The 55,659-nt window shown below is 70.4% G+C and carries 53 protein-coding genes, 3 pseudogenes and 1 riboswitch; of the genes and pseudogenes, 35 read left to right on the forward strand and 21 right to left on the reverse strand.

The annotated features are described in order from the left end of the window. Positions 1-128: 128 nt before the first annotated feature. The 10 genes from clsA (at position 129) to BEK98_RS00745 (ending at position 10,404) form a co-directional block, all read left to right on the forward strand. On the forward strand, positions 129-737 hold the full coding sequence (clsA, locus tag BEK98_RS00700) for a cardiolipin synthase ClsA (protein ID WP_094214345.1): 609 nt from the start codon (positions 129-131) through the stop codon (positions 735-737). Between the two features lie 113 nt (positions 738-850). Then, entirely contained in the window at positions 851-3,346 is a 2,496-nt protein-coding gene (locus BEK98_RS00705; RefSeq protein ID WP_094214346.1) for a mannose-1-phosphate guanyltransferase, read from the forward strand. Positions 3,347-3,466: 120 nt separating this feature from the next. After that, positions 3,467-4,387 carry a DUF881 domain-containing protein gene (locus BEK98_RS00710; protein WP_094214347.1) on the forward strand — a complete coding sequence of 307 codons (921 nt, stop codon included), beginning with the start codon at positions 3,467-3,469 and terminating at the stop codon, positions 4,385-4,387. Next, on the forward strand, positions 4,384-4,716 hold the full coding sequence (locus BEK98_RS00715; RefSeq protein ID WP_003988855.1) for a small basic family protein: 333 nt from the start codon (positions 4,384-4,386) through the stop codon (positions 4,714-4,716). Before BEK98_RS00710 ends, BEK98_RS00715 begins: the two co-directional genes overlap by 4 nt. A 5-nt stretch (positions 4,717-4,721) precedes the next feature. Continuing rightward, complete coding sequence (locus BEK98_RS00720; RefSeq protein ID WP_094214348.1) at positions 4,722-5,558, forward strand: DUF881 domain-containing protein; 837 nt, start codon at positions 4,722-4,724, stop codon at positions 5,556-5,558. Between the two features lie 148 nt (positions 5,559-5,706). Beyond that, positions 5,707-6,579 (forward strand): FHA domain-containing protein, encoded by an 873-nt coding sequence (locus BEK98_RS00725; RefSeq protein ID WP_244201698.1) that lies wholly within the window; start codon positions 5,707-5,709, stop codon positions 6,577-6,579. Positions 6,580-6,603: 24 nt separating this feature from the next. Continuing rightward, the gene (gene ftsR / locus BEK98_RS00730) at positions 6,604-7,341 is read left to right on the forward strand and encodes a transcriptional regulator FtsR (protein ID WP_094214350.1); all 738 of its coding nucleotides are present in this window, start codon (positions 6,604-6,606) and stop codon (positions 7,339-7,341) included. 82 nt (positions 7,342-7,423) lie between these two features. Then, on the forward strand, positions 7,424-7,897 hold the full coding sequence (locus BEK98_RS00735) for a bifunctional nuclease family protein (RefSeq protein WP_026253112.1): 474 nt from the start codon (positions 7,424-7,426) through the stop codon (positions 7,895-7,897). A gap of 262 nt (positions 7,898-8,159) precedes the next feature. Further along, entirely contained in the window at positions 8,160-8,801 is a 642-nt protein-coding gene (locus BEK98_RS00740; RefSeq protein ID WP_094214351.1) for a MerR family transcriptional regulator, read from the forward strand. Positions 8,802-8,853: 52 nt separating this feature from the next. Further along, the gene (locus BEK98_RS00745; protein WP_094214352.1) at positions 8,854-10,404 is read left to right on the forward strand and encodes a DNA polymerase IV; all 1,551 of its coding nucleotides are present in this window, start codon (positions 8,854-8,856) and stop codon (positions 10,402-10,404) included. Here the strand turns inward: BEK98_RS00745 and BEK98_RS00750 are convergent. Next, the gene (locus BEK98_RS00750; RefSeq protein WP_208642967.1) at positions 10,323-10,697 is read right to left on the reverse strand and encodes a PRC-barrel domain-containing protein; all 375 of its coding nucleotides are present in this window, start codon (positions 10,695-10,697) and stop codon (positions 10,323-10,325) included. The genes BEK98_RS00745 and BEK98_RS00750 overlap by 82 nt on opposite strands. 119 nt (positions 10,698-10,816) lie before the next feature. Then, positions 10,817-10,911, forward strand: a riboswitch (glycine riboswitch). Between the two features lie 174 nt (positions 10,912-11,085). Here BEK98_RS00750 and gcvP point away from each other — a divergent pair. After that, positions 11,086-13,971, forward strand: a complete 2,886-nt coding sequence (gcvP, locus tag BEK98_RS00755; protein ID WP_094214354.1) for an aminomethyl-transferring glycine dehydrogenase — start codon at positions 11,086-11,088, stop codon at positions 13,969-13,971. Positions 13,972-14,023: 52 nt separating this feature from the next. On the opposite strand, the gene BEK98_RS00760 is transcribed toward gcvP, so the two are convergent. From BEK98_RS00760 to modA, 4 genes are read right to left on the reverse strand one after another with little or no spacing between them, the layout of a single operon-like run. Continuing rightward, positions 14,024-14,443: a TOBE domain-containing protein gene (locus tag BEK98_RS00760; protein ID WP_094214355.1), complete on the reverse strand. Its 420-nt coding sequence runs from the start codon at positions 14,441-14,443 to the stop codon at positions 14,024-14,026. A gap of 28 nt (positions 14,444-14,471) precedes the next feature. Then, positions 14,472-15,557 (reverse strand): ABC transporter ATP-binding protein, encoded by a 1,086-nt coding sequence (locus BEK98_RS00765; RefSeq protein WP_094214401.1) that lies wholly within the window; start codon positions 15,555-15,557, stop codon positions 14,472-14,474. Between the two features lie 52 nt (positions 15,558-15,609). After that, a complete protein-coding gene (gene modB, locus BEK98_RS00770) occupies positions 15,610-16,476 on the reverse strand; it encodes a molybdate ABC transporter permease subunit (RefSeq protein WP_094214356.1) in 867 nt (288 codons plus the stop codon). Next, positions 16,473-17,291, reverse strand: a complete 819-nt coding sequence (modA, locus tag BEK98_RS00775; protein ID WP_094214357.1) for a molybdate ABC transporter substrate-binding protein — start codon at positions 17,289-17,291, stop codon at positions 16,473-16,475. Before modA ends, modB begins: the two co-directional genes overlap by 4 nt. Positions 17,292-17,497: 206 nt before the next feature. Between modA and BEK98_RS00780 the strand changes: the two genes are divergently transcribed. Next, positions 17,498-17,983, forward strand: coding sequence for a molybdopterin-dependent oxidoreductase (locus BEK98_RS00780; protein WP_094214402.1), 486 nt, complete (start codon positions 17,498-17,500; stop codon positions 17,981-17,983). On the opposite strand, the pseudogene BEK98_RS49780 reads toward BEK98_RS00780, so the two are convergent. Both BEK98_RS49780 and BEK98_RS00790 read right to left on the reverse strand, forming a co-directional pair. Continuing rightward, positions 17,898-18,092: pseudogene (locus tag BEK98_RS49780) on the reverse strand (hypothetical protein); the annotation flags it as partial. The gene BEK98_RS00780 and the pseudogene BEK98_RS49780 overlap by 86 nt on opposite strands. Beyond that, positions 18,089-18,328: pseudogene (locus BEK98_RS00790) on the reverse strand (FAD binding domain-containing protein); the annotation flags it as partial. The pseudogenes BEK98_RS00790 and BEK98_RS49780, both read right to left, overlap by 4 nt. Positions 18,329-18,439: 111 nt before the next feature. Here BEK98_RS00790 and BEK98_RS00795 point away from each other — a divergent pair. Then, positions 18,440-20,083, forward strand: a complete 1,644-nt coding sequence (locus tag BEK98_RS00795) for a PucR family transcriptional regulator (RefSeq protein ID WP_094214358.1) — start codon at positions 18,440-18,442, stop codon at positions 20,081-20,083. 34 nt (positions 20,084-20,117) lie between these two features. Here the strand turns inward: BEK98_RS00795 and BEK98_RS00800 are convergent, their stop codons facing one another. Continuing rightward, positions 20,118-20,513 carry a TOBE domain-containing protein gene (locus BEK98_RS00800; RefSeq protein ID WP_094214403.1) on the reverse strand — a complete coding sequence of 132 codons (396 nt, stop codon included), beginning with the start codon at positions 20,511-20,513 and terminating at the stop codon, positions 20,118-20,120. Positions 20,514-20,637: 124 nt separating this feature from the next. On the opposite strand from BEK98_RS00800, the gene BEK98_RS00805 reads away from it, so the two are divergent. Then, a complete protein-coding gene (locus BEK98_RS00805; protein WP_208642968.1) occupies positions 20,638-21,234 on the forward strand; it encodes a DUF1707 SHOCT-like domain-containing protein in 597 nt (198 codons plus the stop codon). Positions 21,235-21,333: 99 nt separating this feature from the next. On the opposite strand, the gene BEK98_RS00810 is transcribed toward BEK98_RS00805, so the two are convergent. The 3 genes from BEK98_RS00810 to BEK98_RS00820 all read right to left on the reverse strand — a co-directional run bounded on the left by BEK98_RS00810 (position 21,334) and on the right by BEK98_RS00820 (position 24,786). Continuing rightward, on the reverse strand, positions 21,334-23,286 hold the full coding sequence (locus BEK98_RS00810; protein ID WP_094214359.1) for an APC family permease: 1,953 nt from the start codon (positions 23,284-23,286) through the stop codon (positions 21,334-21,336). A gap of 308 nt (positions 23,287-23,594) precedes the next feature. Further along, the gene (locus tag BEK98_RS00815) at positions 23,595-24,152 is read right to left on the reverse strand and encodes a hypothetical protein (RefSeq protein ID WP_094214360.1); all 558 of its coding nucleotides are present in this window, start codon (positions 24,150-24,152) and stop codon (positions 23,595-23,597) included. 103 nt (positions 24,153-24,255) lie between these two features. Beyond that, positions 24,256-24,786, reverse strand: a complete 531-nt coding sequence (locus BEK98_RS00820) for a universal stress protein (RefSeq protein ID WP_094214361.1) — start codon at positions 24,784-24,786, stop codon at positions 24,256-24,258. A gap of 317 nt (positions 24,787-25,103) precedes the next feature. Here BEK98_RS00820 and BEK98_RS00825 point away from each other — a divergent pair, with 317 nt between their 5' ends. From BEK98_RS00825 to BEK98_RS00855, 7 genes are all read left to right on the forward strand, one after another. Next, entirely contained in the window at positions 25,104-25,454 is a 351-nt protein-coding gene (locus BEK98_RS00825; protein ID WP_094214362.1) for an SAV_915 family protein, read from the forward strand. Beyond that, entirely contained in the window at positions 25,451-26,818 is a 1,368-nt protein-coding gene (gene lysA, locus BEK98_RS00830; protein ID WP_094214363.1) for a diaminopimelate decarboxylase, read from the forward strand. The genes BEK98_RS00825 and lysA overlap by 4 nt, the downstream gene beginning before the upstream one ends. A 310-nt stretch (positions 26,819-27,128) precedes the next feature. Beyond that, the gene (locus BEK98_RS00835) at positions 27,129-28,604 is read left to right on the forward strand and encodes a glycoside hydrolase family 43 protein (RefSeq protein ID WP_094214364.1); all 1,476 of its coding nucleotides are present in this window, start codon (positions 27,129-27,131) and stop codon (positions 28,602-28,604) included. 206 nt (positions 28,605-28,810) lie between these two features. Then, positions 28,811-30,106, forward strand: coding sequence for an extracellular solute-binding protein (locus BEK98_RS00840; protein WP_094214405.1), 1,296 nt, complete (start codon positions 28,811-28,813; stop codon positions 30,104-30,106). Between the two features lie 6 nt (positions 30,107-30,112). Further along, complete coding sequence (locus BEK98_RS00845) at positions 30,113-31,111, forward strand: carbohydrate ABC transporter permease (RefSeq protein ID WP_094214365.1); 999 nt, start codon at positions 30,113-30,115, stop codon at positions 31,109-31,111. A gap of 59 nt (positions 31,112-31,170) precedes the next feature. Beyond that, positions 31,171-31,935, forward strand: coding sequence for a carbohydrate ABC transporter permease (locus tag BEK98_RS00850; RefSeq protein ID WP_244201699.1), 765 nt, complete (start codon positions 31,171-31,173; stop codon positions 31,933-31,935). A 41-nt stretch (positions 31,936-31,976) separates the two neighbouring features. Beyond that, complete coding sequence (locus BEK98_RS00855) at positions 31,977-33,026, forward strand: endo-1,4-beta-xylanase (protein WP_094214366.1); 1,050 nt, start codon at positions 31,977-31,979, stop codon at positions 33,024-33,026. Positions 33,027-33,144: 118 nt separating this feature from the next. On the opposite strand, the gene BEK98_RS00860 is transcribed toward BEK98_RS00855, so the two are convergent. Then, complete coding sequence (locus BEK98_RS00860; RefSeq protein ID WP_094214367.1) at positions 33,145-33,351, reverse strand: DUF5999 family protein; 207 nt, start codon at positions 33,349-33,351, stop codon at positions 33,145-33,147. A gap of 365 nt (positions 33,352-33,716) precedes the next feature. Next, positions 33,717-34,301, reverse strand: a complete 585-nt coding sequence (locus BEK98_RS00865) for a hypothetical protein (protein ID WP_094214368.1) — start codon at positions 34,299-34,301, stop codon at positions 33,717-33,719. Between the two features lie 572 nt (positions 34,302-34,873). Between BEK98_RS00865 and BEK98_RS00870 the strand changes: the two genes are divergently transcribed. Together BEK98_RS00870 and BEK98_RS00875 are read left to right on the forward strand one after the other, a co-directional pair. Then, positions 34,874-36,391, forward strand: coding sequence for a glutamate-cysteine ligase family protein (locus BEK98_RS00870; protein ID WP_094214369.1), 1,518 nt, complete (start codon positions 34,874-34,876; stop codon positions 36,389-36,391). 95 nt (positions 36,392-36,486) lie between these two features. Then, on the forward strand, positions 36,487-37,287 hold the full coding sequence (locus BEK98_RS00875; RefSeq protein WP_094214370.1) for a CPBP family intramembrane glutamic endopeptidase: 801 nt from the start codon (positions 36,487-36,489) through the stop codon (positions 37,285-37,287). On the opposite strand, the gene BEK98_RS00880 is transcribed toward BEK98_RS00875, so the two are convergent. Together BEK98_RS00880 and BEK98_RS00885 are read right to left on the reverse strand one after the other, a co-directional pair. After that, positions 37,284-38,120 (reverse strand): PhzF family phenazine biosynthesis protein, encoded by an 837-nt coding sequence (locus tag BEK98_RS00880; RefSeq protein WP_094214371.1) that lies wholly within the window; start codon positions 38,118-38,120, stop codon positions 37,284-37,286. The genes BEK98_RS00875 and BEK98_RS00880 overlap by 4 nt on opposite strands. Positions 38,121-38,164: 44 nt before the next feature. Beyond that, positions 38,165-38,611 (reverse strand): hypothetical protein, encoded by a 447-nt coding sequence (locus BEK98_RS00885; protein ID WP_094214372.1) that lies wholly within the window; start codon positions 38,609-38,611, stop codon positions 38,165-38,167. Positions 38,612-38,705: 94 nt separating this feature from the next. On the opposite strand from BEK98_RS00885, the gene BEK98_RS00890 reads away from it, so the two are divergent. Together BEK98_RS00890 and BEK98_RS00895 are read left to right on the forward strand one after the other, a co-directional pair. Continuing rightward, positions 38,706-39,071, forward strand: a complete 366-nt coding sequence (locus BEK98_RS00890; RefSeq protein WP_094214373.1) for a MerR family transcriptional regulator — start codon at positions 38,706-38,708, stop codon at positions 39,069-39,071. 134 nt (positions 39,072-39,205) lie between these two features. After that, positions 39,206-39,841 (forward strand): PadR family transcriptional regulator, encoded by a 636-nt coding sequence (locus BEK98_RS00895; protein ID WP_094214374.1) that lies wholly within the window; start codon positions 39,206-39,208, stop codon positions 39,839-39,841. An 89-nt stretch (positions 39,842-39,930) separates the two neighbouring features. Here the strand turns inward: BEK98_RS00895 and BEK98_RS00900 are convergent, their stop codons facing one another. Beyond that, a complete protein-coding gene (locus BEK98_RS00900; RefSeq protein WP_094214375.1) occupies positions 39,931-40,359 on the reverse strand; it encodes a type II toxin-antitoxin system Rv0910 family toxin in 429 nt (142 codons plus the stop codon). A 237-nt stretch (positions 40,360-40,596) separates the two neighbouring features. Here BEK98_RS00900 and BEK98_RS00905 point away from each other — a divergent pair, with 237 nt between their 5' ends. The 3 genes from BEK98_RS00905 (at position 40,597) to BEK98_RS00915 (ending at position 43,416) form a co-directional block, all read left to right on the forward strand. Next, a complete protein-coding gene (locus tag BEK98_RS00905) occupies positions 40,597-41,178 on the forward strand; it encodes a Clp protease N-terminal domain-containing protein (protein WP_425276575.1) in 582 nt (193 codons plus the stop codon). Positions 41,179-41,272: 94 nt separating this feature from the next. Next, on the forward strand, positions 41,273-42,286 hold the full coding sequence (locus BEK98_RS00910) for an EamA family transporter (RefSeq protein ID WP_094214376.1): 1,014 nt from the start codon (positions 41,273-41,275) through the stop codon (positions 42,284-42,286). Positions 42,287-42,477: 191 nt separating this feature from the next. Then, positions 42,478-43,416 carry a DMT family transporter gene (locus BEK98_RS00915; protein ID WP_094214377.1) on the forward strand — a complete coding sequence of 313 codons (939 nt, stop codon included), beginning with the start codon at positions 42,478-42,480 and terminating at the stop codon, positions 43,414-43,416. A gap of 9 nt (positions 43,417-43,425) precedes the next feature. On the opposite strand, the gene BEK98_RS00920 is transcribed toward BEK98_RS00915, so the two are convergent. Next, complete coding sequence (locus BEK98_RS00920) at positions 43,426-44,109, reverse strand: pyridoxamine 5'-phosphate oxidase family protein (RefSeq protein WP_094214378.1); 684 nt, start codon at positions 44,107-44,109, stop codon at positions 43,426-43,428. Between the two features lie 35 nt (positions 44,110-44,144). Between BEK98_RS00920 and BEK98_RS00925 the strand changes: the two genes are divergently transcribed. Further along, positions 44,145-45,476 carry an aminotransferase class I/II-fold pyridoxal phosphate-dependent enzyme gene (locus tag BEK98_RS00925; RefSeq protein ID WP_094214379.1) on the forward strand — a complete coding sequence of 444 codons (1,332 nt, stop codon included), beginning with the start codon at positions 44,145-44,147 and terminating at the stop codon, positions 45,474-45,476. A gap of 113 nt (positions 45,477-45,589) precedes the next feature. Here BEK98_RS00925 and BEK98_RS00930 read toward each other — a convergent pair whose 3' ends face one another. Continuing rightward, positions 45,590-46,519, reverse strand: coding sequence for a DMT family transporter (locus BEK98_RS00930; protein WP_208642970.1), 930 nt, complete (start codon positions 46,517-46,519; stop codon positions 45,590-45,592). Positions 46,520-46,593: 74 nt separating this feature from the next. Between BEK98_RS00930 and BEK98_RS00935 the strand changes: the two genes are divergently transcribed. Next, positions 46,594-47,496: a LysR family transcriptional regulator gene (locus BEK98_RS00935; protein ID WP_094214381.1), complete on the forward strand. Its 903-nt coding sequence runs from the start codon at positions 46,594-46,596 to the stop codon at positions 47,494-47,496. Positions 47,497-47,505: 9 nt separating this feature from the next. Here the strand turns inward: BEK98_RS00935 and BEK98_RS00940 are convergent, their stop codons facing one another. Then, positions 47,506-47,973: a pyridoxamine 5'-phosphate oxidase family protein gene (locus tag BEK98_RS00940; protein ID WP_094214382.1), complete on the reverse strand. Its 468-nt coding sequence runs from the start codon at positions 47,971-47,973 to the stop codon at positions 47,506-47,508. A gap of 149 nt (positions 47,974-48,122) precedes the next feature. On the opposite strand from BEK98_RS00940, the gene BEK98_RS00945 reads away from it, so the two are divergent. After that, entirely contained in the window at positions 48,123-48,767 is a 645-nt protein-coding gene (locus BEK98_RS00945; protein WP_094214383.1) for a cysteine hydrolase family protein, read from the forward strand. A 6-nt stretch (positions 48,768-48,773) separates the two neighbouring features. Here the strand turns inward: BEK98_RS00945 and BEK98_RS00950 are convergent, their stop codons facing one another. Continuing rightward, positions 48,774-49,295, reverse strand: coding sequence for a Rieske (2Fe-2S) protein (locus BEK98_RS00950; RefSeq protein ID WP_094214384.1), 522 nt, complete (start codon positions 49,293-49,295; stop codon positions 48,774-48,776). 175 nt (positions 49,296-49,470) lie between these two features. On the opposite strand from BEK98_RS00950, the pseudogene BEK98_RS50785 reads away from it, so the two are divergent. The 4 genes and pseudogenes from BEK98_RS50785 to BEK98_RS00975 all read left to right on the forward strand — a co-directional run. Further along, positions 49,471-49,581: pseudogene (locus tag BEK98_RS50785) on the forward strand (HipA family kinase); the annotation flags it as partial. A 1,231-nt stretch (positions 49,582-50,812) separates the two neighbouring features. Further along, positions 50,813-51,529, forward strand: coding sequence for a DUF4839 domain-containing protein (locus BEK98_RS00960; protein ID WP_094214408.1), 717 nt, complete (start codon positions 50,813-50,815; stop codon positions 51,527-51,529). 126 nt (positions 51,530-51,655) lie between these two features. Beyond that, on the forward strand, positions 51,656-52,264 hold the full coding sequence (locus BEK98_RS00965) for an HhH-GDP family DNA glycosylase (protein WP_244201692.1): 609 nt from the start codon (positions 51,656-51,658) through the stop codon (positions 52,262-52,264). Between the two features lie 1,556 nt (positions 52,265-53,820). After that, positions 53,821-54,132 carry a DUF6233 domain-containing protein gene (locus tag BEK98_RS00975; protein ID WP_094214387.1) on the forward strand — a complete coding sequence of 104 codons (312 nt, stop codon included), beginning with the start codon at positions 53,821-53,823 and terminating at the stop codon, positions 54,130-54,132. 66 nt (positions 54,133-54,198) lie between these two features. Here BEK98_RS00975 and BEK98_RS00980 read toward each other — a convergent pair whose 3' ends face one another. Continuing rightward, positions 54,199-55,623 carry a hypothetical protein gene (locus BEK98_RS00980; RefSeq protein ID WP_094214388.1) on the reverse strand — a complete coding sequence of 475 codons (1,425 nt, stop codon included), beginning with the start codon at positions 55,621-55,623 and terminating at the stop codon, positions 54,199-54,201. Between the last annotated feature and the right edge of the window lie 36 nt (positions 55,624-55,659).

Below are 55,659 nucleotides of genomic sequence, written 5' to 3' on the forward strand. Positions count from 1 at the left end.
AGAGTAGGACGCCGCCGAACTCCTTTTATAGCTCCGGCTCTTGGGCACTGCCCAGGGGCCGGAGCTTTTTTGCGTTGAGGTAAGGTCAGGGGGCATCGTTGGCTCGTTTTCGCACAGGAGGCCCCCGGGTGGAGGTCCAGGAGACCCGTGTCCAGACGGACCGGGTCCTCACCATCCCCAACATCCTCAGCATGGCGCGGCTCGTCGGCGTACCCCTCTTCCTCTGGCTGATCCTCAGGCCGGAGTTCGGGGGTCCCAACAGTGATGGCTGGGCCCTCCTCGTGCTGGCCTTCAGCGGGATCAGCGACTATCTCGATGGCAAGCTCGCCCGGCGCTGGAATCAGATCAGCAGCCTCGGCCGGCTCCTCGATCCGGCCGCCGACCGGCTGTACGTGCTTTCCACTCTGCTGGGCCTCACCTGGCGTGAGATTCTGCCGATCTGGTTGACCGGCCTGCTGCTCGCGAGAGAGCTGGTTCTGCTGGTGATGGTGGGCATCCTCAGACGTCACGGCTATCCGCCGCCGCAGGTGAACTTCCTGGGGAAGGCCGCCACCTTCAACCTGATGTACGCCTTCCCGCTCCTGCTCCTCAGTGACGGAAACGGATGGATCGCGTCACTGGCTGCTGTTTTCGGATGGGCGTTCGCAGGATGGGGTACAACGCTCTATTGGTGGGCAGGAGTGCTCTACGTGGTACAAGTCCGCCGTCTGGTCCGCGCGGACGCCACGGCCGATTGAGCTCGTTGATTGTCCGGACATAGTGGCCCGATGGCCCGCTGCGGAAAACTGCGGGACAATCTGGACGGGTGAAGTCGGCTAGACCGTCGTCTCTCTAGGAGGACGCTTCCGACATGAAGGCCGTCGTGATGGCCGGTGGCGAAGGCACTCGCCTTCGCCCTATGACCTCCAGCATGCCCAAGCCGCTCCTGCCCGTGGCGAACCGTCCGATCATGGAGCACGTGCTACGGCTGCTCAAAAGGCATGGGCTCAACGAGACCGTTGTCACCGTGCAGTTCCTGGCATCGCTCGTCAAGAACTACTTCGGCGACGGCGAGGAGCTCGGAATGGAGCTCACCTATGCCAATGAGGAGAAGCCACTCGGTACCGCCGGAAGCGTCAAGAACGCCGAAGAGGCGTTGAAGGACGATGCTTTCCTTGTCATCTCCGGCGATGCTCTGACGGACTTCGACCTCACCGACCTGATCAATTTCCACAAGGAGAAGGGCGCGCTGGTCACGGTTTGCCTGACCCGGGTGCCCAATCCGCTGGAGTTCGGCATCACCATCGTCGACGAGGAAGGCAAGGTCGAGCGTTTCCTCGAGAAGCCGACCTGGGGTCAGGTCTTCTCCGACACGGTCAACACGGGCATCTATGTCATGGAACCAGAGGTGTTCGACTACGTCGAAGCCGATGTGCCCGTCGACTGGTCCGGTGATGTCTTCCCGCAGCTGATGAAGGAAGGCAAGCCGATCTACGGCTATGTCGCCGAGGGCTACTGGGAGGACGTCGGTACCCACGAGAGCTACGTCAAGGCCCAGGCCGACGTCCTCGAGGGCAAGGTCAACGTCGATATCGACGGATTCGAGATATCGCCGGGTGTCTGGGTGGCGGAGGGTGCCGAGGTGCACCCCGATGCCGTGCTCCGCGGGCCGCTCTACATCGGCGACTACGCCAAGGTGGAGGCCGGCGCCGAAATCCGCGAGCACACCGTCGTCGGTTCCAATGTCGTCGTCAAGAGCGGTGCCTTCCTGCACCGGGCCGTGGTGCACGACAACGTGTATGTCGGTCAGCACAGCAATCTGCGTGGCTGTGTGGTCGGCAAGAACACCGACATCATGCGGGCGGCGCGGATCGAGGACGGCGCGGTCATCGGTGACGAGTGCCTGATCGGTGAAGAATCGATCGTTCAGGGCAATGTGCGGGTCTACCCGTTCAAGACCATCGAGGCGGGCGCCTTCGTCAACACCTCGGTCATCTGGGAGTCGAGGGGCCAGGCGCAGCTCTTCGGTGCCCGCGGTGTCTCCGGAATCCTGAACGTGGAGATCACGCCCGAGCTGGCCGTACGGCTGGCGGGTGCTTATGCGACCACGTTGAAGAAGGGTTCCACGGTCACCACGGCCCGTGATCACTCCCGAGGTGCGCGTGCGCTCAAGCGGGCGGTGATCTCCGCGCTCCAGGCCAGTGCCATCGACGTACGCGACCTGGAGAACGTGCCGCTTCCCGTGGCCCGGCAGCAGACCGCGCGGGGCAGCGCCGGCGGCATCATGATCCGGACCTCTCCGGGTGTGCCGGACTCCGTCGACATCATGTTCTTCGACGGGCAGGGCGCGGACCTGTCGCAGGGCGGTCAGCGCAAGCTCGACCGGGTGTTCGCACGCCAGGAGTACCGCCGGGCGTTCCCCGGTGAGATCGGCGACCTCTACTTCCCGGCGAGCGTCTTCGACTCGTACACCGGCTCGCTGCTGCGCAACGTCGATACCACCGGGATCGCGGAATCGGGTCTGAAGGTGGTCGTGGACGCCTCCAACGGCAGCGCCGGCCTCGTTCTGCCCAGCCTGCTCGGCAAGCTCGGTGTGGACTCGCTGACCATCAACCCCGGTCTCGACGAGTCCCGTCCCACGGAGACCGCCGAGGTGCGCCGGAACGGGCTGGTGCGCCTCGGCGAGATCGTGGCGTCCTCCGGGGCCGCGTTCGGTGTCCGGTTCGACCCCGTCGGCGAGCGGCTGTCGCTCGTGGACGAGAAGGGCCGGATCATCGAGGACGACCGGGCTCTGCTCGTCATGCTGGACCTGGTGGCGGCAGAGCGGCGCAGTGGTCGTGTGGCACTGCCGGTGACCACGACCCGGATCGCCGAGCAGGTGGCCGCCTATCACGGCACTCAGGTCGAGTGGACCACCACCTCTCCCGACGACCTCACGCGCGTGGGACGCGAAGAGGGCACCATCTTCGGCGGTGACGGCAAGGGCGGGTTCATCGTCCCCGAGTTCAGCAGCGTCTACGACGGCACGGCGGCCTTCGTACGGCTGATCGGGCTGGTGGCGCGCACCCAGCTCACGCTGAGCCAGATCGACGCGCGGATTCCGCGGGCGCACGTCCTCAAGCGGGATCTGGCGACCCCGTGGGCCGTCAAGGGTCTGGTGATGCGGCGTGTCGTCGAGGCGGCCGGTGATCGCTTTGTCGACACCACGGACGGTGTACGGGTCGTGGAGACCGACGGGCGCTGGGTGATGGTGCTGCCCGACCCGGCCGAGGCCGTCACCCATCTGTGGGCCGAGGGCCCGGACGACGCCTCGGCACAGGCCCTGCTGGACGAGTGGGCTGCCGTGGTGGACAGCGCAGGGCGGTAGAAGGAGCGGCCCCGGACGGCAAAAACCACAGCACGCGCGCGTGCCGGACAAGTGTCCCCAAGGGGGCCTGTCCGGCACGCCGGTGGGGCCATTCGGAGGTACTGCGCGCGACATGCGACGATGTGCGGCATGCCGCAGCAACCCCCCGTTCGGAGCAGCCCCCCGCGGCCGCGGCGTCCGGACGCCTCCATGTCGTTGATCACCAACGTCATGGATCACAGCCTCGACGACGGGTACGCCGAGGCCGCCGCCCGGAAGAAGTCCCAGGGCATCGAAGGCGGGCTGCCGAAAACCCTCAGGGCGAAGCTGGGCCTGGCGGCCGGGCTGGTGCTCGCGGCGCTGGTCGTGACCGTCGGAGCGGCGCAGGCGCGCGTGGCGGCGCCTGTGGTGGCCAAGGAGCGCCAGGAGCTGATCGACCGCATCGACCGCGAGACCGCGGCCGCGGACAGCCTGGAAGGCGATGTCGACAAGCTGCGCGACGACGTCAGCGCGCGCCAGCGGGCGGCGCTGAAGCAGAGCGGCGGCAGCACCGAGGCGGACCTGGTGGGCGTCCTGTCGGGCGCCACCGGGGTGCACGGTCCCGGGGTGAAGCTCGTGGTCAACGACGCCAAGGAAGCCAGCACCGGCGGCGACGGCACCAATCCGCGCGAGACCTCCGGTTTCTCCGACACCGGACGGTTGCGCGACCGGGACATGCAGCGGGTGGTCAACGGGCTGTGGGCCTCCGGGGCCGAAGCCGTCTCGATCAACGGGCAGCGGCTGACGGCCCTGTCCGCGATCAGGGCCGCGGGTGACGCGATACTGGTCGACAACAGGCCGCTGGTGCCGCCGTACACGGTGCTCGCGGTGGGGGATGGGGAACGGCTGAGCACCGGGTTCCAGAACAGCGCCGACGGGCTGTATCTGCATGCCCTGGAGGAGAACTTCGGTATCCGCGCCACCATCTCCACGGAGGGTGACGTCCGGTTGCCCGCCGCACCGAGTGTGATCGTACGCACAGCACAGCCGAACGCCGAGAAGACTGAGAAGGGCACATCGTGATCGCCGTACTGGGCCTCGTCGTGGGAGTCGTGGCCGGCCTGTTGGTCCGCCCTGAGGTTCCGGCGGTCGTCGAGCCTTATCTGCCGATCGCCGTCGTGGCGGCGCTGGACGCCGTGTTCGGTGGTCTGCGGGCCATGCTGGACGGCATCTTCGACGACAAGGTCTTCGTGGTGTCGTTCCTGTCGAACGTGGTCGTGGCCGCGCTGATCGTCTTCCTGGGCGACAAGTTGGGCGTGGGCGCGCAGCTGTCCACGGGTGTCGTGGTCGTTCTCGGTATCCGGATCTTCTCGAACGCCGCGGCGATCCGCCGACACGTCTTCCGGGCGTGAGACCGATGAGCAACCAGGAAGAGCAGCCGGAGAACAGGCTGCGCAAGGAACTGCCCGACGAGGTGCCCGCGGTGGCCGCCGAGCCCGAGCAGGCACCCGACGAGAGTGCCGAGCCGCAGCTCACCGGGCGCCAGCGGCTGGTCAAGGGGCTGTGGCCGCCGCGGGTCACCCGGGCTCAACTCATCGTCGCGGTGCTGCTGTTCGGCCTGGGCTTCGGGCTCGCCGTGCAGGTGGCGTCGAACAGTGACAGCGACAGCGCGCTGCGTGGCGCCCGTCAGGAAGATCTTGTTCGCATCCTCGATGAACTGGATGACCGTACTCAGCGTCTTGAGGACGAGAAGCAGGGACTCGAGAAGCAGCGCCAGGAGCTGCAGAGCAGCTCCGACCAAGCTGCGGAGGCGCGCAGGCAGACCGCCGAGAAGGAGAGGCAACTCGGCATTCTGGCGGGCACCGTGGCGGCGCAGGGTCCCGGCATCACCATGACGATCGAGGACACGAAGGGGACGGTCAAGGCGGACATGCTGCTCGACGCGATCCAGGAGTTGCGCGCGGCCGGCGCGGAGGCGATCCAGGTCAACGGGGTACGGGTGGTCGCGAGCAGCTACTTCACCGACTCCGGCAAGAGCGTGAGCGTCGACGGGAACAAGATCAACGCTCCCTATCGTTTCAAGGTCATCGGCAAGCCGCAGGATCTCGAACCGGCACTGAACATTCCTGGAGGCGTGGTGCAGACGCTGGAGAAGGAGCAGGCCACGGTGGGCGTCGAGCGGTCGAGCAAGATCGTTGTGGACGCCTTGCGGCAGGCGAAGCAGCCTGACTACGCTCGGTCGTCCTCCCAGTGAACCGGCGGTGCATGCGGGACGTCCGGCAGGGGCATGAGGTTGCGGGGGGTCGGCGCACCGAAGGGGTGGTGCGTGGTGGAAACTGTCTGGTGGATACGGACGTTGTGAGGGTGTCCGGGTCGGCCGGTGAAGGCAATCAGGGTTCGTCCTGCCCCACGGGCGGGTCTGTTTCGGTCAAGGGGAATCGCCCGTGAAGTTGTTTGCGAAGTTGTTCGGCAAGAGCGCGCGAGAGGGTAGCGACAACGCGACCGCTCGTCATCGCGCACAGCCTGACGCAGAGGGCCAGCGCCCGCTGTTCCGCGACCAGGTCGCTGGTCCGGGCGGTGACATTTCCGGAGGTCAGGGCGCGGCGTCTGTTGACCCTGCCCAGTCCGGCGGCATAGGTTTCGGGCAACCGTCAACCTCAAGTGCGGGTGGAGGGTTTACCTCCGACCCGTATGCGTCCAACGCCCCCGCGGGGCTGCCGCGGCAGGAGGATCCGTCCATGTCGGTCCTGGTGTGTACGAGGTGCGGTAACCGCAACGCGGAGAACGCCCGCTTCTGTTCCAATTGCGGTGCGCCGCTGCGACCCGGTGTGGCGCCGGAGCGCGCGTCCGAGACCACGTCCACGATCTCCATCTCCGGCCTCGAGGCCTACGACTCCGAGGTGACCGGTCAGACGGCCGTGCCGATGCTCTCGCCCGAGGCGCAGGCCGCGGTCGACGCGCTGCCGCTGGGCTCGGCGCTGCTGGTGGTGCGTCGGGGGCCGAATTCGGGCAGCCGCTTCCTGCTGGACAGCGACCTGACCACGGCCGGCCGTCATCCGCAGAGCGACATCTTCCTGGACGACGTGACGGTCTCCCGCCGGCACGTGGAGTTCCGGCGCTCCCCGGACGGCTCGTTCACGGTGGCCGACGTGGGCAGTCTGAACGGTACGTACGTCAACCGCGAGCGGATCGACCAGGTCGCTCTGTCGAACGGTGACGAGGTGCAGATCGGCAAGTACCGGCTGGTCTTCTACGCGAGCCGGCAGGGCATCTGACCCCCCGGACCCCAGGGAAGGTCCATGCTTCAAACACCGAGCGGCGGTGCCCGAAGCGGTACCGCCGCCGCGGACAGTGGGCTGATGAGCATCGGCACGGTGCTGAACGCGCTGCGCGACGAGTTCCCCGAGGTCACCATCTCCAAGATCCGCTTCCTGGAGTCCGAGGGCCTCGTCGAACCGCAGCGGACCCCTTCGGGGTACCGGAAGTTCAGCGCCGGTGACGTCGAGCGCCTCGCCCATGTCCTGAGGATGCAGCGGGACCACTATCTGCCGCTCAAGGTGATCCGTGAGCATCTGGAGGCCATGGAGCGGGGCGAGGCCGTCCAGCTGCCCCTGGTGGGGCGCCAGCGCACCGGCGAGGACGTGCAGGAGTCGCTTGAGCGGCCGACGGTCGCCCGGATCGGGCGGGCCGCGCTGCTGGCGGCCGCCGACATCACAGAGGCTGACCTCGAGGAGTGGCAGTCGTACGGGCTCATCGCCCCCCTGGAGGATGGGGTGTACGACGCCGAGGTCGTCACCGTGGCCTCGCTCGTGGCCGAGCTGGGCCGGTTCGGGATCGAGCCGCGCCACCTTCGGGTGATGAAGGCCGCCGCGGACCGTGAGGCGGGACTCGTGGACCAGGTGGTGGCTCCCCTGAAGCGCCACCGCAACCCGCAGACCAGGGCGCACGCCGAGGCCCGGGCGAAGGAGCTGGCGGCGCTCACGGTGAAGCTGCACGCGGCGCTGGTGCAGATCGCTCTCGGTGTGCGGCTGCCCTGAGGGGCAGGGTCCCGGGGCCGGATCGGGCACCTGTTCCCGGCCCGACTACCCAAACATCCCGGGCACGGCCTAGGGTTGCTGTGTGAACGAGCTCGATGTCGTAGGTGTCCGGGTGGAAATGCCCTCCAACCAACCGATCGTGCTCCTGCGCGAAGTGGGGGGCGACCGTTACCTCCCCATCTGGATCGGGCCGGGGGAGGCGACGGCGATCGCCTTCGCCCAGCAGGGCATGGCCCCCGCGCGACCGCTGACCCACGACCTGTTCAAGGACGTGCTGGAGGCTGTCGGCCAGGAGCTGACCGAAGTACGCATCACGGATCTGCGTGAGGGCGTCTTCTACGCGGAGCTGGTCTTCGCCAGCGGGGTCGAGGTGAGCGCCCGTCCCTCGGACGCCATAGCGCTCGCGCTGCGCACGGGAACGCCGATCTACGGCAGTGACACGGTGCTGGACGACGCGGGCATCGCGATCCCGGACGAGCAGGAGGACGAGGTGGAGAAGTTCCGCGAGTTCCTCGACCAGATCTCGCCCGAGGACTTCGGCACCAGCAGCCAGTGAGGCGGGGACCGGCCGGGGCGACCAGCGGGTTCAGGACCGGCTGGTCAGCCCCTCGTCACGCCCGGCGCCATGGCAATTGCCACCGGCCATTGAGAGCGTCCTACGGCCCCCCGCCAGAGCATTCGGCTAGCCTTTCCCCGCGGTGGGGCACGGGAAACCACTCCTAGGGTGATTATCACTCGGCGTGCCGAGTGTGGCGATCGTTGACGCACCCCTGGTGACTGCCTACCGTCGAGAAGGCAGGTCAAGGACGGAGGTCGGCGTGAGAACGAGCGGCGACGGTACGGCTGGGGGTGCCCCCGGACGATTCGGGGAGAGCAGTCCGTACCCGCTTCACAGCAGCGCGGTCGACCACGCCTCACAGCGACCGACGGCGGTGCCCAACGGCGGAGGGGCGGCGTCCATGGCGTCCGAAGAGATCGGCTACCGCGGGCCCACGGCCTGCGCGGCCGCCGGCATCACCTACCGGCAACTCGACTACTGGGCCCGCACCGGCCTCGTCGAGCCGAGCGTGCGGCCCGCCTACGGCTCGGGCACGCAGCGCCTGTACAGCTTCCGGGACGTCGTCGTCCTGAAGATCGTCAAGCGGTTCCTGGACACCGGTGTCTCGCTGCAGAACATCCGTACGACCGTCCAGCACCTCCGTGAACGCGGTTTCCGTGACCTGGAGCGCATGACCCTCATGAGCGACGGCGCCACGGTCTACGAGTGCACCTCGCCCGACGAGGTCCACGCCCTGCTCCAGGGCGGTCAGGGCATCTTCGGCATCGCCGTCGGCGTGGTCTGGCGGGACGTGGAAAGCGCGCTCTCCCAGCTGCACGGCGAGCGCATCGACACGGGGGAGACCCTGGTCGGGCACAACCCGGCGGACGAGCTGGCCAGGCGCCGCAACCGGGCGGTCTGACAGCGCCCCTCGGGGGCCTGCGTTGTCAGTGGCGTGGTGCAGCATCGGAGATGTGAGAAACGCGCCCACGATCCTGCATCTCGACATGGATGCCTTCTTCGCCTCGGTGGAGCAGGCATCCAAGCCGAGCCTGCGCGGGAAGGCCGTCATCGTGGGCGGACTCGGACCGCGCGGGGTGGTGGCCACCGCGTCGTACGAGGCACGGGTCTTCGGGGTCCACTCCGCGATGCCGATGGCCCAGGCGCGCCGGCTGGCGCCGAACGCCGCGTACCTGGTGCCGCGCTTCGCCCTCTACCGGTCGGTCAGCGAGCAGGTGATGGCGTTGCTGCGGGCGCTGTCACCGCTGGTGGAGCCCCTGAGCCTGGACGAGGCGTTCGTGGACCTGGAGGCAGCGGGAGCCGCCTCGGACGAGGCGTCGGCGCGGCTGGCCGGGACGAAGCTGCGCGCGGACATCCGGGCGGTCACGGGGCTGACCGGGTCGGTGGGTCTGGCCGCCTCCAAGATGCTCGCGAAGATCGCCTCGGAGCAGGCCAAGCCCGACGGACTCGTGCTCATCGAGCCCGGGACCGAGCGGGCGCTGCTGGCCCCCATGTCGGTGCGGACCCTGCCCGGGGTCGGGCCGGCGACCGGGGACCATCTGCGGCGGGCCGGGATCACCACCGTCGAGGAGCTGGCCGAGGCCGGTGAGGACGAACTCGTACGGCTGCTCGGCAAGGCGCACGGGCACGCGCTGCACGCCATGGCGCTGGCGCACGACGACCGGCCCGTGGTGGCCGAGCGGGAGGCCAAGTCGGTGTCGGTCGAGGACACCTACGACGTGGACATCCATGACCGGCTGCGGGTCGGTCTGGAGGTGCAGCGGCTCGCGGACCGGTGTGTGCGGCGGCTGCGCGGGGCCGGTCTGTCCGGGCGGACGATCGTGCTGAAGGTGCGGCGGTACGACTTCTCGACGCTGACCCGTTCCGAGACGCTCCGTGGCCCCACCGACGATCCGGCGGTGATCCGGGAGGCGGCCGCGCGGCTGCTGGAGTCCGTGGACACCACGGGCGGGGTACGGCTGCTGGGCGTGGGCGTCTCGGGGCTCGCCGACTACACCCAGGAGGACCTGTTCGCTCAGGCGGCGGGTGGCCTGCGGCCCGCTGAGCCGGAGGAGGCGGCGCCGATGGCCGAGGAGGAGCCGGAGCCCGCCGAGCGGCACTGGCATGCCGGGCATGACGTCCGGCATGCCGAGTACGGGCACGGGTGGGTGCAGGGCAGTGGGCTGGGTCGGGTCACTGTGCGGTTCGAGACGCCGCAGTCCGAGCCGGGGCGGGTGCGGACGTTTTTCGTCGACGATCCTGCGCTGGAGCCGGCTGAGCCGTTGCCGTTGGTTGAGGGCAGCGACGTTTCCCACCCGTCCACCGGACTCGGTCGGGCGAGCAGTGACCGACACGGGGCTCCGCCCCGGCCCCCGGGAGAGGAGCAGCGTCCGCAGGCCACCAGCGCCGCTCCCGGGGAGGTGGCCGGTCCCCCGGCCGGGGATCAGGTCTCCTCCGACCCCGCCAGTTTGCCGAAGTCGTGGTCCGGGACCGAGGGAGGTGGGGCGGCCGTGTCGAGGCCGTAGTGGTGGTAGAGCTGGAGTTCCTGTTCGGGGGAGAGGTGGCGGCCCACGCCGAAGTCGGGGGCGTCCTTGATGAGGGCGCGGTCGAAGGGGACCCGGAGGGCGCCTTCCACCAGTTCGCTGGGCTCCAGTGGGACGAAGGCGTCCCGGGAGAACAGGCCGGTGCGTATGGCCGCCCACTCCGGCACGCCCGTGGCGTCGTCGAGGTACACCTCGTCGATGGTGCCGATCTTGGTGCCATTGCGGTCGAACGCCTTGCGGCCGATCAGGTTGCGCGGATCGATGTCGGTCTGCACGGTCCCTCTCCCTCCACTTGGTCGCAACTCATCCGTAAGCACTACAAAAGAGCACATTCAGGGAGGCGGCCACTCGAAAGCTCAGGCGTTGACCTCGCTGGTAGGCTGACAGCGGCTGCTGACCCCGTGCGGGAGAGTCCTCCGACCACCTCGGAGGCGCCGAAGGAGCAAATCCTCCCCGGAATCTCTCAGGCTCACGTACCGCACGGACGAGGTCACTCTGGAAAGCAGGGCGGGTGTCGACGGCTCCCGCCCTCACCGACGGTGAAAGCCGGGACCTTCGGGTGCCCGGTGAAGCTCTCAGGTTGAGATGACAGAGGGGGAGGCCGTCGGGGCAACCATGCCGTGGTGCCCCTCGAAGGTCGCGTCAGACCAGGAGGCCTCCGCAATGACCGCCCATCGCATTCCGCTCTCCGAGCTCGAAGCGGGCATCCCCTTCGAGCAGCGCCACATCGGGCCCGACCAGGAGGCGCGGGCCAAGATGCTCGCGCACATCGGCTACGGCTCCCTCGACGAGCTGACCGCCGCCGCGGTCCCGGATGTGATCAAGAACGCCGACGCCCTGGACCTGCCGGGCGCCCGCACCGAGGCCGAGGTCCTCGCCGAGCTGCGCTCGCTCGCCGACCGCAACCAGGTCCTCGGCTCCATGATCGGGCTCGGCTACTACGGCACCTTCACCCCGCCGGTCATCCTGCGCAACGTCATGGAGAACCCGGCCTGGTACACGGCCTACACGCCGTACCAGCCGGAGATCTCCCAGGGGCGGCTCGAGGCCCTGCTGAACTTCCAGACCATGGTCGCCGAGCTGACCGGGCTGCCCACCTCCGGCGCCTCGCTGCTCGACGAGGGCACGGCTGCCGCCGAGGCGATGGCGCTGTCCCGGCGCATGGGCAAGAACAAGAAGGGCCTGTTCCTGATCGACGCGGACGCGCTGCCGCAGACCATTGCGGTCATCGAGACGCGCGCCGAGCCGACCGGTGTCGAGGTCGTCGTCGCCGACCTCAGCGACGGCATCCCGGCCGAGATCGCCGCGCGCGAGATCAACGGCGTGCTGATCCAGTACCCGGGCGCCTCCGGTGCCGTACGCGACATCAAGCCGGTCATCGACCAGGCGCACGAGCTGGGCGCCCTCGTCACCGTCTCCGCCGACCTGCTGGCCCTCACCCTGCTGACCTCGCCGGGTGAGCTGGGCGCGGACATCTCCGTCGGCACGACCCAGCGCTTCGGTGTGCCGATGGGCTTCGGCGGGCCGCACGCGGGCTACATGGCGGTGCACGAGAAGTTCGCGCGCAGCCTGCCCGGCCGTCTGGTCGGCGTCTCCGTCGACGCCGACGGGAACAAGGCCTACCGTCTCGCGCTGCAGACCCGTGAGCAGCACATCCGCCGCGAGAAGGCCACCAGCAACATCTGCACCGCGCAGGTGCTGCTCGCCGTGATGGCCGGTATGTACGCCGTCTACCACGGTCCCGAGGGCCTGCGGGCCATCGCCCACCGCACCCACCGCTACGCCACGCTCCTCGCCGAGGGCCTGAAGGCCGGCGGGGTCGAGATCGTCCACGGCGCCTACTTCGACACCCTCACCGCGCGCGTGCCCGGCAAGGCTGCCGAGGTGACCGCCGCCGCCCGGGAGAACGGGGTCAACCTGCGTCCGGTGGACGCCGACCACGTCTCCCTCGCCTGCGACGAGACCACCAACCGCGCCCAGCTGGCCGCCGTCTGGTCCGCCTTCGGTGTCGAGGGCGACATCGAGGCGCTGGACGTGACGGCCGCGGACACCCTGCCCCAGGCGCTGCTGCGCACCGACGACTTCCTGACCCACCCGGTCTTCCACGCGCACCGCTCCGAGACCGCCATGCTGCGCTACCTGCGCAAGCTGGCCGACCGTGACTACGCGCTCGACCGCGGCATGATCCCGCTGGGCTCCTGCACCATGAAGCTCAACGCGACCACGGAGATGGAGCCGGTCACCTGGCCCGAGTTCGGCCAGCTGCACCCCTTCGCGCCCGCCGAGCAGGCCGAGGGCTACCTCACGCTCATCCGCGAGCTGGAGGAACGTCTCGCCGAGGTCACCGGCTACGACAACGTCTCGCTCCAGCCGAACGCCGGTTCGCAGGGCGAGCTGGCCGGCCTGCTGGCCGTACGCGGCTACCACCGGGCCAACGGCGACGAGCAGCGCACCGTGTGCCTGATCCCGTCCTCCGCGCACGGCACCAACGCCGCCAGCGCCGTGATGGCCGGCATGAAGGTCGTCGTCGTGAAGACCGCCGACGACGGCGAGATCGACGTCGAGGACCTGCGGGCCAAGATCGAGCAGCACCGCGACCAGCTGGCGGTCCTGATGATCACCTACCCGTCCACGCACGGTGTGTTCGAGGAGCACGTCGCCGACATCTGCGCCCAGGTGCACGAGGCGGGCGGTCAGGTGTACGTCGACGGCGCCAACCTCAACGCCCTGGTCGGCCTCGCCAAGCCGGGCCACTTCGGCGGTGACGTCTCCCACCTGAACCTGCACAAGACCTTCTGCATCCCGCACGGCGGCGGCGGCCCCGGCGTCGGCCCGGTCGCGGTCCGCGCGCACCTGGCGCCGTACCTGCCCAACCACCCGCTGCAGCCGGCGGCCGGCCCGGAGACGGGTGTCGGCCCGATCTCGGCGGCGCCGTGGGGCAGCGCGGGCATCCTGCCGATCTCGTGGGCGTACGTCCGCCTGATGGGCGGCGAGGGCCTCAAGCGCGCCACCCAGGTGGCCGTGCTCTCCGCGAACTACGTCGCCAAGCGCCTGGAGCCGCACTACCCGGTGCTCTACACCGGCCCCGGCAACCTGGTCGCGCACGAGTGCATCATCGACCTGCGCCCGCTGACCAAGGCGACCGGTGTGAGCGTGGACGACGTGGCCAAGCGGCTCATCGACTACGGCTTCCACGCGCCGACCATGTCCTTCCCGGTGGCCGGCACGCTGATGATCGAGCCGACCGAGTCCGAGGACCTGGCCGAGCTTGACCGGTTCTGCGACGCGATGATCGCCATCCGCGCGGAGATCGAGAAGGTCGGCTCCGCCGAGTGGCCCGCGGAGGACAACCCGCTGGCGAACGCGCCGCACACCGCCGCCGCGCTCGGCGGCGAGTGGGCGCACGCCTACAGCCGCGAGGAGGCCGTCTTCCCGGGCGGTGTCTCGGTCGCCGACAAGTACTGGCCGCCGGTGCGCCGGATCGACCAGGCCTTCGGTGACCGCAACCTGGTCTGCTCCTGCCCGCCGCTGGACGCGTACGAGGACTGAGCGAGCCCCTGGTGAGAGCCCCGCCCGTGTTCCGGGCGGGGCTCTCCCGTCTTCAGGCCGAGGCCAGCGCCACCTCGGTCGCCTTGATCAGGGCGACCACGTCGGAACCGACGAAGAGGCCGAGGTCTTCGGTCGCGTCCTTGGTGATCACGGCCGTGAGTTCACCGCCGGGCACCGAGACCTTGACGGAGGCCATGGCTCCGCCGAGGGCGATCTGGACGATCGCGCCCGGTAGCTGGTTGCGGATCGACAGGCCCTCGATCCGGTTCGTGGCGAGCGAGATCTCCGTCGACTTCACCAGGGCGTGGACACGGGAGTCCGGGGCGAGGCCGAGCTGCTCGACGGCCTCCACGGTGATGGCCGCCATGAGGTCCTGCCCGCCGTCCAGGCGGAGCTTGACCGTGGCCATGACCTCGCCGGGTTGGACCTCGGTGACGGTGCCGGGGAGCTGATTGCGGATGCTCAGTGTCATGGGCACCCACGGTAGAGCGCGTGTCCGTTCAGGCAGGGTATGCGTGGGTCTGGGTCGCTTTCACCGTCGCCCAGACAGCGGCGCCCGGATGCAGGTCCAGCTCGGCCGCGGCGACCGTGGTGAGGTCGGCGGCGAGGGGGAGTTCGCCGGTGAGGTCGGCGCGGATCTGGTCGCCGTGGGTCTCCAGTCCGGCGACCTCGCAGCGCCACAGGTTGCGGGCGCTGGCGCCGGTGGGCCGGTCCCGGAAGAGGGTGACGGCGACCGGCGGGAACGCCACGAAGACGGGCCCGGACAGGACTTCCGTGGTCGTGATCGAGGGTCCCGCGTCGAGCCGTACGGTGTGCCCCTCGGCCCGTCCGCGGTAGAGGTTGAGGCCGACCAGCTGGGCGATGTAGTCGGTGCGCGGATGGCGGGCGATGTCGGCCGGGGTGCCCTCCTGGACGACCCGGCCGTGCTCGATGACCACGAGCCGGTCCGCGAGCACCATGGCGTCCAGCGGATCGTGGGTGACGAGGACGGCGACCGCCTCGAACTCGGCCAGGTGGCGGCGGAGCTGGGCGCGGACCTCCAGGCGGGTACGGGCGTCCAGGGCCGCCAGCGGCTCGTCCAGGAGCAGCAGCCGGGGCCGGGTGGCCAGGGCGCGGGCGAGCGCGACGCGCTGGGCCTGACCGCCGGAGAGCCTGCGGGGCTTGGCGCCGGCGTGCTCGGCGAGGCCCATGCGGTCCAGCCAGGCGGCGGCCTGGGCGCGCGCCTCGGCCTTGGTGGCGCCCTGGCAGCGCGGTCCGAAGGCCACGTTGTCCAGGGCGGACAGGTGCGGGAAGAGCAGATAGTCCTGGAAGACGACGCCGACCGGGCGGGACTCGGGCGGAGTACGGTCCAGCACGACGCCGTCCAGCCGCAGATGGCCGTCGCTGAGCGGGACGAGGCCGGCGAGGGCGCGCAGGGCGGTGGTCTTGCCGGCGCCGTTGGGGCCGAGCAGCGCGACGACGTCCCCGGGGGCGGCGGTCAGCCCGACGTCGAGCCGGAAGGAGCCCCGGTCGATGACGAGCCGGGCGTCCAGCCCCTGCTCGCCCACCACCTGGAGGTCGGCCTTGGGGGCGTCGATGTCGGTCATGAAGAGGGCGTCCTTCGTCGGCACACACACAGCGTCGTCTTCCATCCTCGCGTCACCGGCCGGTGCCCGTCAGCCACCGGTCCCGCAGCCCCGCCAGCACCGCGATGGACACGGCCAGCAGGACCAGGCTGAGGGCGATGGCGGCCTCGGGGTCGTTCTGCAGGGCGAGGTAGACGGCGAGCGGCATGGTCTGGGTGCGGCCGGGGAAGTTGCCCGCGAAGGTGATCGTCGCGCCGAACTCGCCGAGTGCGCGGGCCCAGGCCAGGACCGCGCCCGCGGCGATGCCGGGCGCGATCAGCGGCAGGGTGACCCGGCGGAACGCCGTGAAGCGGGAGGCGCCGAGCGTGGTGGCCGCCTCCTCGTAGCGCGGGTCGGCGGCCCGCAGGGTGCCCTCGACACTGATGACCAGGAACGGCATCGCGACGAACGCCTCCGCGATCACGACGCCGGTGGTGGTGAAGGGGAGGGTGATCCCGAACCAGGAGTCGAGCCACTTGCCGACGACTCCGTTGCGGCCCAGGGCGAGCAGCAGAGCCACACCGCCGACCACCGGCGGAAGCACCAGGGGCAGGGTCACCAGGGCGCGGACGAGACCGCGGCCCGGGAACTCCGTACGGGCCAGCAGCCACGCCAGCGGTACCCCCAGCACCAGGCTCACGGCCGTTGCCGCCGTGGCGGTGACCAGCGACAGCTGGAGCGCCTGCCACACCTCGGCGCTGGTCAGCAGCTGCGGCAGGCTGCGCCAGGGAGCGCGGACGAGCAGCGCGACCAGCGGAAGCAGCAGGAACGCCAGCGCCACCAGGCCCGGCACCAGCAGCGGCAACGGCACCCCGCGTCGGCCCCCCGTGCCGACGCGGCGGCGCCGCGGCCCACCCGTGCGGGGGCCGGTCGCGGCGCCGGGCTTGTCGAGCGAGGTCACGGCTTGAGGAACCCGGCCCCGGTCAGCACCTTCTGGCCCTCGGCGGACTGCACCAGCGCGATGAACGCCTTGGCCGCCGTGGCGTTGCCGGCGTTCTTCAGCAGGGCGATCGGGTAGTCGTTGATGGCCTTGGCGGACTCGGGGAACTCCACGCCCTCCACCTTGTCACCCGCCGCCTTCACATCGGTCTTGTAGACGACGGCCGCGTCGGCCTCCTTCAGCTCGACCTTCGTCAGGGCGGCCTTGACGTCCTGCTCGTAGGAGACCGGGGTGAGCTTCAGCTTGCTCGCGTCCAGGGCCTTCTGCGCGGCGGCGCCGCACGGCACGGTCTTGTCGCACAGGACGACCTTCAGGCCGGACTTGGTGAGGTCCTTCAGGGAGGCCACCTTGTCGGGGTTGCCCGGCAGGGTGGCGATCTCCAGCTGGTTGCGGACGAAGGTCGCCGGGGTCCCGACCGCGTCCTGCTTGTCCGTCACGATCGCCATGGTCTTGGGGCTGGCGGCGGCGAAGACGTCCGCCGGGGCGCCGCTGGTGATGCTCGCGGCGAGGGTGTCGCTGCCGCCGAAGTTGAAGCTGACCGTGGTGCCGGGGTGTGCCTTCTCGAACTCCTTGCCCAGGGCCGTGAAGCTCTCCTTGAGGGAGGCGGCCGCGAACACGGTGACCTTGCCGGACAGCTTCGGGGAGGCGGAGCCGGACTTGTCCGACTTGGTGGTCGACGAGCTGTCGGAGGAGGAGCAGGCGCTCAGTGCCATCAGGGCAGCGGCTCCCGCGCCGGCCAGCTGCAGCATCCGGGTCCGGCGCACGGAACGGGTCATCACGGATCTACTCCTAGGTTCTGTGGAACAACGGTCGCGCCCAGGCACGGCCGAGCCATCGGCCGTGCGGCGATGATACTGCCGCATCTGCCAGGTGTAAGTCTCTTGTCGCATCGCATGAGCTGCGAAGTTGTGACTTGTAGGTGGCATGTGCGTTTGTACGGTGCTCAGGCAGGGGTACGGTCCTGCGGGAGGTGGTCGCGGTGATGCTCGCGGAACTCGCCCTGACCGGCGATCTCGTACGACCGGCCCGGCTGACCGTGCCGGACCTGCTCGGCTGGCCGCAGCACCGGGCGGACGTCAGCTTCGAATGCGCCACCAGCGGCATCCAGCACCACCGGTTCGCCGGTCCGCGCCTGTACGACGTGCTGGCCGACGCGGGGCCCGGCTTCGACCCGGCCCGGCGCAAGGACCGGCTGCGCTTCCTCATCGCCGTCACCGGCACCGACGGCCACCACGCCCTGCTGTCCTGGGCCGAGATCGACCCCGACTTCGCGGACGCCCCCGTGCTGCTCGCCGTGACGATCGACGGCACCCCGCTGGACGAGGCCGGCCCTCAGCTGGTGCTGCCGCAGGACCGCTGCGGGGGCCGGCACATCAGCGGGATCACGGCGATCCGGGTGGATGGTGGCTACGGCTTCGGCGCTCCAGTGCCAGCCACACCCGGTCGCGCGTCAGCGGCAGCTCCGTGAACCGCACGCCGGTCGCGGCCCGCAGGGCGTTGGCCAGGGCCGGGGCGACCGGGTTGAACGGGCTCTCGCTCATCGACTTGGCGCCCAGCGGCCCGATGGCGTCGGTCGAACCAGGCGCCGTACGCCGTCCTGGACGATGAGTAGGCGCTCCCCGTCGAGGGTGGCCGCGAGGGAGATCATCGGCCCCGCGGGCAGGGCGTTGCACGGGTTGCCGCCGGCCGTGGCCATGTTCCAGATCTTGAACGAGGCGAGGAACCTCCGGCAGCACTGCTCGAACAGGGGCGCCGCGGGGGCGAGCGACGTCCGTGCGTAACGGGAGAGCTGGGCGATGGTGCAGGTGGCAGCATTCCCCTCCTCTGAGCTTGCATTTACGATGCTTTATCTCGTACTCACCTGGTGAATGCGAGAGGTCGGGCGTTCTGTCCAGCGCCCGGCGGCCGTACGAGGAGCCAGCACATGCACGTCGAACACCTCCTGGGGGACGCCTCCCTCGGACTGCGCCTGCTGTGGGCGGAGGACATCCTGCTGAGGCGCGACATCAGCGGTGTGACCGTCACGGATCTGGAGGACCCGGCCCGGTTCGTGCGGCCCGGGGAGGTCGTGCTCAGCGGACTGGTGTGGTGGTCGCCGGACGGCGGTCAGGGCAAGGCGGACCGGTTCGTTTCGGCGCTGAAGGGCGCGGGGGCCGCGGCGCTGCTCGCGGGGGAGGAGACGCACGGGAGCGTGCCGGCCGACCTGGTCGAGGCCTGCGTGCGGTACGGAGTGCCGGTGGCGGGGGTGCCGGCGCACATCATGTTCCGGTCGATCACCGACACCGTGTACCTGCGGCAGTGGGGGGAGTTGAGCCGCCGGCACGCGCCGCGTCATCCCGCGCTGCCGGAGAGCGCGCGGGTGCGGCTGCGCCGGCTCCTCGCCCAGGATGCCGGTCCGGACGACGTCCTCGACGCCGCCTTCGCCCACCTCGACCCCATCACCGCCTACGTGTTCACGCCCTCGGGGCGGACGGTCGCGGCCACGGCAGGGGCGCCGGGCGTGGCGGCGCGGGAGGCGGTCGCGCTCGTGGCCGACGGTACCGGGGTGACGGTGTCCGTCGAGGCCGACGGTGCCTCTCCCTACGAGCGCTGGCTGCTGTATCTGCCCGACCCCGACAGCGCGCCACCGCGCATGCTGCAGGAGGTCGCCGCAGCCCTGAGCCACTGTCAGGAGGCCGCGAACCGGAGTCGGTCGGCCGAGCGCGGGGCCGCGGACCGGCTGGGCGCGCTGCTCGCGTCGCCGGGTCCGGAAGCCGGGGCGGTGGAGGCGGCGCTACGGCGGTGTGGGGTGCCGGAGACCGGGCCGTACCGGGTGGTCGTCGCCGACGCGGGGCCACGGCGGCCGGGGGCTGCCGAGGGGGCGCTGGTGGAGTTGGCGGGGCTTGCTGTGGCGGAAGGTGCGGGGACGGCGGGGCGAGGTGCGAAGAGGGCAGGGGGTGCCGGGGGTGCCGGGGGTGATGCCGTGCGCGGCGCGCTGAACGCCGGCGGTCATGCCACGCGCGGGTCGGCGGATACCGTGACGGGAGCCGCGGTGGTGGGGTGGCTGCCGGACGGGTGTGCGTTCGCGGTGCTCTCCGGTGTGTCCGACGGCGTCCTGGGCGAAGTCTGGTCGCTGGTCGCCGGCTGTGCGCCCGAAGTGGCCCTGCATGGCGGCACCGGGGCGCCCGCGGACGGGCCCGAGGGGCTGGGCGGGGCGCTGGCGCAGGCGCAGTACGCCCTCACCTCGGCCCGGACCACCGCGCCGGACGCCTCCGTCCTCACCGACGCGACCGCTCTCACCAGCCTCGACGCCCTGCTCACCGGTGTGCCGGCCGACGTGCGCTCCGCCTACAGCCGAACGGTCCTCGGCCCGCTGCTGGACACCGACCGCACCGCCACCGCCGTACTGCTGAGCACGCTGGAGACCTTCCTCGCCTGCGACGGATCCTGGGCGCGTACGGCTCAGGCGCTGCATCTGCACGTCAACACCGTGCACTACCGGATCCAGCGCATCGAGCACTTCACCGGGCGGGACCTGTCCCGGCTGCGCGACCGGCTCGACCTGTGGGCGGCGCTGCTGTGCCGCTGAGGGGGCCCCTTCGGACCCGGTCCCGGACCCGCTCTCAGACGCGGTCGATGTGCACGTTCGTGGACTTCACGCGCGCGGTGGCCTCCATGCCGACCTCCAGGCCCAGTTCCTCCACGGCCTCCCGGGTCAGCAGGGAGACCAGGCGGTGCGGGCCCGCCTGGATCTCCACCTGGGCGGCGACGTCGCCGAGCTTGATGGCGGTGACGATGCCCGGGAAGGCGTTGCGGACCGAGGTGTAGGAGGCGTCCTCCTCACCGCCGCCGGCCTTGGCCAGTTCGACCGAGAACGCGGCGAGGTCCTTGCCGTCGATAAGTCGTCGCCCGGCCTCGTCGCGATGGGTGGCCACCCGGCCGGCGTCGGCCCAGCGGCGGGCGGTGTCGGGGCTCACGCCGAGCAGCCGTGCGGCCTGGCCGATCGTGTAGGACTGCATGCCGGTCACGATAGGGCCATGGCGCGGGAACCGTGGACGTGGGGTTGGCCGTTAGGTATAACGCGATATAGCGTTAGTGCGTGACGGTGGGCCCCTGTGGGGGCGTCTGAATCGGGGTGAGGGTATGTCGGCCGAGCTGGTGCCCATGGATGTGCCGTGCGGGCTGCGGGCCTCGCACGCGGACCGGGATCGCGTGGTGGACGCGCTGACGGCCGCCGCGGGGGACGGCAGGCTCACCGCCGAGGAGCACGAGGAGCGGGTGGGCGCCGCCCTGTCCGCGCGCACGCTCGGGGAGTTGGCGGAGCTGACGGCCGACCTGCCGGACGCGGCCGGGGCGGCGCCCGTCAAGGATGTCGTCCGCATCGAGCAGCAGGCCTCGTCGACCACGCGGGGCGACGGATGGTCGGTGCCGCGCCGGATGGAGATCGACTCGGAGTGGGGCGATGTGACCCTCGACTTCACCCGGGCGGCTATCACCCACGACACCCTTCGCATCGACCTGGACCTGCGCGGCGGCACCCTGCGGCTGATCACCCGGCCCGGCGTGGTCGTGGACACCGACTCCCTGGTGATCGGCTACGGCACGACCAAGGTGCGGCCGGCCGGGAAACCCGGGGTGCCGGTCGTGCTGCGCGTGGAGATACACGGGCGGCTGAACATGGGCCGGCTGGAGGTGCGCCCGCCGCGGCGGCTGTTCGGCGGGAAGACGGCGACGGCCTGAGACGCGTGCCGTCTTCCTGGACTGATGCGATGTGGCTGATGCGGCTGATGGGACTGCCGGCTTCCGGGCCGGTGATGCCGGTCCCGGCCGGTGGGTGCCTCAGCCCGTGTGGACGCGCGGGCGTCGGGCGCGGTCCGGTTCCGCCTCGCGCAGGACCTCGCGGGTGACCGGGGCGACCTCGCCCTGCCCGAAGAGGAAGAAGCGCAGGAAGTTGGCGAACGGGTTGCCCTCGGTCCACTCGAAGTAGATGTGCGGGGTGCAGCCCGTCATGTCCCGGACGTGGAGGAGCATCGCGGCGAGCGCGTTGGGGATGGAGGAGGACTCCAGGGTGAGGATGCGGTAGCGGTTGTGCAGGACCTCGCCGCGCACGGTCAGGCCCGCCTCGAACTCGGAGGGGTCGGTGACCGTGACCTCGACGAAGACGAAGTCCTCCTGTTCGGGCATCTCGTTGTCGGCCCGGATCTGCTCGACCTTGTCGCGGTACTCGGCCTTGTCGCGCCGGTCGGGCTCGTTGGCGATGAACCGGATCTTGCGGCTGGCCATGTCCCGGACGAATCGTTCCGCCATCGGGTCCATGGCCACGTGCGTCACGCGCAGCTCGAAGGCGCGGGCCAGCCGGGACAGCAGCGAGACCAGGATGATGCCGACGATGAAGCAGGCGCCGATCTTCACGCCGTCGGGGCGTTCGATGACGTTCACGACGGTCGTGTACAGGAACACCACGGAGATGATCGCGAACGTGATGGTCCAGCCCCGCTGGCGTGCCTTACGGGCGGCGATGGTCACCGCGATCGCCGCGGAGCTGATCAGGACCAGCACACCGGTGGCGTAGGCGCCGCCCTGCTTGTCGACGTTGGCGTCGAAGATCCAGGTGACCAGGAAGGCGATCAGGGTGAAGACGATGACCATCGGGCGGACGGCGCGCGCCCAGTGCGGGGCCATGCCGTACCGGGGAAGGTAGCGAGGCATCAGGTTGAGCAGACCGGCCATGGCGGAGGCGCCGGCGAACCACAGGATGGCGATGGTCGAGACGTCGTAGACCGTGCCGAAGGCTCCGCCCAGGTACTCGTGCGCGAGGTAGGCGAGCGCGCGGCCGTTGGCCGGGCCGCCGGGCTTGAAATCGTCCGCCGGGATCAGCAGCGTGGTGATGAAGCTGGTCGCGATCAGGAAGGCGCTCATGATCAGGGCGGCGGTGGTCAGCAGCTTCTTGGTGTCCCGGATCCGGCCGGCCGGCCGCTCCTCGGTGTCAGCCGCGTCGCCCTCGACGTGCGGCATGACGGCGACGCCGGTCTCGAAGCCGGAGAGGCCGAGGGCGAGTTTCGGGAAGACGATCAGGGCCACGCCGATCATCACGAAGACGTTGCCGTGCTCCGCGGTCAGGGCGGTGGTCCAGTCGGTGATCACGTGCCCGGCGGTCACCACGTGATACAGGCCGACGATCACGACGACGAGGTTGAGCGCGAGGTAGATGCCGACCAGGGCGACGGCGACACCGATGGCCTCCAGGAAGCCCTTGAGGAACACCGCGCCGAGCAGGGCCACCAGGAACAGGGTGATCAGCATCTGGTGGCTGTGGAGCGCGCTGGTCAGGTGCGGGTTCTCCACCAGGTGGGTGGAGGCGTCGGCGGCCGACAGGGTGATGGTGATGAGGAAGTCGGTGGCCGCGAAGCCCAGCAGGGTCAGGACGAACAGCTTGCCCTGCCAGAACGAGAGCAGTCGCTCCAGCATCGCGATGGAACCCTCGCCGTGCGGGCTCTCCTCGGACACCCGGCGGTAGACCGGCAGGGCGCCGGCCAGGGTGACTATGACGAGCACGATGGTCGCGATGGGCGAGAGCAGACCGGCCGCGAGGGCCGCGATGCCCGGCTGGTAGCCGAGGGTGGAGAAGTAGTCGACACCGGTCAGACACATCACGCGCCACCAGCGCTGGCCCTTGTGCGCGGGCTCTGGCTCGGCCTCGGGGCGGGCATGGCCACCCTTGCCCATGTCGGACAGCCCCTCCAGCATCCAGGTGCGCAGGCGACTGGGAGGAGGGTGCTCGGTCGTGGCCATCGGCGTGCTCCTGGTGTGCGGCTCAGCTGTTTCCGGCCATCACGCGGACGGCGGCACCAGCGTAAGCAGAGAGTGACGCCTGGGCCCACGGATCCTGGGCTCGGGGGCGTCAATCTTGCGTTAAGAAAGACCCGACGGAAGGAGGTGACACATCAAGAAGCGGAGGCCCGGCGGCCGACGGCACGCGTTGGGCCGTGAAGAGGAGGGAAAGCCGCGGACTCCGGCCCGGACACCCAGCGTCATCTCGTACGACACCTCCATGCTGCCCCGCGGACAGCGGAACCGCAGCCGCACGGCCCCTGCGTCCGCTACTCCAGACCCGACGCCCGGAACACCGTCAGGGCCGTCTCCCGGTCGATGCGTTCCGTCAGTTGGTGCAGGGCCGTGGTGCCGGAGCGGAGGGTGCCGGAGGTCTCCGAGGTGTGGGCTGCCTCGGCCAGGTGGTGCCAGAGGTCGGGGTTGCGGAGGAGGACCTCGGGGTCGATCTCGACGCGGGAGCCGAGGGCGTCGCGCAGGACCAGGCTCTGTGCGACGCCGTCCCGTGGGCGGATCGCGATCAGCTGGTCGGTGCGGACGCGGCGGGTGCGCAGCAGGCGGCGGGAGGCCAGCCAGCCCTCGCCGGCCGAGACCCGGGCGGGGAGGAGGACGAGGAAGAGGAACAGGGCCAGGGAGATCCACAGGGCCGAGCGCCACCAGGTGAGGGTGCCGGCCACCGCGTCGACGAGCAGGAGCATGCCCAGCAGCACGGCCGCGCAGCGGGCCGAGCTGTACAGGTCCGGGGCCCACTGGCGGTCGTACACCACGGACGAGGAGCCGTGCGGGTGCGGGACCGTCACCTCGGAGCGGGTGTCGTCGCGGTGCTCCATGGGTTCGACGGTAGGGAGCGGAGAGCCTGCCGGGACAGGGCCGTGCGCGATGTTGACGGGACCCTGACGGCGCCGCGCCGGGTCTTGACGCGCTCGCAACGCCTCACAGACCCCGGGTGTCCATGCGCCGATGCCATGCGTTGCGCCGGTGGACGGACACCAGGTCCGACTCCAGCGGCGACGGCGGTACCGCGAGGACCGGGCAGTCGGCATGGGTGAGGCAGTGCCGGGAGACCCGGCCCGAGAAGGCGCGCTGCAGGCCGCGCCGGCCGGCGCCCACGACCAGCAGGTCGTCCTCGCGGTCGGCGGTCGCCACCAGCGCCCTGCCCGGAGTGCCGCGGACGACGAGGGCGTGCATCGGCACCCCTGGCCCGCTCTCCCCGAAGATCTCTTCCAGCACGGAGGCCAGCCGCTGCTTGGCCAGCCGCTGCCACTCCTCGACCAGCAGACCTGCGGCGGGGGAGCGGCGCGCGGCGGGATCGCCGCCGGGCGGCTCCCAGGCCAGCACCGGCCACAGTTCCGCTCCCAGCCGCCGGGCCAGCGCCGCGGCCCGGCGCAGGGCCGTGACGCTGCCCAGGGAACCGCTCACCCCGACCACCACACGGGCGGCCGCCGAGGCGTCGTAACCGGACATGACTCCACCGCTCCTCATGGATGCCCGCGGGCTGCCCCCGTGGGTGGGTCCGCGTACAGGGCTTCTCTCCCATCCCACTCCCGTACCGGCGATTCGACCAGCCGACGGGAGCAATTCCTGGCAGGTCGCTGACGGCCCCGGCTTGTCCGGCGCCCGCGTGCGTCAGCAACCCGTCAGTGTCGCCGCGTTCGCCGTCAGCATCGCGTCATGAGGGATCGGAACACCGGCCCGGCCGGGCATAGCGTCGAAGCGGCCCCGGTCCGCCTCCCCGCGTCCGGGGCGCTCAAGGCCACCACGCTCCTCCCAGGAGGCAACCCATGCCCGAACTCGTCTGCGGTGACGACCCGGAGCCTTCCGAACGCACCCCGGCCGGACTCCTGTTCGTCCCTGTCCGGCCGGGACCCGCCGGGTGCGCGGCCCGCCTGTTCCGCACCCCCCTCGGCGACCGCACCGCGGTCGCCTTCACCTCCACCCGCCGCCTGGCCGGCACGCTCGGTCCCGACCAGCCGTGGATCCGGCTCGCCGAGCCCGCACTGCGTGCGCTGACCGCGCCGCTCGACGTCACCACCGTCACCGTGGACCCCACGTTCTCGGCCCCGGCGCCCGTACCCGCCGCCCCGTCGATCCCGCTCCCGGCCTTCCGGGTCACGGAGGGGAGCATCCGATGACCACCCTGCACGAAGCGACCACCCCGCACGCGGCAGCCGTCCCCACCACCCCGACCGCCCCCACCACCCCCGCCGACCTGTCCGTCTGGCCCGCCTCGGCCACCGAACCCCGTCCCGGTGACCTGGCCGTCGGCGGAGTTCCGCTCGCCGAGGTCGCGGACCGGTTCGGCACCCCCGTCTACCTGCTCGACGAGGGCGAGGTGCGCGAGCGCTGCCGTACCTACCGGCAGGCCTTCCCCGAGGCCGAAGTCCTCTACGCGGCCAAGGCGTTCCTCTGCCGGGCCATGGTCCGCTGGACGGACGAGGAGGGCCTGGGCCTGGACGTCTGCTCCGCCGGTGAGCTGGAACTGGCGGTCACCGCCGGGTTCCCGCCCGAGCGGATCGTGCTGCACGGCAACGCCAAGTCGCCGCACGATCTGGAGTTGGCGCTGCGCCTCGGGGTGGGCCGGATCGTGATCGACAGCCCTGTGGAGATCGCCCGGCTGGCCGCCGCCCTCGGCCCCGACGGCAGGCAGCAGGTGCTGGTCCGCGTGGTGCCCGGGGTCGCCGCGGGCGGGCACGAGAAGATCCGCACCGGCACCGAGGACCAGCAGTTCGGGCTTTCCCTCTCCGACGGCCACGCCCAGCACGCCATCGCCCGCGTCCTCGACCAGCCGCAGCTCCGACTGGTCGGCCTGCACTGCCACTTGGGCTCGCAGATCACCAGCGTGAAGCCGTACGTCACCGCCGTGCGCCGCATGGTCGGCCTGCTGGCCCGGCTGCGCGACCAGCACGGCCTCGTGCTGCCCGAACTCGACCTCGGCGGCGGGCACGGCATCGCCTACCGCCCCGGCGAGCCGGCCCTCGACCCGGCCGTACTGGCCCGCAGGGTCCGCGCCGAACTCGCCGCGTCCTGCGCGGCGGCCGACCTGCCGGTGCCCCGCCTGATCATCGAACCCGGCCGCGCGATCGCCGGCCCGGCGGGCATCGCCGTCTACCACGTCCTCGCCGTCAAACGCACCGGCGACCACACCTTCGTGGCGGTCGACGGCGGCATGAGCGACAACCCGCGGCCCGCCCTGTACGGCGTCCGCTACGCACCCCGCCTGATCGGGCGGCCCGCCACCGCGCCCCTGACCCCGGTGACCGTCGTGGGCCGGCACTGCGAGGCCGGTGACGTCCTCGCCGAGGCCCAACTCCCCGCCGACATACGCCCCGGCGACCTGCTCGCCGTACCCGCGGCCGGCGCCTACCAGCTGTCCATGGCCTCCGGCTACAACCTGGTCGGCCGCCCGCCGGTGGTCGCCGTGCACGCCGGCCGGGCCCGCCTGTTGGTCCGCCGTGAGTCGCTGGCCGACCTGCGCAGCCGTGACGTGGGCGTCTGACGCGACCCTGTCCCAAGTCGCTGCGCCGCATGCCGGACTCCGGGGCGGCCCGCCGTGCACGCAGGCTGGGCCCGCCTGCTGGTCCGCCGAGAGTCGCTGGCCGACCTGTGCAGCCGTGACGTGGGCGTCTGACGCCACCCCGTTCCACGTCACGCCGCCGCATGCCGGACTCCCGGGCGGCCCGGTCCTCCCTCCCTCGCCGGCCGGACCGCCCGGGCCCTGCAGTTGCTCCGTCCGCCTGAGTCCCACGGTAGTGGGCCAGTAAGATTCGCCGCCAGGTTCGAAACTTTCGGCATCCTGTGAGGCGTGCATGCGGACGTACGACAACCCCGTCATCCCCGGCTTCCACCCCGACCCGAGCGTGTGCCGCGTGGGGGACGACTACTACCTGGTGTGCTCCAGCTTCGAGTACTTCCCCGGCCTGCCGTTGTTCCACAGCCGGGACCTGGTGCACTGGCGTCAGATCGGCAACGTCCTCGACCGGCCGGGGCAGTGGGCGCTGCCCGACGACGTGCCGGCCTCCGGCGGCGTCTACGCGCCGACCATCCGGCACCACGACGGGCTCTTTCACGTCATCACCACCATCGTCGGCGCCGGAGGGACCTTCCTCGTCACCGCCGAACGCCCCGAGGGTCCCTGGTCCGACCCGGTCTGGATCGACCTGCCCGGCATCGACCCCGACCTCGCCTGGGACGAGGACGGGCAGTGCTGGTGCGCCATGGCCGGGGTCACCGTGTCCCGCATCGATCCGCGGACCGGGAAGGCCCTCGAAGGGCCGCTGCCGATGTGGTCCGGCACCGGTCTCAGGGACCCCGAGGCGCCGCATCTGTACCGGGTCGGCGACTGGTGGTACCTGCTGATCGCCGAGGGCGGCACCGCACTCGGCCACGGCGTCTCGGCCGCCCGCGCCCGCTCCCCGCGCGGCCCCTGGGAACCGGCGCCCGGCAACCCGCTGCTGTCCCACCGCGGCACCGGCCTGCCCGTCCAGTCCACCGGTCACGCCGATCTGGTCCAGGCGGCCGACGGCAGCTGGTGGATGGTGCTGCTCGGCACCAGGCCGCGCGGCTACTTCCCGGAGTTCCACGTCCTGGGCCGCGAGACCTTCCTGGTGCCGGTGGAGTGGGCGGACGGCTGGCCGCGGGTGGGGCCGGTGCGGGAGCGGCACCCGGCACCGGCCGCCTGGGCGCCTCACGGGCCGGCGCCCGTCCGGGACGACTTCACCGACCGGACCCTCGCAGCGCACTGGATCTCCCCGCGCAGCCGGCCCGACGGCTGCTGGTCCCTGGCCGAGCGGCCCGGCTGGCTGACGCTGACGGCCACCGGTGACAGCCTCGACCGGCCCGGGCACACCTTCGTCGGCCGCCGCCAGCAGCACCCCGACTGCCGGGCCGCCGTGCTGCTCGACCCCGGACCGTCGTCGCGCTCCGGGCTGTCCGTCCGCCTGGACGAGGCCCACCACTACGACCTCGAAGTGGCCGGGGGCGAGGCGGCCCTGGTCGTACGGATCGGGCCGGTGCGGCAGCGGATCGCCGCACACCCGGTGCCCCCGGGTCCGGTCACCCTGGCCCTGGACATCCGTGCCGACCGGGAGCCGGCGCACCTGAGCGGGCCCGACAGCATCGCCTTCTCGATCGAAACTTCCGAAGGATCCGTTCGACTGGCCGAACTGGACGGCCGCTATGTGTCCACCGAGGTGGCCGGTGGCTTCACCGGCCGTGTCCTCGGGATGTACGTCACCGAGGGGAGCGCGGCCTTCGACTGGTTCGACTACGAGTCCGCGACCTGACGCACGACATCTTGACGCTCCCCATGCGCCTTCCTAGAGTCGCGGTTCGGAACGTTCGGAGATTCAATCGAATGTTTCGGCCCACCGGGATGTCAACCGGAGTGCCCACCGGGATGCGGTGAACGATCCGGCGGCATGCGGTGGGCCCGCTTTTCCTTCTCGGGACCCTCTCCGAAGCAACTCCGAAAGTTTCGAAGGAGCGCATGATGGGCGACCCTGCACTGTCCCGCCGCGGCTTCCTGGCGGCCTCCGTCGCCGCCGGCCTCGGTGTGACCGCACTCAGCGGCTGCGGCGGCGACTCGGACGGAGGGTCGTCCTCGGGGACGACCACCATCGAGTGGTGGAACATCTCCACCACCGAGCCCACCAAGACCGTCTGGGCCGGCCTCGCCAAGAAGTTCGAGGCCCAGAACCCCAAGGTCAAGGTGAAGATCGTCCAGCTGGAGAACGACGCCTACAAGTCGAAGATGACCGCACTGACCGCCTCCGGGAAGCTGCCGGACATCTTCCACACCTGGGGCGGCGGCGTGCTGAAGCAGCAGGTCGACGCGGGTCTGGTCGAGGACCTCAGTGACCCCACCAAGCCCTGGGCCGACGGACTCCTGCCGGTGGCCAGGCAGCCGTACCTCCTCGACAACAAGCTGTACGGCATCCCGTTCGACATCGGCATGATCGGCTTCTGGTACAACAAGGCGCTCTTCAAGCAGGCCGGCATCACCGCGCCCCCGACCACCTGGAGCGGCTTCCTCGACGCCGTACGCAAGCTGAAGGCCAAGGGCATCACCCCCCTCGCCCTCGCCGGCAAGGAGAAGTGGCCCGGCATGTACTACTGGGCCTACCTCGCGATGCGGACCGCCGGCGTCGACGCCCTGCGGAAGGCCGACGACGCCAAGGACTTCACCGGGGCCGGGTTCGTCGAGGCCGGGCAGCACCTCAAGGACCTGGTCGGGCTCCAGCCGTTCCAGAAGGGGTTCCTCGGGGCGGCCTACTCCACGCCCACCGGACAGGCCGCCGCCGTCGGCAACGGCAAGGCGGCCATGGAACTCATGGGCCAGTGGGCCCCGGTCGTGGAGGCCGACGCCGGCAAGGGCCTCGGCTCGGACCTCGGCTTCTTCCCGTTCCCCGCGGTCGAGGGCGGGAAGGGCGCCATCACCGAGGTGTTCGGCGGTGGCGGCGGGCACGCCCTGCGCAAGGGCGCCCCACAGGCGGCCGTCGACTTCCTGAAGTTCTTCGTCGCCGAGAGCACCGACGTCGAACTCGTCAAGAAGACGGGCGTCCTGCCCGTGGTCCCGGCCGCCGAGAGCGCCATCTCCGACCCCAACACCAAGGCCGTACAGGCGCAGTTGAAGGGCGCCACCGGCTTCCAGCTCTACCTCGACCAGGCGTACGCCCCCGCCGTCGGCCAGGAGGTCAACGACAGCGTCGCCGCGCTCATCGCCGGCTCCAAGTCCCCCGAGCAGGTCGCGCAGTCGATCACCAAGACCGCGAAGGAAGAGCAGTAGCCGGCGATGACCTCCACCTTCCTCCCGGACAAGCGGTCGGGCCCCGACGTCGCCCCACCGCCCCCGGCCGTGGCCTCGGCCCGGGGGCGGGCCCGGCGGCGCACCCTGAACTGGCTCACCGCGGTCGGCTTCCAGGTCCCCGCACTGGTGCTGTTCATCGCGCTGGTGCTGCTGCCGATGCTGTTCGCGCTGTACGCCGCCTTCTTCCGCTGGGGCGGCTTCGGCATGCCCTCCGACTACACGGGCGCGGACAACTTCACCCGGCTCTTCCAGGACCCGGTCTTCCTGGGCGACCTGTGGCGCTGCCTGGTCCTGGTCGTCCTGTCCCTCGCCCTGCAACTGCCGTTCGCGCTCGCCATGGCCGTGGCCCTCAACCAGCGGCTGCGCGGACGGGCCGTGTACCGGATGCTGTTCTTCGCGCCGTACGTCCTGTCCGAGGCCATCACCGGCGTGCTGTTCGGCATGGTCTTCGCCCCGGACGACGGACTCGCCGACCACGTCCTCGGCGGCATCGGCCTGGACGGGCTGGGCGGGGAGTGGTTCGCCGATCCCTCCTACGTCATGGCGACCCTCTTCCTGGTCATGACGTGGAAGTACTTCGGCTTCCACATGATGCTCTACCTGGCCGGACTCCAGTCCATCCCGGCCGAGTTGACGGAGGCCGCGCTGATCGATGGTGCCAATCCCTGGCAGCGCTTCCGCAACGTCACCCTGCCGCTGCTCGCGCCCACCCTGCGCATCAGCGTCTTCCTGTCCGTCATCGGGGCGATCCAACTCTTCGACCTGGTCTGGGTGATCACCCAGGGCGGCCCGGACCACCACTCCGAGACGATGGCCGTGACCATGTTCCAGTACGGCTTCAAGCGCTACCAGGTCGGCTACGCCAGCGCGATCAGCGTGGTCATGTTCGGCATCTGCCTCGTCTTCGCCCTCGCCTACCAGCGGTTCGTGCTCCGCCGCGACCTCGAAGGGGCCACCACGACGATGAGGGGAGCCGGCAAGTGACCCGCAAGAGCGTGCGCACCCTGCCGCTGCACGTGATCCTCGTGGCCGTCGGCGCGGTGATGGTCGTACCCCTGGTGTACGCCGTCCTCTCCGGCTTCAAGTCCACCGACGAGCTGTCCAGCAACCCGTTCGGGCTGCCCGAGCACTGGCTGACCGGCAACTACACCGGCATCCTCGGCTCGGGCGACTTCTGGCGGCTGGTCGGCAACAGCACGCTGATCGCGGTGGGCACGACCGTGCTGGTGGTCGCCGTGTCCGCGCTCGCGGCCTTCTCCTTCGCCCGGTTCGCCTTCCGCGGGCGGGAAGTGCTGTTCACCGTCTTCACGATGGGGCTGATGTTCCCCTTCGCGGTGGCCGCCCTGCCGCTGTTCCTGCTGCTGCGCTACCTGGACCTGCTGGACAATCCGCTGGGCGTGATCCTCCCGCAGGCCGCCTTCGGACTGCCGATGACGATCATCATCCTGCGCGGCTTCTTCCGGGACATCCCCGGCGAGCTGGAGGAGGCGGCCACCCTCGACGGCTGCAGCTCCTTCGGGTTCTTCTGGCGGGTGCTGCTGCCCATGGCTCGGCCCGCGCTCGGCACCGTCTCCGTCCTCGCGGTCGTCACCAGCTGGAACAACTTCTTTCTCCCGCTGCTCGTGTTCACCGACTCCAAGTGGTGGACCCTGCCCATCGGCGTCCAGCAGTTCCAGGGCCAGTACTCCTCGGACTACGCCCGCGTCTTCGCCTACCTCGTGCTCGCCATGGTCCCCGCGCTCGCCTTCTACTCGGTCGCCGAGCGCCAGCTCGTCGGCGGCCTCACCGCGGGTGCCACGAAGGGCTGAGCACACGCTTCGAGCACCTTTCGAGAGACAGGAGTCGCACCATGCCCAAAAGCAGCACGCGCCTCGGACTGACCGGCGTCCTCGCAGCCGTCCTGGTGGCCGCCGGCCTCGCCACCGGCCCCGCCGCCCAGGCCCACGCACGGCAGCCCACCCTCGCCGACCTCGCCCAGCGCCACGGCCGGTACTTCGGCAGCGCCACCGACAATCCCGAACTCACCGACAGCGCCTACACGAAGATCCTCGGCAGCGAGTTCGACATGATCACGCCCGGCAACGGAATGAAGTGGTACGCCACCGAGCCGCGGCAGGGCGTCTTCGACTGGACCAACGGCGACCAGATCGTGAACCTCGCCCGGAAGAACCAACAGAAGGTCCGCGCCCACACCCTGGTCTGGCACAGCCAGCTGCCCGACTGGCTCACCTCGAAGCAGTGGACGGCCACCGAACTGCGGGCCGTGCTGAAGAAGCACATCACCACGGAGGTACGGCACTACCGGGGCAAGGTCTACTCCTGGGACGTCGTCAACGAGGCCTTCAACGAGGACGGCAGTTACCGCGAGACCCTCTGGTACAAGACCCTCGGGCCCGGCTACATCGCCGACGCCCTGCGCTGGGCCCACCAGGCCGATCCGCGCGCCAGGCTCTACCTCAACGACTACAACATCGAGGCCGTCGGCCCGAAGAGCGACGCCTACTACCGGCTGGCCCAGGACCTCAAGGCGCAGGGCGTCCCGCTCGACGGCATCGGCTTCCAGGCCCATCTGGCCCTCCAGTACGGCTATCCCACCACCCTGCAGGACAACCTGCGCCGCTTCTCCCGCCTCGGCCTCGACACCGCCCTCACCGAGGTCGACGTCCGCATGCAACTGCCCGCGACCGAGGAGAAGCTCGCCGAGCAGGCGGACTGGTACCGGGACCTGACCGGGGCCTGCCTGGCCGTGCGTCGCTGCGTCGGCGTGACGATCTGGGACTACACCGACAAGTACTCCTGGATCCCGGCCTTCTTCCCGGGCGAGGGCGCGGCCCTGCCCTGGGACGAGCAGCTGAACCCCAAGCCGGCCTACACCGCGTTGCGGGAGGCGCTGCGATAGCGCTCGGCTACGGACCGTAGCCACCCCCGGACACACGTCGGGGCCGGTGCGCACCATGGGCGTGCGGCCGGCCCCTCTTGGGTCACCGGGCGGTGCGGCGGACCGCCCGGGGCGCTGCTCAGGCGGCGGTCATCACCTGGTCCGCACCGAGCGGGCGGTGCGGGGCGATGACGCGGCCGTCGGGCAGCAGCTCACCGGTGTCCTCGAAGAGCAGGACGCCGTTGCACAGCAGACTCCATCCCTGCTCCGGGTGGTGCGCCACGAGGCGGGCGGACTCCCGGTCGGCGGACTCGGCTTGCGGACACGGTGGCTGGTGCTGGCACATGGGTGGGATCTCTCGCTCGTTCGTGGTCATGTTCGTCCCCCGTGGTGATAGTCGGTCGGAACCCAGTGTTGCCCTCTGGGCGTCATTCCGCAGGGATTTCGCAGCACCGCTTCTCACAGGTTCATGACGCGTCACCCGCGCGGACGGTTCAGTCCAACTGCACTGTCCCTTTGGGTGGTTCCGGGTGGCCGGATAGGGCTAGTCCGGACGGAAGAGAACCTTTTCCGGCTCGTCGGAGCGGGTAATTGCTCGTACGAGCACATTCTATTCCCCTGGGGCGCCGCAGCCCCGGAAAAGTATTCGCATCCCGGCAAAAACAGTCGTACCCCGCTTCCCTTCCGGGCGGCGGGGTACGCGGGCGTCGTTCAGGCGGGTGAGCCGAGCAGTGGGACGGGGGTCGCCCGAAGGGTCAGCACGGGAAGCAACTCGGAGACCCGGTAGGGCCGGTGGGCGGATATGCCGGGCGGCGCCGGCGCCAGGGGGATCAGCAGGTCGGTGGCGGCCGGATGGCCCTCGGCGGGCTCCGCGGCGACCTCGCCGTGCAGCCACAGGGTGAGCATGTACAGGCCGGGCACGGACAGCAGTCGCGGCTGGTACTGCTGCTGCAGCGCCTCGGCCTGCTGCAGAGCCCGTTCGGTGGAGGCTATGTAGGGGCCTTCGAAGAAGTGCGAGAAGGCCCAGCCGTCCGGGGTGAGCATGGTGTCGGCCGCGGCGACCGCGCGGTCGCCGCAGCGGATCAGGAAGCGCCACCCGGCCAGCCGGGTCGCGGACAGGCCCTGCGCGGTGATCCGGTCCAGCACGTGCACGGGAAGCGGCAGTTCGGGCGTCGCGGGGCCCTGCGCGGCGCGCAGGGAGGGAGTTCGGGCCTCACGGACCGCGGTGGGGGAACCGAGGGCCGTGAGGACGGAGCGCAGGGCGGGCGCGGGTGCAAGGGGCACATGCAGCGGCATGGTGGGTCGCCTCTCGTTCGACAGGCGCGGCGGCGCGAGAAGGGTGGGGCGGACGACGCTGTCTGCTCACGGGTGGGCCTGGAGAGGTGGGGGGTCCGGATCGGTGGACGAGGGTGCGGCTGAGGCCTGCCGCGCGTCAGTTCGACGGCAGGATCACGACAGGAACCGGGACCGCGGGCACCAACCTTAGGCCTTGTTCGCGAAGTTTATACGACACGTGTTCAGACGATGTTTCGTCTACCGGATTCCGCTTGACTCGGCAAGGGGTCATTCAGCCGGAGATACGCGTAAATCATCCAGATTTCCGGTCCGGGACCGCGCTGCTGACCTCGGAATACATCGTCACAGCGGTCGGCCGAATGTCGTCGGCGTTTTTCACGAGGCCGTCCGGGTACCCGAAGGTGCGTACTGCGGCATGCCCCGTGAATGTGCCGCGGGGAACATTCCGAAAGAGTAGCGGGTGCCGAGCCCGCAGGGGACGTTATCGATCGCTTCGGCTGGGCATCATCCCACCTGACCCGGGACCCCGGCGGCCGGATCTGCGGCCCGCCCATCCGAGGAGGGACACTTCGATGGGGGAGAAGGTCGTGGCGGGGCAGTTCGACCTGTCCGATCGCCAGCGCTACCGCGAAAAGCTGCAAAAGTGTCTGGCGGGACTGGAGCGGCTGCTGGTCGAGAAGCGGTTCGACCGCCCGAAGAACCTCATGGGTGTGGAGATCGAACTGAATCTCACCAGCCCCGACGGCATGCCGAGAATGTTGAACGGTCAGGTGCTGGAGCGCATCGCCAGCCGTGATTTCCAAACAGAACTCGCCAGGTTCAATCTGGAAGTCAACATAGCCCCACACAGGTTGGGCGGCCGGGTATTCGACCGGCTCGCCGAGGAACTGCGCACCTCCCTCGCGTATGCCGACCGGAAGGCCGGCGAGGTGGACGCCGGAATCGTGATGATCGGCATTCTGCCCACGCTCGAACCCGACGACGTGGTCTCCGCCAACCTCTCCGAGGCGGACCGTTACACCCTGCTCAACGAACAGATCGTGGCCGCCCGCGGCGAGGACTTCGTCCTCGACATCGAGGGTGTGGAGCACCTGACCCGCACCTCCAAGTCCATCGCCCCCGAGGCCGCGTGCACCTCCGTCCAGCTGCACCTCCAGGTCACTCCGGGCCGCTTCGCCGACGTGTGGAACGCGGCGCAGGTGGCGTCGGCCGCGCAGATCGCCGTCGGCGCCAACTCGCCCTTCCTGTTCGGGCACGAGCTGTGGCGAGAGTCCCGGGTGCCGCTGTTCCTGCAGGCCACCGATACCCGCCCGCCGGAACTCCAGGCCCAGGGGGTGCGGCCGCGCATCTGGTTCGGCGAACGCTGGATCTCCTCCGCGTACGACCTGTGGGAGGAGAACCTGCGCTTCTTCCCGCCCCTGCTGCCGATCTGCGACGCCGAGGAGCCGCTGGAGGTCCTGGACGCCGGCGGCGTGCCCCGGCTCGCCGAACTCGTCCTGCACAACGGCACGGTCTACCGCTGGAACCGGCCCGTCTACGACATCGCGAACGGCGTTCCGCACCTGCGCGTGGAGAACCGGGTGCTGCCGGCCGGACCGACCGTCATCGACGTGATCGCCAACGCGGCCTTCTACTACGGCCTGGTGCGTGCCCTCGCCGAGGAGTCCCGGCCGCTGTGGACCCGGCTGCCCTTCGCGGCGGCCGAGGCCAACTTCGACGCGGCGTGCCGGTACGGCATCGACGCGCGCTTCGTCTGGCCGCGCCGGGGACGCTATGGCGGCACCGGCGAGGTCGACGCGGTCACCCTGGTCCGTGACGAGCTGCTGCCGCTGGCCTCGGCGGGACTGGACGCGTGGGGCGTGGAGGCCGCCGACCGGGACCTCTACCTGGGCGTCATCGAGGAGCGGTGCCGGCGCCGGGTCAACGGGGCGTCCTGGCAGGCGGCGACCTTCCACCGGGCCCTGGAGCAGGGCCTCGGCCGTGAGGCGGCCCTCGCCGCGACGACCCGGCGCTATGCCGAGCTGATGCACGCCGGGGAGCCGGTGCACACCTGGCCGGTGGGGCTTCGCGAACCCGCGCCCCTCGGCTGAGGGCCGCCGGTCCACGCGGGAAGCCCCGCCCGGGCAAGCGCTCCGAATGTCGATCCGGCATGCTGTGACCTCGCATGACCGGACCGAAGGCAGGAGTGCACGTGGAGGCTGACCCGGTGGCCGAGTCGTACCCGCGGGAGCGGTTCTCGCGGCGGATCTTCCGGGACGAGACGCTGCTCGTCCTCGGGCTCTCGCTCGGGGCGAGCGGGGTGTCCGCACTGATCAGCTTCGTCGGGTCGGTCACCAAACCGGGCGGGCTCAAGGAGCAGGCGGCCACCCTCAACGCCTCGGCCGCGCCCGGCCGCCCCTGGCTCGACCTCGCCTGGCAGCTCTTCGGCATCGCCAGCGCCCTGGTCCCCGTGGCCCTGGTCGCCCATCTGCTGCTGCGTGAGGGCGAGAGCCTGCGCACGCTCGGCTTCGACCGCACCCGCCCCTGGCCCGACCTCGGCCGGGGCGCGGGCGTCGCGGCCGTGATCGGAAGCACCGGCATCGCCTTCTACCTGGCCGCCCGCGGCCTCGGCTTCAACCTCACCGTGGTGCCCGAGGCGCTGCCCGACGTGTGGTGGAAGTACCCGGTGCTGGTCCTGTCCGCCCTGCAGAACGCGATCCTCGAAGAGGTCATCGTGGTCGGCTATCTGCTGCGCAGACTGGGGCAGTTGGGCTGGACCCCGGGGACCGCCCTGGTGGCCAGCGCGGTCCTGCGCGGCTCGTACCACCTCTACCAGGGCATCGGCGGCTTCCTCGGCAACATGGTCATGGGCGTCGTCTTCGTCTGGCTCTACCGCCGCTGGGGCCGGGTCGGCCCGCTGGTCGTCGCGCACTCCCTGCTCGACATCGGCGCCTTCGTCGGCTACGCCCTGCTCGCGGGCAAGGTGGGCTGGCTGCCCACGGCCTAGGGGGTGTCTTCTGAAGTCACCTGGCCGAGCAGCTCGCCGTCGATCACCGTGACCGCGTGGCCGGTGAGCAGGGTGCGGTCGCCGCGCAGGCCGGTGCGGACCAGGCCGGTGCGGCGGGAGGCCTGCAGGCCGGTGAGGTCGTCGCGGCCCAGGCGGGCGGACCAGTACGGGGCGAGCGAGGTGTGGGCGCTGCCGGTGACCGGGTCCTCGTCGATGCCCAGGTTCGGGAAGAAGCAGCGGGAGACATAGTCGTAGCCGAGCGACGGATCCTCGGCGCGGGCGGTGGCGATGACGCCGCGCGGGGAGTGGGCCGCGAGGGCCCGGTGGTCGGGGGCGAGCGCGCGGACCGTGCCCTCGTCGGCCAGCTCCACCAGAAGGTCGCCGACGTCGGGGCCGGTGTCGAGGGCATCGAGCGGTTCGGCGCCCAGCGCCTTGGCGAGCCCGGCCGGGATCTCGACCGGGGTGAGCGGGGCGGTCGGGAAGTCCAGGGTGATCGAGCCGTCCGCACCCGGCGTGGCGATGAGCACCCCGCTGCGGGTGGCGAACCGCGCCGGTCCCTCGTGGGCACCGGTGCTGAACAGGACATGGGCGGTGGCGAGCGTGGCGTGCCCGCACATCGCGACCTCGGTGACGGGCGTGAACCAGCGCAGCGCCCAGTCCGCCGGGCCGCCCTCGGGCAGCCGGTGCGCGAACGCCGTCTCGGCGTGGTTGACCTCCAGGGCCACGTTCTGGAGCCGGTCGTCGGCCGGGAAGACGTCGTCCAGGATCAGGACTCCGGCCGGATTGCCGGCGAAGGGGCGGTCGGTGAAGGCGTCGACGATTCGGATGCGCATGGGCCCGACGCTAGGGCTGCGGGAAGCCGCGGACCAAGGCCAATTCACGAACTCTGGACCGAATTCGCCCAGGTGGCGCGGCCGGCCGTGACCCACGGGGCGAGCTGGCCGACGCCGAACGCCACCTCCACGACGAGGAACGGCCACAGCACCTGCGGACCGCCGTGCGCCAGTGCGTACGCCTGCCACAGGGCGAAGAGCGTGCGCGCGACCCCGTCCAGCAGGCCGTGCAGCGGCAGCGGTCGTACGACCCGCAGGACGGACCAGACGACCACGACCGAGCCCATCAGGTTGGCGTAGAGGGTCTGCATCGGGTCGAGCGCGGGGAAGGCACCCAGCCCGGCCGCGTCACCCGCCGCCGTCAGCAGGTCGTGCACCAGCGCGTACGTCCACGGCGTGGCGAAACCGGCGGTGACGAGCAGGTCGTACCAGCCGCTCGCCCGTACCAGGCGCAGATAGGAAGGACGGGAGGGGATGGGGGAAAGACTCATGAAGGGCTCCTCGGGCGGGGTTCGGCTCCGACGCGGCTCACGCTAAACAGCGGAGTACGCTCCAAGGTCAAGTCCGGGGAGCGGTGGGGGAGTCATGCGCATCGGAGAACTGGCCGCACAGGCGGGCCTGTCCAAGGACACCGTTCGCTTCTACGAGCGGATCGGGCTGATCGAGGGCCGCCGACTCTCCAACGGCTACCGCGACTTCCCGCCCGAGACGCTGACCTGGCTGCACTACGTCCGCACCGCACAGACCCTCGGCTTCACGCTGGCGGAGATCGCCCGGCACGGCGCTGACCTGCGCCACGCCCCGGACAGCGCCGAGGCACTGTCCGCCCTCCTCGCCGACAAGATCCGCATCATCGACGCCCGCATGGCCGAACTCACGGCCCTCCGCGCGGATCTCACCGCCCGCGTCGGCACCGGTTGCCCGCTGCGGGCAACCGGGACGGATGCCTGACCCAGCCGGTACAGCCATCCAGCGCGCTCATATCAAGGGCGTTGTCATGCGAACAGTTCCGATATATCGTTGAGGCATCGCGTAAGGAACGCGAGTGATACGTGACTGATCAACGATGGAATGGAGTGATCGCTATGCGTACCCACGGATTCGAGCGTGGACATCGTCAGGACGGCCCGGGTCGGCGCGGCTGGGGCGGGGTCGGTGGATTCGAAGGGCGCCGGGGTGCCTTCGGGCCGTTCGGGCCGGGTGGTCCCGGCTTCGGGCCCGGCGGGCCCGGCTTCGGACCGGGGCCCTGGGGGCCGCGAGGACGTGGCGGCCTGAGGGGAAGGGCGCGGCGCGGTGACGTGCGCGCCTCGATCCTGGCCCTGCTCAAGGACCGGCCCATGCACGGCTACGAGATGATCCAGGAGATCGCCGAGCGCAGCGGCGGAGCGTGGAAGCCCAGCCCCGGCTCGGTCTACCCCACCCTCCAGCTGCTGGAGGACGAGGGCCTGATCGCCAGCGAGAGTGAGGGCGGCAAGAAGCTGTTCTCCCTGACCGAGAGCGGTCGCAGCGCCGCCGAGGAAGGTCCGGACGCTCCCTGGGAGGAAGCCTCTCGCGGGGTCGACTGGGAGGCCCTCACGGAGATCCGGCAGGCCGGCTTCGGTCTGATGCAGGCCTTCGGGCAGGTCTGGAACACCGGCACCAAGGAGCAGCGCGAGAAGGCGCTGGCCGTCGTCAACGACGCCCGCAAGAAGCTGTACCTCATCCTCGCCGACGAGGACTGAGGTCCACGGCGACGGAAGGCGCCCCGTGGGGACTCCGCGGGGCGCCTTCCCGTGTCCGTGTCTGTGTGTGGGGGGTGAGTTCGAGGTGGTCAGGCCACCAGGCCGCCCAGTTTGCGCAGTGACTCGTTCAGGGCGGCCGTCGCCGAGTCCTTGAGCTTGCCCGCCATCAGCGACACCGCGGCGCCGGTGAACTCGCCGTCGATGCGGACCGTCGTGGCGTCGCCGTCAGGGGTCAGCGTGTAGCGGGTGGCCACGGTCACGGCCATCGGGCCCTTGCCGCGGATGGCGAACACCCGCGCCGGTTCCAGCTCCTCGATGGTCCAGTCGACCTCCGCCGGGAAGCCCATCAGCTTCATGTTCTCCTGGAACGTCCCGCCCACCGCCAGGGTCTCGGGCCCGCCCTGGGGGAAGCTGGTGTGGGTCGCGTTCCACTCGCCGTACGCCGACCAGTCGGTGAGCTGGGTCCATACCTTCTCGGCCGGTGCCTGGATGCGTGCCTCGGCGCTGACTTCGGCCATGCGACCACCCCTTCGTGTCGGGCTACGGTGTCGCGGAACGTAGCCTCAGGGCCTCGAACATTCAATACTGATGAACCGTCAGGAATTGTGTTCCCCGGGTGCGTGCCTCGGCCGGAGAACGGCCTGATCTCCTCCGTAAGGATGAGATTCCGGCCGGTGATGTCCACTCTCTGCGGGACACGAAGATGGACCCCCTCGAGGATGACTCGGCCCGTTGGGGCTGATGGGGTAGGGGTCGTGCAACACCGTACAGCCCGTCAGCCCGCCCACGACCAGGGCGGCCTGCCCATGGACGACGACGCCGGGCTCAGTGCCGAGCTGGTGGCGGTGGTCGCCGGTGCCCGCCGCAGGGCCCTGCGGGACGGGGACCGGCAGATCGACACCGCCCATCTGCTCCACTCCCTTCTCGAGTCCGACCCCGAGGTCCGCGCCACCGTCGGCGAAGCCCCGCAGCTCGCCCGGCTGCTCGGCTATCTCGTGCAGCGCAGCATCGGTTACGGGCTGCGCTGGCAGAGCGGTGTGGAGGACTCCGGCGCCATCGCGGTCGTACCGGACCCCGCCCCGTACGGCGGTGAACCCAAGGAGGCCGGAGGCTGGTCGCCCGTCGCGGCCGCCGCCATGGAGGAGGCCCGCCGGCGCGCCCGGAGGCGTGGCGAGACCCGCGCGGGCGGCACCGACCTGCTGGCCGCGCTGGTGGTGGACCCGCAGTCCCGGGCCGTCGAGGTCCTGGAACGTGCCGGCATCCCCGCCTGTGACCTGCGCGCCCGTGTCGAGGCCCGCGCGGCGGAGTACGCCGAGGAGGGCGGCGCGGCCTGCTGAAGCAGGGTTCCGGTGCCCCGGCCGGCCCCCCCGCATTCCATCTCCTGAGACAGGTGTCAACAGGGATGACGCTCATGTCATCGCCTGTCATCATGTGCCGGTGCATACGTCTGAGAGCAGTCAGGGCGGGCAGATCAGCCGCGGCAAGGGCGTCGGGCTCGGTCTCGCGCTCGCATCGGCGCTGACCTTCGGCGGGGCCGGTCCCGCCGCCAAGCCGCTGATCGAGGCGGGACTCGACCCGCTCCACGTGGTGTGGCTGCGGGTCGCGGGCGCGGCCCTGGTGATGCTGCCGTTCGCGGTGCGGCACCGCGCCCTGGTGCTCCGCCGTCCCGCGCTGCTCGCCGGGTTCGGACTGCTCGCCGTGGCCGGTGCCCAGGCCTGCTACTTCGCCGCGCTCTCCCGGATACCCGTCGGAGTGGCGCTGCTCATCGAGTACCTGGCCCCCGCGCTGGTGCTCGGCTGGGTGCGGTTCGTGCAGCGGCGGCCGGTGTCGCGCGCCGCCGCGCTCGGTGTGGTGCTCGCGGCGGGCGGACTCGCCTGCGTGGTGGAGGTGTGGTCGGGGCTGAGCCTCGACGCGCTCGGCCTGCTGTTCGCGCTCGGTGCCGCCTGCTGCCAGGTGGGCTACTTCGTCCTGGCCGACCAGGGCAGTGAGGCGGGCGAGCAGGCGCCGAACCCGCTCGGCGTCATCGCGTACGGCCTGCTCGTGGGTGCCGTCGTACTGACCGTCGTGGCCCGTCCCTGGAGCATGGACTGGTCGGTGCTGGCCGGCTCCGCCGACATGAACGGCACCGCCGTCCCGGCCTTCGCCCTGCTCGGCTGGATCGTCCTGGTCGCCACGGTGGTCGCGTACATCACCGGCGTGCTGTCCGTACGGCGACTGTCCCCGCAGGTCGCGGGCGTCGTCGCCTGCCTGGAGGCGGTCGTCGCGACCGTCCTGGCCTGGGTGCTGCTGGGCGAGCACCTCTCGGCGCCGCAGATCCTCGGCGGCGCCGTCGTCCTCCTCGGCGCGTTCATCGCCCAGTCCTCGACGCCGGCCAAGGGCTCCGCCGAGCCGGTGGCCACGGGCGGCGCGGAAAGGGAGTTGTCCGCCCCGGGTACGACTGCCTAGGGTGCCGATCATGCACGTGAGCACGCTCGTCCTTCCGCCCCCGGCCGCCTGAGGCGGGCCTCCGGGAAGAACACGCCCCGCGCGTAGCGCCGGGCGGGACGGTGCTGCCCGCAGACGAAGTCCGTACGCCCCGCCGAGGCGGGCCGCTTTCCGAACTTCCGCACCTCTGTGCGCTTCTGCGGAGAAACCTCGTGTCGAACGCTGTCTCCGGCCTGCCCGTCGGGCGTGGCCTGCTCTATCTGATCGTCACCGGTGCCATCTGGGGCACCGTGGGCGCCGCCGCCTCCCTGGTCTACCGGACCGGGGACATGGGCCCCTTCGCCCTCTCGTTCTGGCGCTGCGCCGCCGGACTCGTGCTGCTGCTGGCCGGCCGCCGGCTGCGCTCCCGGGTCCGCCCGGCCACGCCCGAGCCCCTGCGCCGCAGGGCCGGCAAGGCCCTCGCCACCGGTATCGGGCTCGCCGTGTTCCAGACCGCCTACTTCGCGGCCGTCCAGTCGACCGGGCTCGCCGTGGCCACCGTGGTCACCCTCGGCGCCGGGCCCGTCCTCATCGCGCTCGGCGCCCGGCTCACCCTGGGGGAGCGGCTGGGCGCGGGCGGTGTCCTCGCGGTCACCGGGGCCGTGGCCGGGCTGGCCGTGCTGACCCTCGGCGGCTCGGCCGCGACCGTCCGGCCGCCGGGCGTGCTCTGGGCCCTCGCGTCGGCGGCCGGCTACTGCGCGATGACCCTGCTGACCCGGTGGTGGGGGCGCGACACGGGAGCCGACGCCTCCGGCACCACCATCGGGGCCTTCGGGGTCACCGCCCTGTGCCTGCTGCCGTTCGCCCTGGGTGAGGGGCTGTTCCCGCACACCGACCACCCCGTACGGCTGCTGGTGCTCCTCGCGTACATCGCGTCCGTCCCGACCGCCCTCGCCTACGCCCTGTACTTCGCGGGAGCCGCCGTCGTACGGTCCGCCACCGTCTCCGTGATCATGCTGCTGGAGCCGGTGACCGCGGCCGTGCTCGCCGTGGTCCTGCTCGGCGAGCCGGTCACGGCGGCCACGGTGACCGGCACCCTGCTGCTGCTCGGCGCGGTCGCGGGCCTGGCGCTCACCGAGGCCCGCGACCGCCGGGAACCGGTCCCCGTGTGACCCCTCGGGTCACAGCGCCGCCACGTACTCCGGGACCTCGATGCCGGGCGCCAGGTCGGCGTTGTCGAGCGGGGTGTCGTAGCCCTTGCGGAGCGGGACGACCCCGGCCCAGTGCGTCAGGGCGAGGTCCTCGGGGTCGTCGTTCGCGCCGCCGGTGCGGATCTTGGCCGAGACCTCGTCGAGGTCGAGGCGGATGACCGCGGTGGCGGCCAGCTCCTTCTTGTTCGCGGGCCGGGAGTCGGCGGACCGGCCCGGCACGACCTGGTCCACCAGCGCGTCCAGGGCCAGCCGCCGCTCCTCGGAGTCGGTGACCTCGTGCGCGACGCCGTGCACCACCACGGAGCGGTAGTTGATCGAGTGGTGGAAGGCGGAGCGGGCCAGCACCAGCCCGTCGACATGCGTGACCGTGAGGCAGACCGCGAGGCCGGGGTCCGCCTCGCCGGTCATCCGCAACGGGCGCGAACCGGTGGACCCGTGCACATAGAGCCGCTCGCCGACCCGGCCGTACAGCGTGGGCAGCACCACCGGGGCACCGTCACGGACGAAGCCGAGGTGGCAGACGTAGCCCTCGTCGAGTATCGCGTGCACCACGTCCTTGTAGTACGACGCCTTCTGCGCGGATCGCGTCGGCACGGTGCGGTCGGTCGGGGTGTACGAGACGGGCTTCGGCGGAGTCTCCTGGGTCCCCTGCATGGCGTTCTCCATTGCACTAGTGCATAATTGGCTTTGTGCTAGGAGAGTATCCGATTCAGGGGCACGGCGCAGCTGAGATCGCGGCCAGTGTCGAGCGCGCGGTCGGCGCCGGTGAGCTGGAACCGGGCCAACCGCTGCCTCCCATGCGGGAGTTGGCGACCCGGCTCGGGGTGAACCCGAACACGGTCGCGGCCGCCTATCGCACCCTGCGTGAGCGCGGGGTGATCGAGACCGCCGGCCGCCGGGGCAGCCGGATCCGGCCGAAGCCGGCGACGACGGGGCGCGAGAAGATCCGGGTGGCCGTGCCCGAGGGTGTGCGGGACATGGCCGACGGCAACCCGGACACCGCGCTGCTGCCAAGCCTGGCGGAGGCGTTCGCGGCGGCCGCCGCGCTGAGCGACCGGGAACCCGTGCTGTACGGGCACGACCCGGTGGAGCCGGAGCTGGCGCGCCTCGCCCGCGCCGCCCTGGACGCCGACGGAGTGCCCGACGGCCCCATCGCCGTGGCCTCCGGCTCCCTGGACGCCGTCGAGCGGGTCCTCACGGCGCACCTCAAGCCGGGCGACCAGGTGGGGGTGGAGGACCCGGGGTGGGGCAGCGCGCTCGATCTGGTCCCGGCGCTCGGTCTGCGCACGGTGCCCGTCGGCGTCGACGACGAAGGACCACGCCCCGACGACGTCCGGCGTGCCCTGGAGTCCGGGGTGCGGGCGCTGATCGTCACGGACCGGGCGCAGAACCCCACCGGCGCCGCGCTCACCGCCCCACGCGCGCGTGCACTGCGGTCACTGCTCCGGGAGTACCCCGAGACGCTGTTGATCGAGGACGACCACGGCCACGGCATCGTCGACGTGCCGCTGCACCCGCTCGCCGGGGTCACCCACCACTGGGTCTTCGTCCGCTCCGTCGCCAAGGCCTGGGGCCCGGATCTGCGACTGGCCGCGTTCACCGGGGACGCGGTCACCCTCGACCGGGTGCGTGGGCGGCAGCGGCTGGGCCCCGGGTGGGTGAGCCGGCTCGTTCAGCGGGCCGTCGTGCGGCTGTGGAGCGACGGCGCGGTGGACCCGCGCGAGGTGGCGGCCTCGTACGGCGCCCGCCGGGACGCCCTGATCGAGGCGCTGGCCGCGCGCGGCGTGACGGCGTACGGCCGCAGCGGCATGAACGTCTGGGTACCGGTCCCCGACGAGACGGGCGCGGTGGCCCGCCTGCTGCACGCGGGCTGGGCGGTGTCTCCGGGGGCCAGGTTCCGCCTGAACGCCCCACCGGGCATCCGCATCACGATCTCGACGCTGACGAGGGAGGAGACCGGTGAGCTGGCGGATGCAGTAGCGGCGGCAATGGGCCCGACACCGGTGCGAACTTATGTGTAGCGCGGGCCAATGGACTTAGGGGCGCGGGGCTGTATCGATATGCGACTCCGCCGCGTGGGCGCGACAAGCCACATCGAACCGGCACTCGCGCACACTCCCCGCACCCCACCCCCTCAGGCGCCCCGCCGAAGCTGAGTAAGCGCAGCCCCTGCAAGAACGACCACCGCCCCCACCGGCGTGGTCCACCGAAGCGACTCCCCAAGAATCGCCACCCCCGCAGCCGTGGCGATCACCGGAATGAAGTACGTGACCATCTGCGCCGTAGTCGGCCCCACTTCAGCAACCAACCCGTACTGAATGAGCACCGCCAGCCCCGTCCCCAGGGCCCCCAGCGCGGCGATCGCCAGCAGCGGGACCAGCGAGAAGTGATCCGGAACCGAAGTGAACAGCGGTGTCACAACGGCCAGTTGAAGGGTGGCCAACAGCAACTGCGCACCGGTCATCGACAAGTGGGAGTTCCCCGTACCCGCCAGATTCCGCCGAACATAGATCCACCCGATGGGATAGCTCAGCGAGGCCAACAGCGCCATGGCCGTACCCGTCGCATCCAGCCCATGGAACCCCTGCCAAGCCCCCAGCACCGTCAGCACCCCCAGGAACCCCAGGCCAAGTCCAGCGAAGCGAACCCGCGTGGGCCGGTCCTCCGAGAGCGCGACCAGGGACAGCGCCATGCCCCACAGCGGTGACGTCGCGTTGCAGATGCCCGCCAGCGTGGACGGGATGGTCAGCTCCGAGTAGGCGAAGAGGGAGAACGGCAGGGCGTTCAGGAAGAACGCGGCGACCGCCATATGACCCCACACACGCCCCCCGCGCGGCAGCCGCTCCCGCTTCACGGCCATCGCCGCCGCCAGTACCGCCGTACCGAAGACCAGCCGGCCCAGGGTGACCTGAAAGGGCGCGTACCCCTCCGTGCCCACCTTGATCAACAGGAAGCTGAAGCCCCAGATCAGCGAGAGGACGGCGAAGCGCAGCCGCCAGTCGAGGCGGGTGCGGGGGCGGGCAGGGGCGGGGGACTGGGTTCGGGGTGCGGTGACCGTGCTCATGGCATCAACCATGCGGGAGGCAACTTCGTAGCACAATCGAGAATTCCCACCCGGTACCTCTTAGGATTGCTTACATGTTGAATCTGGAGCGCCTGCGTACCCTCGACGCCCTCGCCCGGCACGGCTCGGTCAGCGCCGCCGCCGACGCGCTGCACGTCACCACGTCCGCGGTGTCGCAGCAGCTGGGCAAGCTGGAGCGGGAGATCGGCCAGCAGCTGCTGGCCAAGAACGGGCGGGGCGTGCGGCTCACGGACGCCGGGCGGCTGCTGTCCGAGCACGCGGCCCGCATCCTCTCCCAGGTCGAGCTGGCCCAGTCCGACCTGGAGGCGCACCGGGGCCAGGTCGTCGGCGAACTGCGCCTCTCGGCGTTCCCCACTGCCGCCCGCGGCCTGTTCCCGACCGCGCTCGCCGCCCTGCGCGCCCAGCATCCGGGGCTGCGGGTGCGCTCCAGCGAACTGGAACCCGAGCAGGGCATCGCCGGTGTGGTGCGCGGCGACCTCGATCTCGCGGTCGTCCTCGACTGGTACAACAAGCCGATGCCCGTGCCGGACGGCCTGGTCAAGGCTCCGCTGCTGGACGACGCGGCCGATGTCGCCCTGCCCGTCGGGCACCGGCTCGCGGACCGGGACGAGGTGGACCTCGCCGAGTTCGCGGAGGACGAGTGGATCACCTGGGGCGAGGGCGAGTTCTGCCACGAGTGGCTGATGTTCACGCTGCGCTCGAAGGGCATCGAGCCGATCGTCGGCCACCGGGCCGGCGAGACCCACACTCAACTCGGCCTGGTCGCCGCCGGGTTGGGTGTGTGCATCGCACCGCTGCTGGGCCGCCACCCGGTGCCGCCGGGCATCGTCCTGGTCCCGCTCAAGCAGCGCGTACGCAGGCATGTGTACGTCATCTGGCGGGCGGACGCCGACCGCCGCCCCTCGATCCGGGCAGCGGTCGAGGCCCTGCGCACCTCGGCCCTGCAGCTCGGCTGAGCGCCGGCGCTACGCCCCGAGCTTCCGGAAGTCCCAGGACACGATCTTCTCCGGGGTCAGCCGCGCCCAGGCGTGCCGGCCGTCGTGCGGCATCTCGTCCAGGCCGAAGTTCTTGCGGGCGAACAGCGTCTCCGCCGTGTCGAGTTCGGCGCACAGCTCCCCGGTCCGCGGCACCTCGCCGACGAACTCCACCTGCCCGGACAGCTCGACCCCGAGCAACTGGTCGTACTCCTCGCCCGAGTCGACCACGACAGCCACCCGCGGATCGCGGCGCAGCTGGGTCCAGCGCCGGCTGCGCACCACCGAGTACAGCCACAGCGAGGTGCCGTCCCAGGCGAACCACAATGCGCTGACGTGCGGCGCGCCGTCCGCCGAGACGGTGGCGACCCGGCAGGTGCGCTGGCTGGTGAGGAACTCGTCCAGCTCGCCGGGCGTCATCATGATCTTCCGGCCGCGGCGCTGCTGAGTGACGGTCATACGGCTCCCTCTTCTCCCACGTCGTGCCAGAGGAACTTCCGTGCGTATTGATCCTCTGACATCACGTCAGAAAAAGGAATGGGTCGACTTCCGCTCCGGCCTCGTTGTGGTTACTCTCACCGCCCCGCACCTCGGCGAACGGAGGCGCCATGCCGTCGTACGAACACCTCGGCGAGCTGCTCGATCCCGCGAGCACGGTCCTGCTGACCGTGGAGTGCCAGCAGGGAGTGGTCGGCCCGGACAGCGCGCTGCCCGAACTGGCCCGCGAGGCCCGCTCCTCCGGCGCGCTGCGCAACGTGGCCCGGCTGGTCGCCGCCGCGCACGAGACCGGGGTGCAGGTGATCCACGCCCTGGCCGAGCGCCGCCCGGACGGCCGCGGCGCGAGCCGCAACGCCCGCCTCTTCCGCGCCGCCGAGCGGCTCCCCGTGCAGCAGCTGACCGGCACCACCGCGGTGCGGGTGGCGCCGCCGATCGAGGTCACCGAGGAGGACCTCGTCGTACGACGGCTGCACGGCCTGTCCCCGATCCAGGGCACCGAGGTCGACGCGCTGCTGCGCAACCTCGGCTGCCGCACCCTGATCGTCACCGGCGTCTCGGCCAACGTGGCCGTCCCCAACGCGGTGTTCGACGCGGTCAACCGCGGCTACACCGCCGTCGTCCCGGCCGACGCCATCGCGGGCGTGCCCGCCGACTACACCCCCGCGATGATCCGCAACACCCTCGCCCTGGTCGCCACGATCACGTCCACGGACGAGGTGCTCGGCTGCTTCAAACGGCCGCGCCGGCGCGCGTGACGCCGCTCAGCTCAGCTTGATCTCGTCGCCGGAGACGGTGATCTTCGCGGCGGCCAGCGCCTGGGTCGCGGGACCCTGCTTCACACTGCCGTCCTCGACGGAGAAGTGGCTGTTGTGGCACGGGCAGACGATCACGCCGCCCGCCACGCTGCCCACCGCACAGCCCTGGTGGGTGCACTTCGACGAGAACGCCTTGTAGGTGCCCGCTGTCGGCTGCGTGACCACCACGCCCTCGTCCTTGAAGATCTTGCCGCCGCCCTCCGGGATGTCCGCGGTCTTGGCGAGGGCCGTGCCGCCGGCTGAACCGCCCGAGGCCGAGGAGCCGCTGTCCTGCGAGGACCCGGTCGATCCCGTGGAGCCGGTGGACCCGGTCGTGCCGGACGAACCGGACCCGGTGTTGACGGTGTTCGACGAGTCGTCGCCCGAACCGCAGGCGGTCAGCGCGGCGGCGAGCCCGGCCGCTCCGGCCGCCGCCATGACGGTACGGCGGGCCGGTCCTGCTTCGGGCTTGAGCGAGGCGCTGGTCATGTGGGCGTTCCCTTCCGCGGAGCTTCTCGTGATCCGTCCAGGGGTACGGTCCTGGGGCACCACCTGTTCAGACGGGCACCCAGATCCTTGCCTGGCGGGGATGAGACGGCCGTAAACCACGGCTGTCGACAAGCTGTCGGCGGGGCGCCGCTCCCGCCGACAGTAACCTGGGGCGATGCTCAAGGAAGTCATCGCCACCCGCTACGTCACGCCGCTGCGTGAGGGCGGCTCGCTGCCGGGGCTCGTCGAGGCCGACGACTTCGGGACGTACGTCATGAAGTTGTCTACCAGACGCCTCTGACCTGCGCCGATTCGATCTGGGATGCCTGTGACCTGCGCACATGAGTCTTTCGGCGTCTTTCAGGGAGGTGCCGCGTTATGTAGTCGGTTCTCCCCACGCGCTCCCCAGGGCCGCCGGGACTCCCCAGATTCTCCCCGGCGCTTGCCGTCGCTCGGGGGCGATTGCGACACAGGCTGCCCGTCCGTCCACGCCGCGCCATAGAAACGCTGAGTGACGGACACGGCGCGGCAATTAATGCGGGCAGGTGTCGACAGGCAGGTCTGGGGCTTCGTATAGGTGGGCCATTAGGTCGTCAAGGCCAGTCGCAGCAGAAGGGCCGGTGCGTCCGGTGTCAACAGGTTCTTCGTCTGCTGGTGGTACAGCGCAAGCAGCTCGCTGACCTGCGAATATGGCAGCCGCGGGACTGGTCCGGATCTTGACTGATGCCGATCTCGGGGCGGCGGCTCTGTTGGAGTGGCCGCATCCGCCTGCCCGCGCTGACGGTCCCACCTGGCACGCCGCATTCACCACAGAGAGCGGAGCTCTCGCCACCGAAGTCCGCCGCCTCGACGAGCGGCTGGCCCCCCTTCAAGAAGACACCAAGGCACTGCTCACCACCCGGAGCTAGATCCAAACCGACCTGGCCCTCCACGCCCAGATCCAGCGCCTGGAGACGGGGCATGCGCTCGATCATCCACGCGGCCTTCACCGGCGCCCTCGCCCGGTACACAGCGAGCCGAAACCTGCCGCACCCCGGCTTCGTCGTCCTCGACTCCCCGCTCCTCACCTACCGGGAACCCGACGAAGACGACATCAAGATTCCCTACGACGTCGTCGCCCACTTCTACCGCACACTCCGGGACGACCCCAGCGTCCAGGTCATCATCGTCGAGAACGTCGCCCCCCACACGATCTCAGCGGCACGGCCACCCTTTACCCCTTCCACACCGCCGGGGCGGAACGGAGCGGCTTCTACCCTTCATGAACCCATGACGCCCCCTGCCGACGCTTCAAGGCGCGGAAGGGGGCGGGTTGATCCGGGGCGGCCTGGGCGGCCGGTGCCGGTCCCGCCCAGTCGAGGCCCAGCTGTCGGAGGGCGTTTCGCTGCTCCTGGTCGAGTTTGTCGCGACAGGTCTCGGTGATGAGCCGCCAGTTCGTGATGCCGGGCTTTTCGCGGAGTCACCTATGCTCGCGCCCAGTTGGTATGACCAGTTCGTTTCAGGGGGCGGGGAGCCGCATGGCCGATGAGATCAAGTACGAGTACAAGACCGTGCAGACGGTTCGGGGGACCGACGGTTTGGTGATCTCGAAGATGCAGAAGGACGGCTGGGAGCTCGTGGAACAGCTCCCGGGCAGACTTCGCACCACCCTCAACTTCCGTCGGCCGAAGAAGCCCCTGCCGTGGCGTCTGATCGGGGCGGGTGCTGCCGTCCTCGTGGTCTTGGCCGCCATCATCGGCACCGGCGTTGCGCTCAGCGACGGCGACGAGGAGAGGGATGCGTCAGCCAGGTCGACGGCTACGAGCGAGAAGCCTTCCGCTACGCCGACCGCAGACGAGCCGACTGCCGCTGAGGTGATCACGGCGCAGAACAATCCGAAGTTCGCAGCGTTGTTGAAGGCGGACCCGTGCGACGAGGCGAACGTGAACTTCGCAACCAAGCACGAGGGGCAGGTGGTCGCCTTCGACGGGTCAATCAGGCACATGGCGTCCTACGGGGATGACCGGACCCGCTACGACTTCCTTCTCGGCCCGGGCGACAAGGGACCGCAGACGACGGACGGCCCGAACTTCAAGTACGAGGACGTCAACACCGGCAACCTGCACCTGACCGGCAGGCAGGTCCCTGCCACCGTTGCAGTTGGCGACAAGTTCCGCTTCGTCGCCGAGGTGGTTGAGTTCAACACGGTCCAGTGCGTCTTCCGCCTTGCCCCGGTCTCGACGGAGACGCGGTAGCCGAAATGGGCAGTCTCCCCGTCATGGAGGGGGCTGCCCGACAGAACGGCACCTCCCTCGCCCCATCCATTCGAGAGTTTTGAGCTTTCCAACCAGATTGTCAGACCGCTGCGCCATCATTGGCCCATGCTCGCATCCAGCCTTGCCCAGCGGCTCGCCGACCACGTTCAACACCTACTTGGCAGCGGTCCGTTTCCCCAGCCTGGCGGATGGACCCACATGGGTGCTGTCATCTGCGACGTCAGCTTCCAGCCCCGGTGCAACTACGAGAGGACTCTCCGACCGCGGCTCCTCCGGCTGCAATTGAGCTGGCCTGATGCAAGAACGGTCCGCGGCTTCCAGCGCCAGCTCGCTACGAGAGACCTCGCCGTGGCCATGGAGTTCAACCACGCCCAGAAGGTCGCGACGGCCCACGCCATCACCGACCTCCTCGCTGCCCACGGGGTCGATACCCGTGACGACCTCCACACGTGGCTCGGTCATCAGGCCAATCGCGCCGTTCTGCGCACGGTGAAGGGGGTGGGGCCGAAGAGCATCGACTACATCGGCAACCTCGTCGGCCGTTCGCACGTCGCCGTTGACGTACATCTGCGCGCCTTCGCCGTGGATGCGGGCCTTCCGAACCTCCCCTACGACCAGTTGCGCGCAGTGTATGAGGAAGCCGCCGCGATTCTTGGGCACGACAAAAGCGGACTGGAGCATGCCGTTTGGCGGCATAGGTCGGAGGCTGCGTAGCCACCCAGCGGGCCGGGCCAGGTCCCCCCCGGTCGCAGGGCGGGGCGGGCCGTTGTAGGTGCGGGTTACAGCAGGCTGATCTGCTCATGGGTGATGCGCGGCCCGAGTTCTCGCGGACGCTGTCTCCGGTCTCCTCCTCCCACCAGTCGGCGAAGATCCTACGGTGGCACCATCGAGGCCAGGCGGAACCGTCCTGTGGCCGGGGATCTTCCCGTGATCCCATGGGATCACCTGTTCGATTCGTGTTGCAAACTGGAGTCGCGACCGACCTGCCCCCGACCTGCCGCGCCTCCGAACGCTAGAAGTTACGTGGAATCTGCCCGGGTGATCATGTAGCCCGGCTTCATCCATGAACCTGGGGAACGGCTTGAGGACATCGGTACTCGTGGCCAAGCGGCCGGTACTGGCACGGCACGAGCACGCAGCGACGTGGTTGCAGGCGTGGGAGGACCTCGGCCGTGCGCCGCGGACCTTGGATGCGTATGCACGGGGGATGGCGGAGTATCTGGCGTTGTGCGAGAAGGAGGGCGTCGATCCGCTGGTCGCGGGCCGGACGCACGTGGGGGTGTTCGTCCGTGAGCTGATGTCTCGGTCTCACCGGCGCGGGGGGAACGTCGTCTCGATCGAGTCGGGGGCGGGGCTGGCGAATGCGACGATCCAGCAGCGCTTGGTGCCGGTACGCCTGTTCTACGACTTCCTCATGGAGGAAGGGCTGCGTGACTCGAATCCCGTGGGCCGCGGGCGGTACACGCCGGGCCGGCGCGGGAGTGCTCACCATTGGGGCCTGGTGCCCCGGTTCTCCAAGCTGCCGTGGATCCCGGACGAGCGGCAGTGGCGGGATCTTCTGGACGTTGCGCGGTGTGAGCCGGTGCGTAACCGGGTGATGCTGGCGCTTGCCTATGACGCGGCGCTGCGTCGTGATGAGCTGTGCTCGCTGCGGAGGGCTTCCTCCAGGGGAATGGGTGGCGGACAGGGTCGCATCGATCGAGGTGCAAGCCGAGGACGCTGCTCTCCTGTGTCTTTGTGCTCCGCTCGCCGCGTTGTCGCTTCTTCGGCGGATGTACCACCAATTCGGATGGGACATGGAGCCCCTGACGACGGCCACCCAGGACGTCCTGGCAACCTGGCAGAGGGTCGCGCTGCTCCAGCCCGAAGAGGTTCCGGCGACCTTCAGGCCTGAACAGGAGGGGCTCGCCTAATGGTGAAGTCGGCCCGGGCGCGGTGCCGGTCTTTCGACCGGTCCGCTTCCCCGGAGCCGCCTCCCCGAACCGGGCATGCGACTTGGCACCGCACCCGGCTCTCCACAAGCCCCGAGGGGACCGCGGTTGGGGAGTGGTGCGCCCCGGCCGGCCGGGGCGCTGCTGCTGGTCATCAACCGCCGCGATGTGGGCGACTTCTAGTTTCTGCCAATCGAGGTCTCGGCTGCCGCCATTGCGACGGCGAGTGGGCAGGTGCGCGCCCTTCACTCGCGCACGACAGCACCAGGCCACGAGGCCCGCCGACAGTCAGCCCAACGCAGCAACGCCCCGCGAGCTTGACAAAGCTGATTCCACAGAATGGAGACGTGGCTCGAGCTGTGTCTCGCCGAGGTGCGGCAGGCGATCGCGGGGGCCGAAAGGCGCGAGCGGGAACGGCAGCACGGTCGGGAGGCCCGGTTGCCCGCAGCGGACTGGCTCCTGGAGTCCCGCATCGGCGCCGGTCCTGCGGTGTACGTCCATGTTGGCGGCTGCCACATGGCGGGCGGGCGGTGCCGCGGTGTGCCCCGGGACGTCGCGCTGCGGGCGCTGGCGGAGGTGGAGGCGTGTCCGCACTGCTGGCCCGATGATCTCCTGCTGGTCGACCTGCCGGGTCTTTACGGGATCGGGTAGCCAAGCAACTTCATGGAGACTCGCTCCACCCCCCCTCCGACCGGCACGTTCGAAGATCGCGAACACTCACGGCTGCTGCGAGGTGGGCGGGGAGTAAGAGTTCACCTTCGGCCTGTTCTTCGCGCTGCGGCTCCGGGTACGTACAGCCCGTTCGCGGGGCGTCTCGTCGCTCGTTTCGAATCCCAGCATGACGCTGTATCCCTCGCGGGCACGCTGCAGCCCGAAGTCCCTCAACTGCTCGACGCTGGTCCCCACGGTTCCGACTCGGCCGAGCTTCACGAGCTCCGCGAACTCCGACCCGACGAGGTAGCTGGCCGCTCTCTCGTAGCTGAAAATGCGCCCACCCCTGGGTCCGAGCGTGCAGTCGTCCTCCAGGAGGACGCGGGCGTAGGAGAGGGGAATGTACATGCCCTGGGCCAGTTCGGTGCTGGAAGCCGCCCCGTTCCGCCAGTGTGCGAACTTCAGGAAGCACGCGTCCGGGGAGAGGCGCCACTCGTGAGAGCGGGCGGGTGTTGAACTCAGCTGTGAAACCTGTTCCAAGCGGTCCATCTGGTCCAAGAGCTGCTTGTTCACCCGGTATTCCTTGTGCCGGGATTCCAAGCGCTTGTACTGGACAAGGATGAAGCTGTGCGTGGGGTGGTGGTAGTAGATCATGTCCGTGCCCAGTCGGCTCTCGACCGGCGTGGCATTGACGTTGACGACCTCGAGACGGCGTCCTGTGGAGTCTTCCAGCACGTGGATGTCGCATCGCACGTCACCGCGTTGTCGCCAGTCGTCGAAAAGGGGCGCTTCGCCGCCCAGCCCGGCCCATACGTCGTGGTCGATCAGGCTGTTCTCCACCGGGTCCGGAATGAGTCCCGCCAGGTATGGCTCGTCCCGGGACGATGGGCGTCCCCAGGCCGACAGCGCGGAGTGCGGGAAATCGGTCACGCGAGTGAGGGTCTGAGCCGCGTCCTTCTGCTCCTGCCACGCACGGTCTGCTGCGTCCTCGACGTTGAAGACGAGTGGGTTGAGATGGGCGAGCAACCAGTCGATGTACCGGGCCAACTCGGGGTGACGTCTCAGGAGTGCTTCCCGCAGAGCCTGCCAGGTCGTCATGCCGAAGTGGCCCGCGCTTCCGGAGAGAGCCCGCTCTACGTGAGCCCGGTGTGTCGAGGGCAGGGACGCGAGGATTCCGTCGGTACCGTCCAGGGGCACCGGCTTTGGACATCTACGCATGGGCTCGATGGTGATGCTTCTGTCGACCGGGCCCACGGTGTTGATGCGCTGGACCGAGCCCATCCAAGTGATGAAGCGGCCGTGATCGGTGAGCCCGTGGCGGCCGTTGTTCGCGGAACGCGCCCGGCTGTCGCAGACCAAGAACGCTAACCGGGTGCCGGTATCTGACGTGTCGAGCCCTGTGGGTAGTCCTTTTGTGAAGCGCTCCGAGACGAGCCAGTCGTCTTCGTTGTCGGTTACCTGGTCCGGGGTGAGGGTCACTATGTACGTCACGAGAGGACCCTACCGACGCCGCTGGCACCGTACGCG

Origin of the sequence: Streptomyces diastatochromogenes (assembly GCF_002242805.1) — a bacterium.
Classification (GTDB): Bacteria; Actinomycetota; Actinomycetes; order Streptomycetales; family Streptomycetaceae; genus Streptomyces; species Streptomyces diastatochromogenes.

Excerpts from the sequence above, each read along its gene's own strand:
- BEK98_RS00765 (WP_094214401.1), bottom strand. The coding sequence starts at position 15,557 with ATGACCGACATCGACGCCCCCAAGGCCGACCTCCAGGTGGTGGGCGAG.
- modA (WP_094214357.1), bottom strand. The coding sequence starts at position 17,291 with ATGACCCGTTCCGTGCGCCGGACCCGGATGCTGCAGCTGGCCGGCGCG.
- BEK98_RS00710 (WP_094214347.1), top strand. The coding sequence starts at position 3,467 with ATGTGCGGCATGCCGCAGCAACCCCCCGTTCGGAGCAGCCCCCCGCGG.
- BEK98_RS00795 (WP_094214358.1), top strand. The coding sequence starts at position 18,440 with ATGCACGTCGAACACCTCCTGGGGGACGCCTCCCTCGGACTGCGCCTG.
- gcvP (WP_094214354.1), top strand. The coding sequence starts at position 11,086 with ATGACCGCCCATCGCATTCCGCTCTCCGAGCTCGAAGCGGGCATCCCC.
- BEK98_RS00825 (WP_094214362.1), top strand. The coding sequence starts at position 25,104 with ATGCCCGAACTCGTCTGCGGTGACGACCCGGAGCCTTCCGAACGCACC.
- BEK98_RS00720 (WP_094214348.1), top strand. The coding sequence starts at position 4,722 with ATGAGCAACCAGGAAGAGCAGCCGGAGAACAGGCTGCGCAAGGAACTG.
- BEK98_RS00935 (WP_094214381.1), top strand. The coding sequence starts at position 46,594 with ATGTTGAATCTGGAGCGCCTGCGTACCCTCGACGCCCTCGCCCGGCAC.
- BEK98_RS00810 (WP_094214359.1), bottom strand. The coding sequence starts at position 23,286 with ATGGCCACGACCGAGCACCCTCCTCCCAGTCGCCTGCGCACCTGGATG.
- BEK98_RS00895 (WP_094214374.1), top strand. The coding sequence starts at position 39,206 with ATGCGTACCCACGGATTCGAGCGTGGACATCGTCAGGACGGCCCGGGT.
- lysA (WP_094214363.1), top strand. The coding sequence starts at position 25,451 with ATGACCACCCTGCACGAAGCGACCACCCCGCACGCGGCAGCCGTCCCC.
- BEK98_RS00860 (WP_094214367.1), bottom strand. The coding sequence starts at position 33,351 with ATGTGCCAGCACCAGCCACCGTGTCCGCAAGCCGAGTCCGCCGACCGG.
- BEK98_RS00820 (WP_094214361.1), bottom strand. The coding sequence starts at position 24,786 with ATGTCCGGTTACGACGCCTCGGCGGCCGCCCGTGTGGTGGTCGGGGTG.
- BEK98_RS00865 (WP_094214368.1), bottom strand. The coding sequence starts at position 34,301 with ATGCCGCTGCATGTGCCCCTTGCACCCGCGCCCGCCCTGCGCTCCGTC.
- BEK98_RS00845 (WP_094214365.1), top strand. The coding sequence starts at position 30,113 with ATGACCTCCACCTTCCTCCCGGACAAGCGGTCGGGCCCCGACGTCGCC.
- BEK98_RS00950 (WP_094214384.1), bottom strand. The coding sequence starts at position 49,295 with ATGACCAGCGCCTCGCTCAAGCCCGAAGCAGGACCGGCCCGCCGTACC.
- BEK98_RS00705 (WP_094214346.1), top strand. The coding sequence starts at position 851 with ATGAAGGCCGTCGTGATGGCCGGTGGCGAAGGCACTCGCCTTCGCCCT.
- BEK98_RS00840 (WP_094214405.1), top strand. The coding sequence starts at position 28,811 with ATGGGCGACCCTGCACTGTCCCGCCGCGGCTTCCTGGCGGCCTCCGTC.
- ftsR (WP_094214350.1), top strand. The coding sequence starts at position 6,604 with ATGCTTCAAACACCGAGCGGCGGTGCCCGAAGCGGTACCGCCGCCGCG.
- BEK98_RS00885 (WP_094214372.1), bottom strand. The coding sequence starts at position 38,611 with ATGAGTCTTTCCCCCATCCCCTCCCGTCCTTCCTATCTGCGCCTGGTA.
- BEK98_RS00850 (WP_244201699.1), top strand. The coding sequence starts at position 31,171 with ATGGTCGTACCCCTGGTGTACGCCGTCCTCTCCGGCTTCAAGTCCACC.
- BEK98_RS00920 (WP_094214378.1), bottom strand. The coding sequence starts at position 44,109 with ATGCAGGGGACCCAGGAGACTCCGCCGAAGCCCGTCTCGTACACCCCG.
- BEK98_RS00960 (WP_094214408.1), top strand. The coding sequence starts at position 50,813 with ATGGCCGATGAGATCAAGTACGAGTACAAGACCGTGCAGACGGTTCGG.
- BEK98_RS00870 (WP_094214369.1), top strand. The coding sequence starts at position 34,874 with ATGGGGGAGAAGGTCGTGGCGGGGCAGTTCGACCTGTCCGATCGCCAG.
- BEK98_RS00930 (WP_208642970.1), bottom strand. The coding sequence starts at position 46,519 with ATGAGCACGGTCACCGCACCCCGAACCCAGTCCCCCGCCCCTGCCCGC.
- BEK98_RS00880 (WP_094214371.1), bottom strand. The coding sequence starts at position 38,120 with ATGCGCATCCGAATCGTCGACGCCTTCACCGACCGCCCCTTCGCCGGC.
- BEK98_RS00800 (WP_094214403.1), bottom strand. The coding sequence starts at position 20,513 with ATGCAGTCCTACACGATCGGCCAGGCCGCACGGCTGCTCGGCGTGAGC.
- BEK98_RS00760 (WP_094214355.1), bottom strand. The coding sequence starts at position 14,443 with ATGACACTGAGCATCCGCAATCAGCTCCCCGGCACCGTCACCGAGGTC.
- BEK98_RS00890 (WP_094214373.1), top strand. The coding sequence starts at position 38,706 with ATGCGCATCGGAGAACTGGCCGCACAGGCGGGCCTGTCCAAGGACACC.
- BEK98_RS00900 (WP_094214375.1), bottom strand. The coding sequence starts at position 40,359 with ATGGCCGAAGTCAGCGCCGAGGCACGCATCCAGGCACCGGCCGAGAAG.
- BEK98_RS00805 (WP_208642968.1), top strand. The coding sequence starts at position 20,638 with ATGTCGGCCGAGCTGGTGCCCATGGATGTGCCGTGCGGGCTGCGGGCC.
- BEK98_RS00940 (WP_094214382.1), bottom strand. The coding sequence starts at position 47,973 with ATGACCGTCACTCAGCAGCGCCGCGGCCGGAAGATCATGATGACGCCC.
- BEK98_RS00835 (WP_094214364.1), top strand. The coding sequence starts at position 27,129 with ATGCGGACGTACGACAACCCCGTCATCCCCGGCTTCCACCCCGACCCG.
- BEK98_RS00780 (WP_094214402.1), top strand. The coding sequence starts at position 17,498 with ATGCTCGCGGAACTCGCCCTGACCGGCGATCTCGTACGACCGGCCCGG.
- BEK98_RS00815 (WP_094214360.1), bottom strand. The coding sequence starts at position 24,152 with ATGGAGCACCGCGACGACACCCGCTCCGAGGTGACGGTCCCGCACCCG.
- BEK98_RS00945 (WP_094214383.1), top strand. The coding sequence starts at position 48,123 with ATGCCGTCGTACGAACACCTCGGCGAGCTGCTCGATCCCGCGAGCACG.
- BEK98_RS00855 (WP_094214366.1), top strand. The coding sequence starts at position 31,977 with ATGCCCAAAAGCAGCACGCGCCTCGGACTGACCGGCGTCCTCGCAGCC.
- BEK98_RS00975 (WP_094214387.1), top strand. The coding sequence starts at position 53,821 with ATGGAGACGTGGCTCGAGCTGTGTCTCGCCGAGGTGCGGCAGGCGATC.
- BEK98_RS00965 (WP_244201692.1), top strand. The coding sequence starts at position 51,656 with ATGCTCGCATCCAGCCTTGCCCAGCGGCTCGCCGACCACGTTCAACAC.